Source organism: Fluviicola taffensis DSM 16823 (assembly GCF_943372375.1).
In the GTDB taxonomy this organism is placed as follows: domain Bacteria; phylum Bacteroidota; class Bacteroidia; order Flavobacteriales_D; family Crocinitomicaceae; genus Fluviicola; species Fluviicola taffensis_A.
Genome location: NZ_CALRYJ010000021.1, coordinates 1 through 55,787, shown reverse-complemented (window position 1 = coordinate 55,787; position 55,787 = coordinate 1). Strand labels below are relative to the sequence as shown.

42 protein-coding genes are annotated in these 55,787 nt (G+C 41.0%); 18 read left to right on the top strand and 24 right to left on the bottom strand.

All coding sequences use genetic code 11. The features are described 5' to 3' along the window. Window positions 1-2,564: GEVED domain-containing protein (locus AAG807_RS19355; protein ID WP_341907705.1), on the bottom strand; the 2,564-nt coding region annotated here is incomplete at its 3' end. A 362-nt stretch (window positions 2,565-2,926) separates the two neighbouring features. Here AAG807_RS19355 and AAG807_RS19350 point away from each other — a divergent pair. Further along, entirely contained in the window at window positions 2,927-3,712 is a 786-nt protein-coding gene (locus AAG807_RS19350; RefSeq protein ID WP_341907703.1) for an SDR family oxidoreductase, read from the top strand. On the opposite strand, the gene AAG807_RS19345 is transcribed toward AAG807_RS19350, so the two are convergent. Beyond that, complete coding sequence (locus tag AAG807_RS19345; RefSeq protein WP_341907702.1) at window positions 3,704-6,100, bottom strand: choice-of-anchor L domain-containing protein; 2,397 nt, start codon at window positions 6,098-6,100, stop codon at window positions 3,704-3,706. The genes AAG807_RS19350 and AAG807_RS19345 overlap by 9 nt on opposite strands. Before the next feature lie 121 nt (window positions 6,101-6,221). Beyond that, window positions 6,222-8,060, bottom strand: a complete 1,839-nt coding sequence (locus AAG807_RS19340; protein WP_341907699.1) for an ABC transporter ATP-binding protein — start codon at window positions 8,058-8,060, stop codon at window positions 6,222-6,224. Window positions 8,061-8,127: 67 nt separating this feature from the next. On the opposite strand from AAG807_RS19340, the gene rbfA reads away from it, so the two are divergent. After that, complete coding sequence (gene rbfA, locus AAG807_RS19335; protein ID WP_341907697.1) at window positions 8,128-8,463, top strand: 30S ribosome-binding factor RbfA; 336 nt, start codon at window positions 8,128-8,130, stop codon at window positions 8,461-8,463. Between the two features lie 58 nt (window positions 8,464-8,521). Beyond that, window positions 8,522-9,673, top strand: coding sequence for an FtsX-like permease family protein (locus tag AAG807_RS19330; RefSeq protein WP_341907694.1), 1,152 nt, complete (start codon window positions 8,522-8,524; stop codon window positions 9,671-9,673). Here AAG807_RS19330 and AAG807_RS19325 read toward each other — a convergent pair. After that, on the bottom strand, window positions 9,670-13,914 hold the full coding sequence (locus tag AAG807_RS19325; RefSeq protein WP_341907689.1) for a PAS domain S-box protein: 4,245 nt from the start codon (window positions 13,912-13,914) through the stop codon (window positions 9,670-9,672). The two genes, AAG807_RS19330 and AAG807_RS19325, sit on opposite strands and share 4 nt — an antisense overlap. Window positions 13,915-13,964: 50 nt before the next feature. Beyond that, complete coding sequence (locus AAG807_RS19320; RefSeq protein ID WP_341907687.1) at window positions 13,965-15,110, bottom strand: 5-(carboxyamino)imidazole ribonucleotide synthase; 1,146 nt, start codon at window positions 15,108-15,110, stop codon at window positions 13,965-13,967. A gap of 143 nt (window positions 15,111-15,253) precedes the next feature. Here AAG807_RS19320 and hpt point away from each other — a divergent pair, with 143 nt between their 5' ends. The 5 genes from hpt (at window position 15,254) to crcB (ending at window position 18,432) form a co-directional block, all read left to right on the top strand. Continuing rightward, window positions 15,254-15,808: a hypoxanthine phosphoribosyltransferase gene (gene hpt, locus AAG807_RS19315; RefSeq protein ID WP_341907685.1), complete on the top strand. Its 555-nt coding sequence runs from the start codon at window positions 15,254-15,256 to the stop codon at window positions 15,806-15,808. A 20-nt stretch (window positions 15,809-15,828) separates the two neighbouring features. Next, entirely contained in the window at window positions 15,829-16,398 is a 570-nt protein-coding gene (locus AAG807_RS19310) for an adenylate kinase (RefSeq protein ID WP_341907683.1), read from the top strand. Between the two features lie 93 nt (window positions 16,399-16,491). Then, window positions 16,492-17,484 (top strand): GTPase ObgE, encoded by a 993-nt coding sequence (gene obgE / locus AAG807_RS19305; RefSeq protein ID WP_341907681.1) that lies wholly within the window; start codon window positions 16,492-16,494, stop codon window positions 17,482-17,484. Further along, window positions 17,477-18,067: a phosphatase PAP2 family protein gene (locus tag AAG807_RS19300; protein WP_341907679.1), complete on the top strand. Its 591-nt coding sequence runs from the start codon at window positions 17,477-17,479 to the stop codon at window positions 18,065-18,067. Before obgE ends, AAG807_RS19300 begins: the two co-directional genes overlap by 8 nt. Further along, window positions 18,064-18,432, top strand: a complete 369-nt coding sequence (gene crcB / locus AAG807_RS19295; protein WP_341907677.1) for a fluoride efflux transporter CrcB — start codon at window positions 18,064-18,066, stop codon at window positions 18,430-18,432. Before AAG807_RS19300 ends, crcB begins: the two co-directional genes overlap by 4 nt. A 157-nt stretch (window positions 18,433-18,589) precedes the next feature. Here the strand turns inward: crcB and AAG807_RS19290 are convergent, their stop codons facing one another. The 3 genes from AAG807_RS19290 to AAG807_RS19280 form a co-directional block, all read right to left on the bottom strand. After that, on the bottom strand, window positions 18,590-19,912 hold the full coding sequence (locus AAG807_RS19290) for a 1-acyl-sn-glycerol-3-phosphate acyltransferase (RefSeq protein ID WP_341907675.1): 1,323 nt from the start codon (window positions 19,910-19,912) through the stop codon (window positions 18,590-18,592). Window positions 19,913-20,008: 96 nt separating this feature from the next. Next, entirely contained in the window at window positions 20,009-21,061 is a 1,053-nt protein-coding gene (locus AAG807_RS19285; RefSeq protein WP_341907673.1) for a type IX secretion system membrane protein PorP/SprF, read from the bottom strand. 11 nt (window positions 21,062-21,072) lie between these two features. Continuing rightward, a complete protein-coding gene (locus AAG807_RS19280) occupies window positions 21,073-24,405 on the bottom strand; it encodes an HYR domain-containing protein (protein ID WP_341907670.1) in 3,333 nt (1,110 codons plus the stop codon). Window positions 24,406-24,534: 129 nt separating this feature from the next. Between AAG807_RS19280 and purE the strand changes: the two genes are divergently transcribed. Next, the gene (gene purE / locus AAG807_RS19275; RefSeq protein WP_341907667.1) at window positions 24,535-25,023 is read left to right on the top strand and encodes a 5-(carboxyamino)imidazole ribonucleotide mutase; all 489 of its coding nucleotides are present in this window, start codon (window positions 24,535-24,537) and stop codon (window positions 25,021-25,023) included. Between the two features lie 51 nt (window positions 25,024-25,074). Here purE and AAG807_RS19270 read toward each other — a convergent pair whose 3' ends face one another. Next, window positions 25,075-26,367, bottom strand: coding sequence for a DUF1343 domain-containing protein (locus tag AAG807_RS19270; protein ID WP_341907664.1), 1,293 nt, complete (start codon window positions 26,365-26,367; stop codon window positions 25,075-25,077). Between AAG807_RS19270 and AAG807_RS19265 the strand changes: the two genes are divergently transcribed. From AAG807_RS19265 to AAG807_RS19255, 3 genes are all read left to right on the top strand, one after another. Then, window positions 26,348-28,072, top strand: a complete 1,725-nt coding sequence (locus tag AAG807_RS19265; protein WP_341907661.1) for an ABC transporter permease — start codon at window positions 26,348-26,350, stop codon at window positions 28,070-28,072. The genes AAG807_RS19270 and AAG807_RS19265 overlap by 20 nt on opposite strands. Before the next feature lie 86 nt (window positions 28,073-28,158). Next, entirely contained in the window at window positions 28,159-28,917 is a 759-nt protein-coding gene (locus AAG807_RS19260) for a hypothetical protein (protein ID WP_341907658.1), read from the top strand. Further along, a complete protein-coding gene (locus tag AAG807_RS19255; RefSeq protein WP_341907656.1) occupies window positions 28,918-30,123 on the top strand; it encodes a glycosyltransferase N-terminal domain-containing protein in 1,206 nt (401 codons plus the stop codon). 249 nt (window positions 30,124-30,372) lie between these two features. Here AAG807_RS19255 and AAG807_RS19250 read toward each other — a convergent pair whose 3' ends face one another. Further along, window positions 30,373-31,056: a TIGR00730 family Rossman fold protein gene (locus tag AAG807_RS19250; RefSeq protein WP_341907653.1), complete on the bottom strand. Its 684-nt coding sequence runs from the start codon at window positions 31,054-31,056 to the stop codon at window positions 30,373-30,375. A 509-nt stretch (window positions 31,057-31,565) separates the two neighbouring features. On the opposite strand from AAG807_RS19250, the gene AAG807_RS19245 reads away from it, so the two are divergent. Then, window positions 31,566-31,946 carry a DUF5684 domain-containing protein gene (locus tag AAG807_RS19245; RefSeq protein ID WP_341907650.1) on the top strand — a complete coding sequence of 127 codons (381 nt, stop codon included), beginning with the start codon at window positions 31,566-31,568 and terminating at the stop codon, window positions 31,944-31,946. 1,250 nt (window positions 31,947-33,196) lie between these two features. Here AAG807_RS19245 and uvrA read toward each other — a convergent pair. From uvrA to AAG807_RS19210, 7 genes are all read right to left on the bottom strand, one after another. Beyond that, on the bottom strand, window positions 33,197-36,043 hold the full coding sequence (gene uvrA, locus AAG807_RS19240; RefSeq protein ID WP_341907647.1) for an excinuclease ABC subunit UvrA: 2,847 nt from the start codon (window positions 36,041-36,043) through the stop codon (window positions 33,197-33,199). Window positions 36,044-36,067: 24 nt separating this feature from the next. Then, complete coding sequence (locus tag AAG807_RS19235; RefSeq protein WP_341907644.1) at window positions 36,068-36,994, bottom strand: lytic transglycosylase domain-containing protein; 927 nt, start codon at window positions 36,992-36,994, stop codon at window positions 36,068-36,070. A gap of 34 nt (window positions 36,995-37,028) precedes the next feature. Then, entirely contained in the window at window positions 37,029-38,093 is a 1,065-nt protein-coding gene (locus tag AAG807_RS19230; RefSeq protein ID WP_341907641.1) for an MraY family glycosyltransferase, read from the bottom strand. Between the two features lie 6 nt (window positions 38,094-38,099). Further along, window positions 38,100-38,648 (bottom strand): dTDP-4-dehydrorhamnose 3,5-epimerase, encoded by a 549-nt coding sequence (gene rfbC, locus AAG807_RS19225; RefSeq protein WP_341907638.1) that lies wholly within the window; start codon window positions 38,646-38,648, stop codon window positions 38,100-38,102. A 134-nt stretch (window positions 38,649-38,782) separates the two neighbouring features. Beyond that, entirely contained in the window at window positions 38,783-41,134 is a 2,352-nt protein-coding gene (locus AAG807_RS19220) for a polysaccharide biosynthesis tyrosine autokinase (protein WP_341907636.1), read from the bottom strand. Window position 41,135: 1 nt separating this feature from the next. Next, window positions 41,136-41,906 (bottom strand): polysaccharide biosynthesis/export family protein, encoded by a 771-nt coding sequence (locus tag AAG807_RS19215; protein ID WP_341907633.1) that lies wholly within the window; start codon window positions 41,904-41,906, stop codon window positions 41,136-41,138. Beyond that, a complete protein-coding gene (locus tag AAG807_RS19210; RefSeq protein ID WP_341907630.1) occupies window positions 41,896-43,065 on the bottom strand; it encodes a glycosyltransferase in 1,170 nt (389 codons plus the stop codon). Before AAG807_RS19210 ends, AAG807_RS19215 begins: the two co-directional genes overlap by 11 nt. A gap of 142 nt (window positions 43,066-43,207) precedes the next feature. Here AAG807_RS19210 and dacB point away from each other — a divergent pair, with 142 nt between their 5' ends. From dacB to AAG807_RS19185, 5 genes are all read left to right on the top strand, one after another. Then, window positions 43,208-44,731 carry a D-alanyl-D-alanine carboxypeptidase/D-alanyl-D-alanine-endopeptidase gene (gene dacB, locus AAG807_RS19205; RefSeq protein WP_341907627.1) on the top strand — a complete coding sequence of 508 codons (1,524 nt, stop codon included), beginning with the start codon at window positions 43,208-43,210 and terminating at the stop codon, window positions 44,729-44,731. A gap of 242 nt (window positions 44,732-44,973) precedes the next feature. Then, window positions 44,974-46,107, top strand: coding sequence for a DegT/DnrJ/EryC1/StrS family aminotransferase (locus tag AAG807_RS19200; RefSeq protein ID WP_341907623.1), 1,134 nt, complete (start codon window positions 44,974-44,976; stop codon window positions 46,105-46,107). 3 nt (window positions 46,108-46,110) lie between these two features. Beyond that, window positions 46,111-47,427, top strand: a complete 1,317-nt coding sequence (locus AAG807_RS19195; RefSeq protein ID WP_341907621.1) for a UDP-glucose/GDP-mannose dehydrogenase family protein — start codon at window positions 46,111-46,113, stop codon at window positions 47,425-47,427. Between the two features lies 1 nt (window position 47,428). Next, window positions 47,429-48,427 (top strand): UDP-glucuronic acid decarboxylase family protein, encoded by a 999-nt coding sequence (locus AAG807_RS19190; protein WP_341907618.1) that lies wholly within the window; start codon window positions 47,429-47,431, stop codon window positions 48,425-48,427. 103 nt (window positions 48,428-48,530) lie between these two features. After that, window positions 48,531-49,103 carry an acyltransferase gene (locus AAG807_RS19185; RefSeq protein WP_341907615.1) on the top strand — a complete coding sequence of 191 codons (573 nt, stop codon included), beginning with the start codon at window positions 48,531-48,533 and terminating at the stop codon, window positions 49,101-49,103. A gap of 12 nt (window positions 49,104-49,115) precedes the next feature. Here the strand turns inward: AAG807_RS19185 and AAG807_RS19180 are convergent, their stop codons facing one another. The 7 genes from AAG807_RS19180 to AAG807_RS19150 all read right to left on the bottom strand — a co-directional run. Then, complete coding sequence (locus tag AAG807_RS19180; RefSeq protein WP_341907612.1) at window positions 49,116-50,147, bottom strand: T9SS type B sorting domain-containing protein; 1,032 nt, start codon at window positions 50,145-50,147, stop codon at window positions 49,116-49,118. Between the two features lie 184 nt (window positions 50,148-50,331). Further along, window positions 50,332-50,796, bottom strand: coding sequence for a hypothetical protein (locus AAG807_RS19175; protein WP_341907609.1), 465 nt, complete (start codon window positions 50,794-50,796; stop codon window positions 50,332-50,334). A 2-nt stretch (window positions 50,797-50,798) separates the two neighbouring features. Continuing rightward, on the bottom strand, window positions 50,799-51,209 hold the full coding sequence (locus tag AAG807_RS19170; protein WP_341907607.1) for a hypothetical protein: 411 nt from the start codon (window positions 51,207-51,209) through the stop codon (window positions 50,799-50,801). A 178-nt stretch (window positions 51,210-51,387) separates the two neighbouring features. Beyond that, window positions 51,388-51,756 (bottom strand): hypothetical protein, encoded by a 369-nt coding sequence (locus tag AAG807_RS19165; protein WP_341907604.1) that lies wholly within the window; start codon window positions 51,754-51,756, stop codon window positions 51,388-51,390. A 91-nt stretch (window positions 51,757-51,847) separates the two neighbouring features. After that, on the bottom strand, window positions 51,848-52,273 hold the full coding sequence (locus AAG807_RS19160) for a hypothetical protein (RefSeq protein ID WP_341907602.1): 426 nt from the start codon (window positions 52,271-52,273) through the stop codon (window positions 51,848-51,850). Continuing rightward, a complete protein-coding gene (locus AAG807_RS19155) occupies window positions 52,239-54,641 on the bottom strand; it encodes a T9SS type A sorting domain-containing protein (protein WP_341907599.1) in 2,403 nt (800 codons plus the stop codon). Before AAG807_RS19155 ends, AAG807_RS19160 begins: the two co-directional genes overlap by 35 nt. Further along, window positions 54,641-55,787, bottom strand: a 1,147-nt coding sequence (locus AAG807_RS19150; RefSeq protein WP_341907596.1) for a hypothetical protein, incomplete at its 5' end; no start/stop codon positions are given. The genes AAG807_RS19155 and AAG807_RS19150, both read right to left, overlap by 1 nt.

Genomic DNA, 55,787 nt, shown 5'->3' with positions numbered 1-55,787 from the left:
TCTGCCCATGTCCAATTCAAATTTAATGAATCAGGAGCAGAAGTTCCACCAATTGAAGCTGGGTTAGAACAATAAGGCAAGGTTGTGAAATTATGAGCCAAAGCCAAAGAAGTATCTCCGTTCGCACAATTTGCATACACATAAATCGTGTAATCTGTCAATTGCGTTAAAGAAGAAATACTGGAGAAACTGTTTGTTTCATTCAGAAACTGTCCTGTTCCGGGAGTGAATCCTGCAGGACCGTATTCGATAATCCATTGAGTTTCATTCGAGAATCCTGCAGTCCATCCAAATTGAATTTCATCAGGTCCCAGGAATGTCGTTACGAAGTTTTTCGGTTTCGGACAATCTGTGTAATAGAATTCAACACAAGAATTGTTTTGCAAATAAGTAGCGTTGTCATTTGACACGTTCAAATCCTGGTTTGGACCGGAAACACCGATATCCGCATTTGCAGCATAGTCATCACCAGCATTTGGAGCACCAAAAACCACATCGTCATAAACGAACCAGATTTTTCCCGTTGCCTCATCAAATTGAACCTGGAAAGTGACAGCCGGAGCGCCAACTGATCCTGAGAAATTACAAATGTTATCCCATTGAACAATGAACGTTCTGTTCGGTGCTGTACCATTTGTTTGATAGTATACATTTCCTGTTTCATCATCCAAATCATCTCCCCAAGGGAAAATAAAGGTTCCCGGTTGCGTTGTCATGTTACCACCATACCCGATTTGAGCTGTTGTAGTACCTAGAGCCATACCACCATTGTTTCCAATCGTACAATCGTTATATAAAGTTCCTTGATATAAGATAGGGAAAGGAAGTGCCATTCCGATTTCAGAGTCATCAGTCAATACTAGATCAGTTCCTGTTGCAGCAATATTGATAAATCCTGCCGGAGAACAATCATTTGACCAATCCATATAGGTTCCTTGGTTGTAAGTGTTGAAAGAAAGCGGACCAGTATAATAAGATGAATCCGAAGATGAACAGATTGCCATTACATAAACTTGGTAGAATGAATTTGGTGTCAAACCAGTCAATGTGAATGGAATTGTTGATGCCACTACTGAATCACCTGTTCCAAGAGTAAATCCTGGAGGACCGTATTGTACTTGCCAAGAAGTTTCTGATCCACCTGCTGTCCAAGTAAGCTCGATGTCTGTACTTGTTGCACCTAGATTTGTCAACACGGTAGGTTGAGGGCATGTCGGTGCAGGAGCGATGTTAACAAAGTAATCTTCTGTTTCACCCCATGTGTAAGTTCCACATGCTGTAATGTTTCCAATAACGGTAGTCTCAACTGTGATCACACGCATACGCGTATTTCCAAGCGTTGCTGTCATAGGAATGATAATCGATCCGATTTCATTATGAGGTCCTGCTACAGCGATTGTTGAAGCATATACCTCTTCTCCCGGATCCGAGAATAATCCATTCTGATTGTAGTCAATGAATATTTTAGTCATATTACTAAAACTTCCACCACAAGTTCCTACCTGAACATTCGTTCCGTAATTAACTCCTCTTGCAAGGTTCGGTGCAGGCAACGCTGTATAATTGGAATATTGATTTTGAATAGATCCGGCACCTCCTGTTGTTGAACAGGTAGAGCTATTGTTAAGCGTTCCGATGCTGACATTCAGAATTTCCTCATCACTAGTACTGGTAGCATTACTGTTACAATAACAATTGATAAAGTTGCTTGTATTTACAAGGAAACCGGCAGTTGTATCAGACATTCCACCGCAAGTCATGTAACAACGATAATAGGTGTCGGAAGTTTGGCTCGAGATGTAGGTGCTGTTTGTAGCACCACCGATGTTTGTATATGATCCTAGAGCTCCTGTTGGAGAACTCTGCCATTGATAAGTTTGTCCAGTTCCACCTGTTCCACCTAATAATGAAAGCGTGTTATTTACTGAAGGACAAATCGGGTTGTTTGCTGCAGAAACAGTACCTGCAGTTGGAGGAGAAGTACAAGGTACAGCAGGAATGAAGGTGATTCCACCAATCAGACCTCGAGGATAATTTGCGGGAGTTGTCGGGTAAACCGTTCCTCCCCAAGAGATTCCATCACCAGTTAACAAGTTGACACCACCAGCACTAAAGGTATTTATACCAGCACCATTGGTTAATGTGGAGTATTGCATCGTGGTCGCTGACAAGCCAAGCTGATAAGTTGCTCCAGCTGGAATAGTCAGTGACAAGGACGAAAGCGCTGTAACAATTCCATTTGCAGTATTGGAATTGGAAACAACTGCTGATCCCGCAGAGATCCAACCGTTCTGTCCGGCTCCTACAGTTCCGAAACTCCATGGAGCTGCGTTGTCAACGTAGGGGCTTGTGTTGTAAAGAAGTTCAATGTTGTTTGTTGCTGTAGAGCCCAGATGACATTGGATACCGGTTATAATGATATCAAATGCATTGGTATTTTGAACATTGAAGGTAACGGAACCATTTCCGTTGTTGTTCGGATGGTTGGTATTTATGGTTGTTTGGCCGTATATAAAACAACTAAACAACATAGATAACCCTAACCAGAGTAATTTTTTGTTCATAATATAATAGTTTGTTGTAAAAGTATGGAAAACAGACTTTAAAAAAACTTAAAGTATAGTTTAAACTAAAGTAAATCAATCGGTTCAGAGGGTTAATAAAAACGGTTCATCTTGTGTTCTCATGCTCTGAATGAATATTTAGAAGGTTCTATTTAACAATTGAGAAATTAACCGGGAATTATTTTTTTATTAACAAGTTTATTTTTTAACAAATAACGACTTGATTTATCAATTAATAACATTCACAATTAATTCTTTTGACTCACTTTTCATAAAAAACGCTTAATCAGTTTGTTTTCCTCAATCAGGAATTTGAATCTTTAAAAATGTCATTGAAAGCGCAGAATGATTAATTTTGTTTGATGAAAGAATTAATCGGTAAGGTTGCTCTTGTTGCTGGAAGTACACAAGGTATAGGAAAAGCAGTTGCTATGAAATTGGCTGAAATGGGTGCGGATATTGTATTATTGGCCCGCAACGAAGAGAAGCTGAAATTGGTTAAGTCAGAACTTCATCGGGAAGGGAGTCAAACTCACGATTATTTGGTTGTTGATTTTACACAACCTTTGGAGTTAAAACAAAAGGTAAGTGATTACCTGTCAAAAGGGAAGTCTATTGATATTTTGATCAATAATACAGGAGGACCTAAGGCGGGACCGGTAATTGATGCGGATATCAGTGAGTTCTTATCGGCATTTAACCAACATCTGATCTGCAATCATATCCTTGTTCAGTCGGTAGTTCCCGGTATGAAACAATCGGGTGGCGGAAGAATCGTGAATATCATTTCCACAAGCGTGAAACAACCACTTCCCGGATTAGGGGTTTCCAATACCATTCGAGGAGCTGTGGGGAACTGGAGTAAGACTTTGGCAAATGAATTGGGACAGTTCAACATTACGGTGAATAACGTTCTGCCTGGAGCAACAAACACTACCAGATTGCAGGAAATCGCTTCTAATAAATCTGAGAAGACGGGTGATTCTGTAGATGCCATCTTTGAAGAAATGGCTGAGGAGTCTCCAATGAAACGAATTGCCAGACCGGAAGAAATAGCGGCAGCAGTGGCATTTTTAGCCTCACCTTCTGCAAGTTATATCAATGGGATAAATATTCCGGTTGACGGAGGAAGAACGAAATCACTTTAGTACGTTTACGTGACCAATCAGTACGTCTGCAATATTTGATCGGCTGACATACTTAATCTTATACGTATATGTTCCATCCGGAACCAATAGGTCTTTGTAAGTTCCATCCCATTCCCAGCGAATACTGGTTGAGTAAAACACCTGAAGACCCCAACGATCATAAATGGTCACTTCTGTTTCCTTGATATTGATCATGGAAGCTTTGAATGTATTGTTAAATTGATTGCCGTCAGGAGTGAAAGTATTCGGAACATAGATCCAATATTCTTCCTGGATAGTAATCGGTTTCACCACCGTGTCTTTACAGCCTATGCTATTTGTTGCAATTAATGTGACATAGTAAGTTCCGGGAACATCATAAGTATTATTCGGATGAACCATCGTGGATGTCTGACCGTCCCCAAATTCCCATACGTAAGTGTTTCCGCCTATGGTAAGATTTTGGAAGGTAATAGGCAGATCTTCAAATAAAGTATGACTTGAAATAACAAAATCTGCTATCGGTTGTATCACATTCACGGTTGTTGTTCCTTCTACGGTAAATGTCTGACATTCATCTGAGACAGAAACAGTATAGGATGTGGTTGTATAAGGATGCACAAAAACCTGAGATGTCGTTTCACCGCTATGGAACCATTCGTAGAAATATTGTCCGTACCCCCCAGTTGCTGTTACACTGATCGGAACGGTGTCTCCTGGGCAAATTAGCTGATTCGGGGACATGGTAAGAACCAATGGAGGACTTGTGATGATATATAAAACACTGTCAATGGATGAAACACCGCACTGATCGGTTACTTCAACATAATACATCGTACTTGTACTCGGTATCACATTCAATGTGTCATTCGTTCCTAAGACCGTACCATTGGCAAGATGCCAGGAGTAGGTAAAGTTTCCTGCGCCACCTGTTACCTGGACAGTTAGTTCTTTCGGAACATACGGACAGATTTCAGTGATGTCCGGTGTGGTCACTAAACCAATCGGTTGATAGATCGGAACAGTTACGGTTGCTACTGCATTTACAGTTTGATTTAAACAAGCATCCGTAACAGAAACGGTATAATTTTGTGTTGCAGGTGGATTAACGGTTATTGAAGCCGTAGTTTCACCAGTACTCCATAGAATGGAATATGGACCGGATCCACCACTTGGAATAGCAGTCAATTCTGCTGGATCTTGCGGACAAAGTTTGTCTACCGAGTTTACGGTAACCTGAACCGGCTGAATATCATTTATCTTCAGATTAAGTTCCAAGGGATTGGAACCACCGCATGGATCGGGAACTGCAAAAATCAAATCCACAGTTTCAACCCCTTCGGTAAGTCCATCGGCCAATGCGTTAAAATTAAACTGAACAGTCGATTGACCGGGAGCAAATGTTACTGAATTGGGAATGTTTGAATAATCCACACCTTCGATAGCGGTTCCTCCAACAGTGATCGGCACGTTCATTGAAGCTGCCGTAGAGCCATTTCTGGTCAATGTGACAGTTGTGTTCACGCAGCCTTCAGCCATGGTCACTCCATCATTGAAAGCATCAAATGACATGACGTAATCCACTTCGACAGGTACTTTTGATGTCAGACTGTTCGCCTCAAGAAAAATTCCCGAGTCAAAAATTCCATCACCGGCATCTGCAATAGCAATAATCAAATGGTATGTTTGTCCACATTGAACTTTCGAAACAGCCTCCAGTACTTTGGTGAAACCATCGTATTGAATATAGTTGGAAGATCCGTTATATGGGGCTTGATTTCCATTTCCGTTATTAACAAAATATGCTGAATTACTAGCTCCACATGCGTTTATTCCGCTTCCGGTTCCTCCGGGATTCCCGTTGTTCACATTGTTAATTGTAACAGTTGCCCCATTGGGTAATTTTGCCATATTCTGAGCACCCGGAATTCCAGGACCACTAATGAAAAATGCAAAAGCATCATTGAATTGGGAACAGACATACTCCGGGTATTCTTCCGACCCGAATACATATTTGAAACGAACGGTATCTGAATAAGGAATAAAATCGAATTCCAAAATGGAAGCATTGTAGGTAGTTGCTCCCGCCTGAGCAGTTAAAGCAGAGAAACCAGGGTAATTATTATCAAATCCCGAATTGGATGAGTTATTTGGTCCCTGAGGTCCGTTTCCATTATTTGCAATTGTTCCGGTTGTAATGACAATTCCGGAATTGATTCCCAGATTTGTTCCATTTGCCGTAAATTTCCCGATTGACGCGGAAGAACCTGAGAAATTAATGTTTGAAACGGTAACTCCTGGTCCAAGAAGTGTATTCTGAACCAATGACGCAGCACCCTGTGGTGATGTGACCAATTGACTCATCAGGGAAAAAGGGAGAAAGAATGCTATAATCCAAATCAGCTTCATATAGTAAATAACGTTCCGTAAATGGAATGGTTGTTTGGTGGAATACAAAAAGCGAACCAAAGTGGAAATATACTTATTAAACGGTAGCTATCAATGATTTATCCGTGAAAAAATCACAAAATTAATGGAAGATTCCTTGAAGGCCACACAGATTTGCATACGTTCCTCCCAAAGCAATCAAATCCTGGTGCTTTCCACGCTCGATAATCTGACCTTTTGACAGGACTAAAATCTCATCTGCGTTGATGATCGTACTCATTCGGTGAGCAATGATCAGGGACGTCCGGTCTTTCATCAATTCATCCAAAGCTCCCTGAACGATGCGCTCGCTTTCGGTGTCTAATGCTGAAGTTGCTTCGTCCAGGATCAGAATCGACGGATCTTTTAAAACAGCTCTTGCAATGCTTAAACGTTGCTTCTGACCACCTGAAAGTTTATTCCCACGCTCACCGATAAAGGTATCGTATCCATTTTCCAGTTGATCGATGAAAGTATCAGCATGTGCTATTTTGGCCGCCTTAACAATTAATTCCATGGAAACATCCTCTCTTCCAAATGCGATATTATTTCGAACGGTGTCATTGAAAAGAATGGATTCCTGAGAAACAATCCCGATATTCTGATGTAAATCTTCCAATCCGTATTCCTTGATATTGATATCGTCAATGTAGATTGCTCCTTCATTGACATCGTAAAAACGTGGAAGTAAATCAGCAATTGTGGATTTACCGCTTCCGGATTCTCCAACCAATGCAATGGTCTTACCGCGTTTCAGGTCAAAGTTGATATTCTTCAGAACCCATTCGTCCTTGTACTTGAAACTGACTCCTTCTATTCGGATCTCGTTCTTGAGACCATTTAATTCTTTTGGATTTTCTACCTGGTAGATATTCTCGCTTGTATCGAGAATTTCGTTGATCCGATCGCGGGAGACTTCTGCTTTGTTGAGATTACCTACTGCCGTTGCGATTCCCTGAATAGGACGTAATAATTGGGAAAAGACTATGATAAAGGTAATGAATTGAGCTCCTGTGAGAAGATTTGCATCCTTATCAAGGATCATTAATCCACCAAACCAAACCAGACACATCATAACTGCTGCTCCTAAAAATTCATTCAATGGCGGAGAAAGGTCTTTCTTGCGGAAAGTGCGTGTGATCAATTGCTGATGTCTTAAGTTGATCTTACGGAAACGCTCTTTCATGAATGGAATGGCATTGAAAGCTTTGATCACTTTAATTCCGCCCAGCGCTTCGTCAATCGTTGAAAAAACAATCCCGTTTTGTTCCTGACCCAATTTGGCAGTGCGTTTCAGGCTTTTCCCGATTCGGGAAATCACGAAGGCAGATACAGGAAGCAAGATAAAGGAAATCAAGGTCAGTTTCGGACTGATGTACAATAACACTCCCACTGTAGTAAGAATTGCAAAAGGTTCCCTGTAAATTAATTCCAGGATGGCTATTACGGCAATTTCAATTTCCCCCACATCACTGTTCATCCGGGACATTAAATCTCCTTTTCGTTCTTCGGTGTAAAAAGAAAGCGGAAGCTTCATTGCTTTGGCAAACAATTGGTCTTTGATATCACGAACAACTGCCATTCGGAGCTGAGATTGATGCCAAATGGCTCCATAACGTGCCAGGTTTTTCAGGAAAAAGGCAATTAAGACAGAAATACAGACAAAAAGCAGGGCATCTTTCGGATCTTCCTTGACCATTTCCTGCATGGTATAGTTGTAAAGATCTTTACAGTAAATAAAAAAGGTTGAAAAACCACCCTTATAAACCGGCTCAGGTAAATTGGTGATTTTATCCGGTTGAAAAATCAGCTGTAAAAACGGAATAAACAACACCATGGACAGGAGGTTGAATATCACAAAAAGCAAGTTGTAAAAGATCGTAAGTATAGCCGGAGCTTTATACGAAAATGTGTATTTGTGGAATGCTAATATCGATTTCATGCAGTACAAAGATATGTTTTTGTTCTCCTTTGTGTATGAACGAGTTTACAATTCTTAACTTTGCAGCATGAGTTCAATTAGACAAAACCGAATTGAGGGCGTAATTCAAGAGGAATTAGCTACTTATTTTCAACGCAATGCAAGTGAAATTTGCCTTGGTGCAATGGTAAGTGTAACGATTGTAAGGGTGACTTCTGATTTATCTTTGGCGCGTATTTACCTTTCGGTTTTTGCCGGTCCGGATAAAAAGGTGGTGTTGGATAATATTCAACAAAACTCACGCAAGATTCGTGGTGAAGTTGGAAAACGCTTAAAAAACATGCATAAGATTCCGGATCTTCAATTCTTTATTGATGACTCATTGGATTATGCTGAAACCATTAATAAATTGTTGAAAGATTAAGGTTTCATTTTTCATAGCGCGAAGATACCTTCGGTATACCAGAAAGCAGCGGAACCTTGTGAGTTGGATTACACGGATTTCTGTTGTCGGAATTGCTATTATAACAGCCGCGTTAATTATCATTCTATCAGCCTTTAATGGAATTGAACAAATGGTTTCGAAGTTGTATTCCGACTATGATCCTGCTATTACCATGCGTTCATCCGAAGGCAAGACATTTGATTCGACCACGGTAAATCTGAACCAGTTGCGCAAAATTCCCGGAGTGATTTCCTTGTCCAAAGCCATTGAGGAAACAGTTATCATCAAGCACGGAAAGAAATGGGTGAATGCACGAATGGTAGGTGTTGACTATTCTTTCGTTGATGCATGCAATTTGTCGAAACACATGGTTGACGGATATCCGACCCTGGAAGAGAATGGGGAACCGACAGCTGTTATCGGAGCGAGTTTGCTGGACAAGATCGATGGATATATTTCGGAGTTGGATGGTTACGAGGAATTGACCTTATACACCCCATTAAGAGATGCTTCCATAGCCCGGCTGAAAAGCCCTTTCAAGGTTTCTCCATTGAAAGTGGTTGGGCGAATGAATTACAACAAGGATGTGAATATGTCTGATTTGTTGGTTCCGATAAATTATGCGGAAATCCAGTTGAATTATGACACGGATATCACTGCAATCTATTTTCATGCAAAGAAGGAAAACAGAGAAGAAATCAAAACTGCTCTTGTAGCCAAATTCGGAGACACCTTTCAAATTAAAACCGCTGCAGAAAAGAATGAGTTGATCTTTAAGACAAGTGAAAGTGAAAAGAAGATAGTTGTTTTGATCCTATTGTTCATTTTTGTTTTGGCGGCATTCAATCTCGTGGCATCCCTGAATATGTTGTTCATTGAGAAAAAGGAGAATATTGAGACCATGGAACGCTTCGGTGCCACGAAACGGTTTATATTCCAGATCTTTTTCTTCGAAGGAATCTTGATTGCGCTTAAAGGAATCGGAATCGGACTGGTATTGGGAATAGGTGTTTGCTTGCTTCAAAATCATTACGGGTTCTTACAGATGCCTAATTCAGGAGGAAATGATGCATTTCCCGTTATTCTTCGGGTAAGAGATGTTCTGTTTATCCTGGGAACCGTTAGTGGTCTAAGCGTTTTATCCGCCTATTTCCCGGTAGCTTATTTGGTGCGAAAAACAGGTGCCTAATCCTTCGGTTTATATTTTTTTAATCCGATGATGGTGATATCATCCGTCTGTTCATGACCTTCTGACCAATTGGACCAGGCATTTTCAAAATATTTCTTTTGAAGCGGCATGGATTCAATTTTGATTTTCTCCAGCAATTCACGGATGCGTTTGAATGAAAACTTCTTATTTCGAATGGATCCGAATTGTTTTTGAAACCCATCTGTAATCAGGTAAAGTTGATCATCCTCTGCAATGGAGATATTCTTGCTTTCGTAAACAAAGACTTCCGTGTCGATTTCCTTTTTAGTGGATCTATGCAATACGAATTCATCTTCGTGAATATGGATCAGTGCAACTCCGCTTGTTGCAAATTCTACCGAATCCCCTTCAAATACGGCAACCAGAGCATCCATTCCTTCCGTGGTCAATGTATTGGTTCCGTGATGAAGCAGTTTATGCAATTCATTGTTCAATCCATTGAGGATTTGTGCGGGATCATCAATTTTCCGTTCGATGACCAGCTGGTTCAACAGATTGATCCCTAGAATCGTCATAAATGCTCCCGGGACACCATGTCCGGTGCAATCTGCCAGAACAAGGATCAATTTGTCACCGATTTGATGCATCCAGTAAAAATCACCACTGACAATGTCTTTTGGCTTGAAAATTACAAAGTAATCTTCAAAATGATCCCCCACTTCAGAAGCCTTCGGTAAAAGACTGTACTGGATTCGTTTTGCTGAATTGATACTTGATGTAATGTCCTTGTTTTGCTGTTCGATCAGCAATTCATTTGCACGTTTTTCTGTAATATCACGTGCCAGAGCGGTAAACCCGATAATTCGTTTCCTGGAACCCGGTTCAAATACGATGGAAGCATTTTGTCCGAGCCAGATAATCCGCCCTTCCTTGGTTCGGATTGGAAATTCCAAATAGGTGTTCTGGATCCGGTTCAGGATTTGATTTCTAAAGAAGTCCTTTACAATATCCCGATACTCCGGGTGAACGATGGATACGGAATCTTTCCCGACAAGGTTTTCATTCTTGTATCCGAAGGTCCGGCTACTCATCTCATTCAGATAGGTGAAATTTCCATCGATATCCGTATTGAAGATCATATCATGGGCATTTTCAACCAGCGATTGATAGTTGGTCGTGAGAGTCAGTTTTTCCGTAACGTCCTGACCCATGATTACACGCACAGCATCGGAAAAATACTTGCAGGACCATTCAATCCAGATCACTTCCCCTTTTTTGTTGTACATGGGAACCAGAAATATTTTCCCGTCTGAAAATTCATCTCCCAAGGAGAATTCGCGCATTTCAGCAGAAACTACGATCGGGTTGAGTGTGGAGAGTGATTTTCCAACGATCATATTCGAATCGATATGCAATAAATTTGACAGGTTTTTACTGCAATAGGTAATGATTCCCTTTTGATCGAATGAAATTGCCATCATATTTCCCTTGTTCAGGATATTGCTAACGAAGAACAATTTTTCCAATGAATCATTTCTTAAATAGGTCACCATGATCGTAAGGGCAGACGAAACACCGATCGAGAGAATGAAAAGCACACTGTTGAATGCCGGGTTTTCAATCCAGATCAACATCAGAACGGAAACAAAGATTTGAAAGAGACAAATGATGATAATCGATCGGATATTGTTTAGCATATACGGCAAAACACTTGAAATAAGCAGGATTGCAATAACCGGATAGGGATGAATATTTGTGATGAATAATAAGTAAAAGAACTGCACAAATAACACCAGAAGGGATACGTATAAACTGAGGTTATTGATCCGGTCCAGGCGATTTCTGCGACCGGAAAATTTATGGGTTATAAAACCAACCAGAAGTACCGAACTGACAATGAAATTGACCGTCATGTTCCCAAGATTCTTGTCTACGAAATAATGAATGATCAAACCTGTCAGGGCGTTACTGAGCGCTCCGAATAACAGCAATTTGGGGACAAACCTCGGATCGAGTGAATTGTAGCTGATTTCGTAAAGGTTCACCCGCATTCCGGTCCGTGTCCATTCCAGATATCCGATGTTCAATAGCCCCAGGAATAGGATCACAATCACGATAAACCATTTGGACTGCCATATCGGATTATGGATCACAATCGGATAGGTTGAAATCTCCGAAAAGTTGATTCCGTCAAAAGTTGATTTGACCTCTAAACGGTAGGAACCGTTTTCCAGTTCGGGCATTTTCATTTCACCGGAACTATTGAGTTTGATCCAGAATTTGTGGAAGCCTGTGATTTTATAATAGTACTCTAATCCGCTGTTTTTAGACAGAATCGTCTTGAATGTGAGGTATTTTCCCTGATCGACATCCCGAATCACACCATTTTGAAACAGGCGACCTTTAATGATAATTGGTTTTGGAGGAACAGGGTAGTTCTTCAGAATCTCAGTATTAATCAGAAATAGACCTTCGGAAGTTCCGACAAAACACCTGTTCTCGTCCTGGAAAACAGCGCGCATATTGGTTTCATACCCCCGAAAACCATTCTTTTCATTGTAATTTTTGTGATAAACGACCTTCCCGTCCTTATTCATTTTAAGGATATGAATACCCAAGTTGGTCCCCAGGATTAAGTTCCCCAGTTTATCAGAGGAAAGTGTGTAGAATAAGTAAGAAGGGAGTATTTTCTGGTCTGTGATGGTAATTAATTGATGATTCCGATCAATTCCTGCAATCCCTCGGTCGAAGGTGAACCACAAATTTCCAAATATGTCGCTGGTTGAATTCCCTGCGTAAGCTCCAATGGTATTGAATTGTTTTAGATGGATGACTTGTTTTGTGGCAATATTGACTTTTTTGATTCCTTCATTGGTACCGAGATAAAGGAATTTCCCATCAGCGGATTTTTGCCCGCAATAGAAATAATCCGGAGCACCATTGATTTTTGCTTTTGTGGAGGTCTTGGATTTCGGGTCGTAATAATAAAGACCTTTTTCGGCTGGTGCAAACCACAATTTTTCACCATCCCAAATGGCAAATTTGATTCGTTCACCTTTTTGCTTCGGAATAGCTGTTTCCAGGATTTCACCGGATTTCAATTCATAAATCCCGGTTTCGGAACAAATGAGTGTTCCAATCGGACATTCCAGAACATGGTTGACCCGAAAAGCCGTTTTCACCTTGAAATTAGTGGAATAAATCGGACCGTAATAGACTTCGTTCTTTCCATTTCCCAGCAAAAAATCGTTGCTTTTTGTCCTGAAAATTTGAATGATCAGGTTGTCTTCAAAAATGGGGGAAAGTTTCACTTTTGTGAACGGTTCAACACTTATTTTGGTGATTCCCTGGGAAGTGTTTACCCAGTAATCTCCGGAATTATCAATGAAAAGATGATAAATGGATCCTAATTCCTTGGTGTAGTTAGGGGCAATCCGTTTGAGGTTGTCATCTTCAATTGAAAAGAGCTCATCATCCGAATCACTGAATAAGATCTGATTCTTTTTTGATGCGATGTTTTCAATGGGGGTATCTTTGAATTCAAAACCTGTTTCCTCCTTGGTCTGTCTGAAAATACTTCCATTGTTGGAGAAGTAATACGTGTATTTGTTCTTCCCTGCTTCATCAAAGAGAACCAATTTCTTTTGATAATAGGAAGCCACCTTAAAATTCACTTTTGGCGAATTCAGCCATTTGCTCAAAGGGGTTATTTTAGTTGAACTAATGAAATAGGACTCTTTATCTGTAATCAGGATATTTCCATAGGGAGTTTCCAATAACTCGACACATTTTTTGATGTGCTTGGAGACGTATTGCTTCTTTAAAATGAGTTTGCCATTCAGATCCACGACCATGATGGAATTATTCGTGATGATAGACAGGTCGTTCTGACATTTGCCAATATGCAAAGCGGAACCATCGGTAATCGGGTTTATCTTATAGAACGAATGAATGCCATTGTTGTAATAATTCAATATTCCGGCATAAAGGGTGGAAAAATAAATTTCCCCATTGACAATGGAGATTCCGGTTACGTGATACGGACGATCAAGCCCTTTTGCACTGTGAATGGATTCAAAAGTGGTTCCGTTAAACCGGACAATCCCATTCCCATCCGTTCCGATAAGCAGATGACCCAATTCATCCTGAGTAGTGGTAAGTGTGGTAGTTATTTTTAATCCGTCCTGATGATTGAATTCCTGAAATGTATACAGCTGAGCATTAAGCTGTTGACTCAGTGCAAGAAAAGAGAATACAAAAGTAAGTATATGTAGTTTCAAAAGCTCTTAAATGGGGGGTAAAGGTAGCAATTATAGAATAATAAATGTATTTAAGCTTTGATTTTTAATTCTTTAGCTACCATTCTTCCGGTTGTTTTCAACTCTTCCAAATGCGGTCCGTAGATGGTCACGTGACCCATTTTCCGGAAAGGTTTGGTTTGTTGTTTTCCATAAAGATGGACACTGACACCTTCCTGTGAAATAACCTGTTCCAAATTCTCATATTTCGCAGTTCCTTCATAACCAGGTTCCCCCAGCAAATTGATCATCACTCCCGGAGTAATCAGCTTGGTGGAACCTAGCGGAGCATTCACGATACTTCTCAAGTGTTGTTCAAACTGTGACGTATAGCAACATTCAATGGTATGGTGACCGCTATTGTGCGGACGCGGTGCTATTTCATTGATCAGGATTTCATTAGCTGCTGTAAGGAAGAGCTCTACAGCTAAAATTCCGACCATTTGGAGCGAATCAATCACCTGAAGTGCGATTTCACGAGCTTTTTTCTCCACTTCCTCAGAAATGTCGGCTGGTGAAAACAAGAATTCCACCAGGTTTACCGTTGGACTGAATTCGCATTCCACTGTTGGATACACCACACTTTCTCCTTGTTCATTTCGGGCAACAATGACTGCTAACTCTTTGGTAAAAGGAACCAGTTGTTCAATAACGAATGGTGTATCGATCAAATGCTCCAGATCGGCGGCAGATTTCATTATCTGAACCCCTTTACCATCGTATCCTCCTTTACGCCATTTAAGAACGTATGGGAAAGGGATGTTTTTGGAGATCAGGTCCTCTTTTCCGCTGACCAACGTAAAATCGGCAGTGGGGAGATTATTTTTTTGGTAAAACTCTTTTTGAAGCCCTTTGTCTTGCACAATTGCCAAAACAGCTGGTTGAGGAAATACCTTGATTCCATTTTTTTCAAGTGTATGCAAAGCATCTACATTGACATGCTCTATCTCAACAGTAACGACATCCTTATCGCTCCCGAATTGAACCACCGTTTCATAATCTTGTAAAGAACCGTGTTGGAAAGAAGTTGCCAGATACCTGCAAGGTGCATCCGAATCGGGATCCAAACAATGAACATGAACATCATAATTAAGTGCTTCCTGGATAAACATGCGACCTAATTGACCACCACCAAGCATTCCAACTTTATAGGTGTTTCCGTTCCATTGTTTTTTCATGATGCAAAGATAGTTCCTTTTGAATATATTAGGTAATTTGGAGAGGAATGGAATAGGTCATTTTGCACAAGATTCAACGAAATAATCCATTTCAAGCTATTTCTTTGTGATTTAAGCCAATAATTCCCTTAAAAATCCTACTTTTGCCCTTAAAATTAGACAACAAAGTGCTTCAGCTGAACGATAAAACATTCGAGATTTTTATCCAAAAAGAAAAAATTCAAGCAGAGATTGCCTCTTTAGCTGCAAAGTTGGAGCAGGATTATGCTGGAAAAGAAATCGTGTTCATTGCTGTTTTGAATGGAGCATTCATGTTTGCTGCTGATTTAATGAAATGCTTTCGATCCCCTTGTGAGATCACATTTGTAAAAGTGAGCAGCTATAAGGGAATGCATTCTTCAGGTCGGGTGGATGAAGTGATAGGATTGACTACAAGTATCAAGGATAAGCACGTCATTATCCTGGAAGACATTGTGGATACCGGAATAACAATGGAAAAATTGTTTACCATATTATCAGTTGAAAAACCGGCAAGTTTGGAAATAGCAACCCTGTTGTTCAAGCCGGAAGCATTTAAAGGAACACATACCCCAACATATATCGGTTTTTCGATTCCGGACAAATTTGTAGTAGGCTACGGTCTGGATTACGATGAGTTAGGAAGAAACACCGAACACATTTATCAACTAAAGGGATAATCCCATTAAAAGAAAAAAGTATGTTGAACATCGTACTATTTGGCCCTCCTGGAGCAGGGAAAGGAACACAATCGGAAAGATTGATTGAAAAATACGGACTTGTTCACCTTTCGACAGGTGATATGTTTCGTGCACACATTGAGAATGATACTGAGCTTGGTAAACGTGTTAAACAAATCATGGCTGACGGTTTTCTGGTACCTGATTCCGTAACTATCGACATGCTCGAGGAAGAAGTTCAGAGACATCCGGACGCGAAAGGATTTATCTTTGACGGATTCCCAAGAACGGTTGTTCAGGCGGAAGCTTTGGATGGATACCTGGAAGAAAAGGGTCAGAAAATCCACAAGGTTCTTCAGCTGGATGTTCCTGAAGAGGTGATCAAAGAAAGAATTTCCCTGAGAAGTCAGAACAGCGGTCGTGCAGATGATGCTGCTGAAAAGCTTTTGAAGAGAATCAACGAATATTTTACAAAAACAATTCACGTTCTGCCTTATTACAAGGACCAGAACAAAGTGCAGACAATAAATGGTGTTGGTGAGATCGATAAGATCAGTGACGCGCTTTATGCTGCAATAGACAATAATTAATATAGAAACTCGCTTGAACGTTAACCGCATTCGAATAGAGTGCGGTTTTCAAGTCTAATGAAGTTTCGTTTTTTCAAATAAAGGAGATAAAAAATGGCATCAGATAACTTTGTTGACTATGTAAAAATTCACTGTACTTCAGGAAATGGAGGCGGTGGATCTGCGCATTTTCGACGTGAAAAGTATATTCCGCAGGGAGGACCGGATGGTGGAGATGGAGGACGCGGTGGTCATATTATTCTTCGCGGAAACAAGCAATTGTGGACTTTACTTCATCTGAAATTCCAAAAGCATATGAAAGCCGGTCATGGTGAACATGGTTCGGGTCAGTTGCAAAAGGGCTCTCAGGGTCAGGATAAATACATCGAAGTTCCACTTGGAACCTTGGCGAAAGATGCCGAGACAGGAGAAGTGCTTTTCGAAATCACCGAAGATGGGGAAGAGAAAATTTTGGTTCCGGGAGGTCGCGGTGGTTTAGGAAACGATCATTTCAAATCATCCACTTATCAGACACCTCGTTTCGCTCAGCCGGGAGAACCCGGAATTGAGAGTTGGATGGTTCTGGAGATGAAAATTTTGGCTGATATCGGTTTGGTTGGAAAACCGAATGCAGGAAAAAGTACCCTGCTTTCCGTATTGTCTTCAGCAAAACCTGAAATTGGCGATTACCCTTTTACAACCCTTCGTCCGAATCTTGGAATTGTGAAATACCGTGATTATCGTTCATTCGTTATGGCTGATATTCCTGGAATTATTGAAGGAGCACATGAGGGGAAAGGTTTGGGCTTGCGATTTTTACGTCACATCGAACGCAACTCTTGTTTGCTCTTTATGATTCCTGCAGATGCAGACGATATTCATGCAGAATACAAACTGTTGCTCAATGAATTGAAGCAGTACAATCCGGAGTTATTGCACAAGGAACGCTTGTTGGCAATTACCAAGTCGGATATGCTGGATGATGAGTTAACGGAAGCAATTCGTAAAGATTTACCCAAAATACCTTATGTCTTCATTTCTTCAGTGGCTCAACAAGGCTTAACAGAATTAAAAGACATGATCTGGAAGCATTTGAACCATGTTTGATTACCTGGAATCCATTGATAGAAGTATTGTTCTTGCAGTGAATGGTTGGAATACACCATTCCTGGATCAATTCTTCTGGTATGTCACAAAGACAGCAACATGGATTCCGTTTTATCTGCTTCTCAGTTATTTTATCTGGAAGAATTACGGCACAAAAACAATGGTTATATTCTTGGGAATGGCTTTGTTGATGATTGGGATAGTAGATAGTACGACCACTTTCTTTTTCAAGGATACGATTATGCGTTATCGCCCGTCCCATAATTTGTTGCTGGAAAAACACCTGCATTATTACATGGAAGATGGGCATACATACCTTGGAGGTAGATATGGTTTCTTTTCCTCTCATGCATCTAACAATGCTGCTGTAGCACTCTTCAGTTGGTTCTTCCTGCGCAAATTCTATCCGAATCTGAAATGGATTCTGATCTTCTGTGTGGCATTAATCGGGCTAAGCAGGATCTATCTGACGATGCATTATTTGTCGGATGTACTTTGTGGAATTGTTTGGGGAGTTCTCTGGGCTTTTGTATTTTGGAAGATTTATAAGCGGTTTTTCGCAAATAAAACGGAATCAGAATGAGTGTGGTTTATGTTTTCTTAGGTGGAGGAATCGGAGCGATCTTGCGTTTCGGATTGACCCGTCTCATTCACCAATTTCCAAAATCCGTTTTTCCAATCGCTACACTGGCTTCCAATCTGATTGCATCGTTATTAGTTGGCGTTTTTTTGGTTTTGATGATGAAAATGAAACCCACGAATGCTGAATCCTTTCAAGCTTTTTGGATTATTGGAATCTGTGGTGGATTCAGTACGTTTTCGACCTTTGCCAAGGAGAATCTGGAACTCATGGAACGAGGGCAGTTGCTCATTGCCATTTTGAACATTTTGATTTCAGTAATCTTCTGTATTTTGATGGTTTATTTGGGAAGAAAATTGGTTGGTTAATTTTTTTCAGTTGGCTTAAAATCAATAGTTTATCATTAAATCTGTTCGTATCTTTGCGAACACACGAATTTGTGAATTCTCAAATTTCCAAATACTATTTAAGTGAAATTTTCCTTTAGCTAAAAAGGATGCAAGTCAAGTGAAAAATGTATTCTATTTAAGCAATAGGGATCAATCTCTTGATGCGTTCCTCCAACTCAGCACGCTTCTCTACAAATTTCGACAGATCCACGGATTTCATTTTTCGTTTGATCTGAATTTCCTTGAATTGATGCGCATATTCATAGCTTAAACGCCATAATACGGGGATAAGGAAATAATATAGGATTCCCAAAGACCAATGAGGCAGGTACCATTTGGTGACCAAAACGATAATTGGAATGTTGTAGATCGAACCGATGATCTTAGCCATCATCATTTTTACAGAACCCCAGAAAACTTTACGTTTCATAATTTTCTCCGTCACTTTTTTGGAAATGATATACGGAATGAAACCATGCATGAATCCGACTATTGCAAAAGGCCACATCAGGATGAGGTAAAGCCAGTTATTCAGCGGACTTACTAATTCCGGATCTTTCTTTGCAAGGACGAACCGGTCCTGAACTTTCATTCGTTTTTCCAGGTTGAAGTAAGCATCCAGATCCTTTTGAAGTGCCAGGATTTCTGTGCTTTCATCTGTCACGTTCTGATTGATCCAGGTTGCCAATTCTTTGGAATAATTCCAACGTTTTAACAACGGAATATGATCATCGTGATTCAGGTTATTATATCCTTTTCGGGTGATTTGCATGATTCCTTCTAACAGGGAATATCTTGCCGGTTTCGCTACATAAACAATGCAATCCTGCATGTTTTTTTCAACGATTCTGGTTACCTCATTGATGACCTTACTTGGATTTTCCAGATAGCTTTGTTTGTAATCGTTCAGGCAGATTTTCGGACCATTATCGAGTACGAATTCAGAACCCATCGTATTTCGATCGGTATAACTGACCCCAATTCCGGAAATGTAAATATTCTTGCTCCAATTAATGGATTCCAATGCCCCGAATCCCATTCGGATAGGTCCTTTCTTAACTGGCTTTAATCCTCTGATGGGGGTGTCATCGGTAAATCCTTCCCCAAAGATCAAAATATTTCTTCCTTTTCTAAGAGAGGAATTCACTTTATTGAAAACATCGGTATTTTTTCCTTTAGTATCTGTTCCGTCTTGTTGGCGAAAGATCGGTAGCATATGTGCTGACCAGAGAATAGGTTTTAACCACCAGACAAATACATCCGAACGCGTCATAAAGTGCACGATAGGTCGGTTCAATGAACCAATCAGGATTGGATCCATGAAAGAATTCGGATGATTACTCACGTAAATCGTGCTGCCGAATAGCTCTTTGTGTTTGTTTAATACAAGAAATCGTTTGTAAAAGAGTCTGAATGAAATATTTAAAGATAGCTTAAGCAATAAATAAAACGGACGCATAGTATGTGTACTTTTTTACAAAATTAGCAATACTTGAAAATTAGCATTTATTCTTTCGGTTTTTATCAAATTCGGATTCCCCGGTTTGTCGGGAAGTTAGTGTGTTTCTTCCGGTTTCGTTTCTTCCGGCACTGGCTCTGCCTTTTCATCTTGCTTGAATTCCTTATTCATATTTCGTTTGTGACCGAAGATGAAACCGAGTCGTACCTCGTGGGAAGTATTTCCAAATTTTTCGGTAACCCCGTTCCCGAATTCAAATGAATAGGAAGCATTGAAGCGTGCAAGCAGGTTGATACCGAAACCTACTCCGATCGAAGATTGTCTTCTGTAAGAAAGACTCACCCAACCCATACGCATATAATGTAAGCGCATGGCAATGTCGTAACTGATAGGAGCATGCTTTGCCGATCTGAATTGAACAATCGGTTCCAGCCCATAGTTTTTCCCTAAATCAAACCGGTAACTTGCCAATGCGAAAAGATGCGGTTGGAAGGTACTTGCCGTCGTTACATCACTCAGACGCATTTTATTGTTAAAGACCTGGCTTCCGCTAACACTGACAAGCAAACGGTCATTGTAAACAACCAAACCGGCTTGTGCGTCCAGGTAATTCTGTGAAGCTGAGATTCCAATGTAATTTGCATAAGCTTTATCATTGGCTGTTCCAAGGGTAACTTTGGAATTGTCAATTCCAAAATTGGACCAACCTACGCCAAGTCCGATACCGGCATTCAATTTTTGGGATAATGGAATATGTACTCCGAGGTTTGCTTTCACACTTGTCCGTGTAAATGGTCCGATCACGTCATTAATAAATGTCAGACCGGCTACTTGTTTGTATGCAACAGTTCTCTGAGGTGTGCTGTAAAAAGTTTGTCCGATTGAAGACAATTCATTCAACAATGCTTTTGATTTGCGCTTCTTGAATCGAACCATGCTTTGGATCCCTGCAAAAGTGGTCATGGGTCTTCCATCAACACCGGCATATTGCAAGCGATTTCCGAGAACAACTTCAGCTACATTCATCAGGCCGCCCGCTGCCGGGTTTACTAAAAAAGGAGAAGAAGCAGTTTGTGTAAATTGAATATCCTGTTGTCCGAATGCTAATCCTACAACTGAAATAAACGGGATGATTATTAATTTTTTCATGATTGATGGGATTAACGGATAATACTGATTGACCCTTTGATTGTCGTGAAATCACCATTCGGTGAAACAATTTCGTAGAAATAAGTCCCGAGCGGAAGATCATCTCCTTTGAATGTTCCATCCCAAGGTTCACCATATCCCGTTGATTCAAAAACCTTGGATCCCCAGCGATTAATAATCATGACCTTACAATCCGGATAGGTTTCATGCAGGTTCGGAATGATGAACTGGTCGTTGTCTCCATCGTTATTCGGTGTAAAGACTGTTGGTACATCAAAAGTGCTTTCACCACAATTATTCAAATGAATTCGCAAGGTATCCTTAGTTGGTCCACAGAAATCATGTGTATGCATGTAAAGCAGAACTAAATCGCCGGGTGCTGCAGCCGTCAACTGTGTGTTCGGATTGTATTTATTTGTCAATGTTCCTGTACCTGAAAGTTCAATCCAATAGGTGGCCTGGTCGCTTCCGGGCTGATTTCCATAGATGGAAATCGGAAGTTGATTTACACAAAGTGTCGTGTCATTCGTAAGGACTTGCGCAGTTATCGGAGCATAGATAACGCTGCTATCTACTGTACTTGGGCACCCATTTGTGGAAATAGTCCAATACAAGGTATGATATCCGTCAGGAATTGAAAGAACGGTTGCTACCGGAGCATGAATATTGTTGAAAGTAATACCTGCATCGCTCGACCAGGTTCCTTGACCAATGAGTGGGGTATTTGCCTGAATGATGAAGCTGGTGGCTGCACAGGCATACATTGAATCTTGTAAAACAGCCTGAGATGGCGGCATGTTCACGACAATTTGTACCGTATCTCTTCTTGAACCGCAAGTAGGGGAAGTGACTACCCATTCAATGGTATTTGAACCCGGAGAAAGATTTTGCACGGTTGTCTGAAGTGCAGTTGCATTCATGAGTGTTCCCGTTCCGGTCAATACATTCCAGGAACCGGTTCCCGATTGGATTGCCTGAGCCTGGATACTTGTCGTATAGGTATCGCAAAGGTAGATTAAGCTGTTCGGAATAAATGCAGTGTCCGGATAAAGAAGAACCTGTACTGTGAACGAACAGGAACTGGTGTTCCCGGAAGAATCTTCAATCTGATAAGTCTGAGTAGTTGTTCCGATCGGGAAGATATCTCCGGATGAAAGCCCCGACAAATCTGTTTGGGAAATAGTGAAATAACAGTTGTCCGATCCGGTCGGATTGGAATAAGTGATAAGTGGGTTACACGTTGAAATGTTCCCGGGACATGAAATAGTAGGAGCCTGATTTTCAATGATGGTGAAAGTGGTGTTACAAGAAGATGTATTTCCAGCCAGATCAGTTACGGTAATGGTTACGATATGGGTTCCGGAAATTAAGTTCGTTCCGGCAACCGGTTGTTGCGTTAAAGAATACCCCGTACAGTTATCAGTTACGGTTGCAAGTGCCGTCAAATCAGGAATAAGTGCATAACAAGTAATTCCGTTATTCCATGTTTGAGCGGAAGGACAGGTGATTGTAGGATTGATGGATTCGATCGGAATCACTTGCGTCATACAGGTACCGATATTTCCCGAAGTATCCGTATAAGAGATCACAATCCCGACAGGGTTTGTAATGACTGTTCCCGGAAGTGGATTTTGTGAAAAGGTAAGCAGGTTGGAAGGAGTACAATTGTCAACTGCACTGTGCATTCCCAATAAATTCGGAACTGTCATGGAACACGTTCCTGAAACTGATAAGCTAGTGTCGCTTAAACAAGTGACAACAGGTGCAAGTGTATCAATTGCGATTACAAAAATGGAACAACTTCCAATATTTCCGTTTAAATCGACAGCAGTCATCAGAACCGTAATGGAATCAGCAAAGATCAGATTGACGGGCTTATTTTGTGCAAACACCAATTGGTTGCTTGCAGTACAGTTGTCGGTTGCGGATACTAATGGAACTAAATTCCCCACGACCGCCAAACATTGATTGTTTACCGGAACTGTGAGTGTTGCCGGACAATTGATGATTGGCAATGTTCCGTCCTGCACTGTCAGGTTAAATTGACAAACCTGTGCATTTCCATCTTGATCAATTGTCTGAATGGTGATGGAGTGTATTCCGATTGGTAGTGAGTTTCCAACTGCCGGACTTTGGTTCAATAAAAATACCGTTGAACAATTGTCTATTACAGTTGCTTGTGAGGTGAAACTGGCAATATCATAAGTACAGCCATTGTTTGTCGAAACAGTTTGGTTAGCCGGACAAGTGATGGTCGGTGAAATGGTGTCAAAGAACAACATGTGAGTGAAACAACCGCCCACATTTCCTGCAAGGTCGGTTACTGTAACAAACACATTTTGGGTAGCTGTCATGACAGTTCCGGCTGCCGGAGTCTGATTAAAGATCAAAGAACTTGCGGGAGTACAAAATTCGTCCACTGTAACTGTCGGGACAATGTTCGGAACAATAGCCGTGCAGGAAACAGATGCATATACTGAATCCAAAGCGATACAGGTAGCTTTTGGTGCAACGGTGTCAATTACCGTCAAGGTGAAATTACAACTTGAAGAATTTCCGGACGGATCCGTAGCTTGCAATGTAATTAGTGTATTGGAACCTACACTCGTTCCTATAGCTGGTGATTGAACCGTTGAAATGATTCCACAGGCATCATTCACAGTGGCTAAAGCGGCATAATCAATCAATGTGAAGTCACAAAACTGATCCGAATAAACGGCAGCAGGTGATGGACAGGTAATGGTCGGTGGAGTCACATCGCTGGAAGTTCCCTGGATTCTGAAATTGTCTATTGCAGGAGCTTTATTCCCAATATTCGAATTATTGTAAGTAAAGCGGAAACCGATCCAGAAAGTGGTGTTATCGAAACTTCCCGGGAGTAATTGACTGAATCCGGAATAGGTAGCATTTGCGACTAATTGTGTTGAAACAGGTGTCCAGGTTGCTCCCGAATTGGTGCTGCAAACCAGTTCCAGATAATCCAATCCGCTTTCACCCTCTACCTGAATTTCTGCAAGAACATTGATGGATGTAAAGCACGTTGCATTTACAGACCGGTAAACAATTGCTGTTTCCGTTCCGGAACTTGCATTGGTGTATCCGTAATGTTGGATCCCTGTTGGAGTACAATCGTTTGTAATTCCCCCGGAAGTGATGTATAAAGCTGAATTTCCTCCATTGCTTGTGCAATTCCCCTGAACCCATTGATTCGGACCTGAAGTACTTACAGTGTTCCATGCAAATGCTCCTTCGAAATTATCCGTTAAAAAAGTAGTTTGTGCTTGTAGTTGTGAGCTCCAATGAAGGAAAATGGTGCACACAAATAGGAGTATTGATTTATTCATAATGTAAGTTGGACGAAGGGTCAAAACTAAAAGAAAAATCAATAAAAAGGCGCGAAAATACTCCACAATGAGGGAATAGTTTTCAACGAAGTCTAATAATCGTTAGATTTGCAAACAAATTAGACAGAAATGGTTGGAATTATCATGGGCAGCACTTCAGACCTGCCAATTATGCAAGACGCTGCAGATATTTTAAAAGAGTTTGGAATAGCTTATGAGTTAACCATCGTTTCTGCTCACAGAACTCCTGAACGCATGTTCGAATATGCGAAAACCGCCTCTTCAAGAGGAGTCCAGGTGATTATTGCCGGAGCCGGGGGGGCAGCGCACTTACCCGGAATGACTGCGAGTCTGACACCGCTTCCGGTTATTGGTGTTCCGATCAAATCCAGCAATTCCATCGACGGATGGGACAGTTTGCTTTCCATCGTTCAGATGCCCAATGGAATTCCGGTTGCAACAGTGGCAATCAACGGGGCGAAAAATGCGGGGATCCTGGCTGCAAAAATCCTCGGAGCAACAAACATGGATTTGCAGAAAAAACTGACGGATTATATGGAATCGATGAAAGAAACCGTATTGGAAGGCGCTAAAAAAGTGGAGCAATCAAATAAATAATTACAAATAAAAAAGTAGGGGCGGAAAATTTTCCGCCCCTACTTTTTTAAATCATCTATAAATCAAATATTTTTGCCGGATTTTCAAAAATTCCTGAATTCCCGTTTTCCAGGTTTCCTTAATCTCTTTGGCGCCCATTCCGGCTTTTAATTGAGCCCGAAGTTGAGAGGTGCCGGCCAGGCGGTCGAAAAAGTTGCGTTGATTGATAAAATCGATACTGTCTCCCAATTGGTCACGCGCATTGATCAGCCAATTCAGGTTGATTTCATACATTCGTTTGTTTTGACCAGCCCGTAAATCATACCCGTTACAGGTACGGTTTTGCCACAAGGGATCTTTTGCTCCGGTAGTTGGCATAGGAACAAAGGTGAATCCGGTCGTGCGGAAGCTGGGATGTCCGAATAGTTCAAACGGGCGTTCTGTTCCTCTTCCGATACTTACTGTTGTAGCTTCGAAAAAACACAAGCTCGGGTACAAATTGATCGCCAAATCTGTCCGAAGGTTCGGCGAAGGCGGGATGGCGATTTCAAACTTCGTTTTGTGCGTGTAATTGCGGCATGGAACGATATACATCTGACAGGTCACATCATTGTGCAGCCAGAATTCTCCGTTGACCATTAAAGCATATTCACCGATCGTCATTCCGTAAACGATGGGAACAGGATGCATTCCGATAAAGGATGTCTGGTCTTTTTCCAATAATGGTCCGTCTACATAATGTGCATTCGGATTCGGGCGATCCAATACGATCAAAGGCTTGTTATTCTCTGCGCAAGCTTCCATGACGTAATGCAAAGTAGAAATATAAGTGTAGAAGCGAACTCCCACATCCTGGATATCAAACAAAACGATATCCACATCCCACAATTGGTCCGCTCGTGGTTTTTTATTGCTTCCGTAAAGTGAAACGATGGGTAAACCGGTTACCGGATCTTTGTGACTCCATACTTTTTCACCAGCATCAGCTGTTCCGCGAAATCCATGTTCCGGAGCAAAAACCTTTTGGATTTGAATTCCAAGAGCCAACAAAGTATCGACCAAATGATCCTCTCCCAAAGTGGAAGATTGATTGGCAACAATGGCCACTCGCTTTCCTCTTAACGAATCCAGATACAAATCCATCCGACCGTTTCCAAGTTGCAGGTTGGGAAGTTTTTCCACTCCATAAGCATCGTATTTGATCTCGTCATCAATGGGTTGAATGACCGGATATTCGGTTGCTTTATCTTGGTTCGTAGTTTTTATCGGAGGATTTGAACTCTTTTTATTTGTGGCACATGAAGCCAGGAAAAGCAAAATAATACTTTTCAACGCCAAAAGCTTTATGTACTTTCGTATTCGCATGAGTAATAATTGGAATTATATCTATTTCATCGCTAAAAAACTTCAACGTAAACAAGCTGTTACGGATGACTCATTGCAAGGCAATAAAAAAGCAGCAAAACCAATTACGAGAATTGCTATTTTGAGTATTTCGCTTGCAATGGTTGTAAACATCGTCACAATTGCAGTGGTTGAAGGATTCCAACAAGAAGTGAGCCGTAAAGTTATAGGTTTTGGTTCACATATCTCCATCCAGAAGTCAGGAGAAATTTCTTTAATGGAATCTTCTCCACTCATGAAGAGCGAAAAATTTGAACAAACACTTAGCAGGGTTGAGGGTGTAACTCATGTTCAATCAGTTGCTTATAAACCTGCATTACTTCAGTCTCGAGGAGGTGTGACTCAAAAAGAGATTCTTGGAGTTGTCTTAAAAGGTGTTGATAAAAATTACGATTGGTCTTTTTTTAAATCCTACCTGAAAGAAGGAGAACTTCCGACCTTCAAAGATCCGTCTTCCACTGAAGTACTGATTTCCAAACGCATTGCAAGTGATTTGCATTACAAACTGGGAGATACCATCAACGCTTATTTCGTGAAACAGAAACCCATTCAACGGCAATTTCAAATCGTTGGAATTTACGAAACAGGGTTGGAAGATTTTGATAAAGAATTGGTTTTCTGTTATTTGCCACAGGTTCAACAATTGAATGATTGGGGAATTGTTGCGGAGATTACCGTGGATGATACACTTGCTGATGGTGAATTGGTTATTCGGGCCCAGGTTTCCGGAGGAAATGGGAATTACCGCTACGATTGGGGGAAAGGGTATGAACGCTATGCCGGATTTACCATCTGTCCAACAAAAGATACGATTATCAAACTGGTAGCATCGGATTATTGGACATTTCTAGATGAGCCAAGTGGGAGTTTGGAACATGCAAAAAGTGAAACGGCGATTCCCGATACCGCTTATTTGGAAATAAAAGTGCACGGGAATAAACCAGCTCCATGTGTATTCAAACTTGATCCGGAAGGGAATTTGAAAAAGAAATTCCTGAGTCAGGATGGCCTTCACTATGAATTGGACGCAGGTGCGAAAAAAGTGGAATTGGAGTCCTTTCCCGGACATGGTTCGTACCGGGAATATATCGGGTCGTATGAATTGAGCGTGGCTGACTTTTCAGATATTAAAAATCAAAAATACAAGATTAAGAAGGCGGTGGAATTCAATCCTGATTTCAGGCAACAGGTGAAAGTGAACAGTATCAAGGATAATCAGGCTGATTTATTTGTTTGGCTGAGTTTTCTGGATGTGAACTTGGCCATTGTATTGATCCTCATGTTGATTATCGGAATTGTCAATATGGGTTCTGCTTTGCTTGTCCTGATCCTGGTCAGAACCAATTTTATCGGAATCCTGAAAGCGATGGGAGCGAGCAACCTATTCGTTCGGAAAGTCTTTTTGGTTCATACCGGACAACTGATCCTAAAAGGAATGATTTGGGGAAATGTAATCGGAATCGGGCTTTGTTGGCTTCAATATCAATTCCATATTATCCCGTTGGATGCGAAGGTCTACTATTTGAATACGGTTCCGATCGAATTCAATATTTGGAAGATTGCTTTGTTGAACATCATCACACTGAGTGTTTGCCTGGCTGTTCTTTTTGTCCCGTCCTTATTGATCAGCAGAATAAATCCAGCTAAATCAATCCGATTCAAATAATCCGTTCAATCGATAATTTACCCATTTCCCGATAATTTAGAACTTTAAGCAACGATAATTCCTTATTTTTGAGAGACTTTAAAAACATGAGAAATTCTATTATACTTGCTTTTCTGATCTTCTCCCATTTTCAGGGGTTTGCGCAAAGAAATGTTCGGGACAGTGCGATTGCCACACCTTGGATTGCTCTCCATTACGGACTGAATGCACCCGGTGGTGATTTGAAGGAACGGTTTGGTGCGATCAATCACATAGGAGCTATGGCCGGCTATAAAACCTCTAAAAATTGGGTCTATGGTCTGGATGGAAATTTCATGTTTGGAAACAAAGTGAAAATTCCGGGAATGTTATCCAATCTCGCGGATTCTTATGGACAGATCAACGATGTGAATGGAGATGTGGCAATTGTCGTAGTAAACATGCGAGGCTTCAACGTAAATACGATGGTTGGAAAAGTATTTCCGGTATTGAGCCCGAATAAAAACTCCGGGATTTATGTTCACGGAGGAGTCGGATACATGCAATATAAAGCGCGCGTGGAGACACAAGATCAGGTGGTTCCGACATTGGAGTTGAAATATAGGAAAGGGTATGACCGATACACAACCGGATTGAATTTCCATCAATTTGTTGGTTATGCTTTCATGGCGAATCAAGGTTTTGTAAATTTCTACGGAGGGTTTTATATCCAGGAAGGATTGACATACAATAGAAGAGAAGTGTTTTTTGATCAACCGGATGTGCCGGTTTCTAAAGCACAACGATTAGATTTGCAATACGGATTCAAGGTTGGATGGTTTGTCCCTGTCTACAAACGCAAGCCGAAAGACTATTATTTTGAGTAAATGAGACTTTTCTACGGATTTGGTATTCGCGGTTTTTATGTAGTGATGTGGCTTGCTTCCTGGTTTCATGCCAAGGCAAAAAAATGGATTGTAGGAAGGCAGATTCCGATTGAATCATTTCAGGTTCCCAAAAATAAAAAAGTAGTTTGGTTTCATTGTGCCTCACTGGGTGAGTTTGATCAGGGACTTCCTGTCATGAATGCATACAAAGAAGCGTTTCCGGACTCATTCTTGATGGTCACATTCTTCAGTCCTTCGGGAATGGAGTTCTATAACAAACGGGATCACCAGGTGGATTTGGCATTGTATCTGCCACTTGATACAAAAATCAAGGCCCGAAAATTTGTGGATCACTTCAATCCGCAAATGGTATTCTTCGTAAAGTATGAATTTTGGTACAATCACCTGAAATGCGCCAGAAGGAACGGAGCAAAAATCTATGGTGTAAGCAGTTTGTTCAGACCCAGTCACCGGTTTTTTAAGTGGTATGGAGGCTTCTTCCGGAAAGCATTGCGTTTGTTTGATCATTTTTATACACAAGACCAACGTTCGAAAGAGTTATTGAACTCGATCGGGATCGACCAGGTTACTGTTACCGGAGATACGCGTTACGACCGAATGCTTGCAGTAAAGGCAAAGAGTCAGGAAAATGAAATTATCCGAAATTTTGTAGCCGAAAAACCCGTTCTGATCTTGGGGAGTTCCTGGACAATGGATGAAGAGATTCTTGTTCCGGCATTATCTGAGTTGCGTGAAAAGTTTAAGATCATTATTGCGCCGCATGATATTTCAGCCAAGCATATCGAGCAAATCTCGGCAGAATTTGATCATGAGGTGGAATACTACACCGCTTTTGAAAATTTGGGCCGGGATATCCTGATTCTGGACACAATAGGTCAATTGACCAATGCGTATCAGTACGCGGATTTGGCATATATCGGAGGTGGATTTACAGGAAAATTGCACAACATTTTGGAGCCGGGTGCCTTTGGTATTCCTATCTTTTTTGGTCCGAAGCATGCCCGTTTTCCGGAAGCGCAATTATTCCTGGATCACGAAGTTGCGTTCACGATTGAAGACAGTTTCAGTTTTGAGAAAGCAGTCGAAGAAGCACTTGGGAAAAGAGCACAAATCAATGAAAAACTAGCTGAAATATTTGCCAAAAATCAAGGTGCAGCGAAGAAAATAATCAGCTCGTTAAGCTAAATCCATATTCTTTTTGGAGCATTTTTTCTTAGAAGCTGAAAATTATTCAGATTGGAGATTCCAAAGTCGGCGCATTGGTAAACAAGATCGGGTACCTGTGCAGTAAATGACAGAAAAATTTACCATGCTGTTTGAGGCGGAACGCTGAGTTTATGGTAAATTCTGTCATGACCTGCTAACAGGTCGATAGGTTTACCCGCGCCTAGACCTTTTTAGCTACCTTTTTACGGCAATGGTAAAAAGGTAGAATTAGAAGTTCGGACTCAAATCATGCGTTTTATAGAAATCCTCTATGTATTTCACGGCTTCATCCGCTGTATCGACGATCGTCAGAAAACGCATATCTTCCGCGGCAATATTATTCTCCTTTTCAAGCATCACTTTTTGGACCCATTCGACTAATCCCGTCCAATAATCTCTACCGACCAAAACAACCGGTCTTTTCGTGATTTTCTTTGTCTGGATCAATGTGATTGCTTCGAATAGTTCGTCCATTGTTCCAAACCCACCGGGAAGAACCACAAAACCTTGGGAGTATTTTACAAAAATCACTTTTCGAACGAAGAAATAATCAAAAGTCACAAGACTTCCCCGATCCACGTATTTGTTGTGGAATTGTTCAAAAGGCAAGTCAATGTTTAATCCAACAGATTTTCCACCACCTTGATGCGCTCCTTTGTTTCCAGCCTCCATAATTCCGGGACCTCCACCGGTAATTATTCCATAACCGGATTTCGCTAATTTTTCTCCGATTTCTACACTCAATTGATAGTATTTGTTTTCGTCTTTGGTTCGTGCAGATCCGAAAATGGAGATGCATGGACCTATTCGTGCCATGCGTTCATATCCCTCTACAAATTCAGACATTATCTTGAAAATTGCCCAACTATCGTTTGTTTTTATCTCGTTCCAGTCCTTGCGTATTGCGTTCATTCGAATGGTTTAAGTAGCTAAAATGCTATTTCGGTAAAAATAAAGTTCCTGATCTTCCATTAACCAAGCGAGAGTTATTAATTATGAACCTTGCATAGTTTATAAGGCATTTATGTTGAGAAAATAGTAAAAAAGGGAAGAAATTTCATTTAACTACTTTGATAGTTAAAATGTTTATAATCAGACGTTTGAAACAAGATGCGTATCGATTAATTTACTAGAATCATCGACGTTAAACAGATTTGGATACTTTGAAGGACAGATGGAAACAACTGGAAGTCCTTTAATCAGATCAGATTCCCAGTTCAAAACAGATTTAACCGGCTTAAACGGAAGTCTAAAACTAAGCCTGTTAGTTATACTATGGATGTTCCCAATTATCCGCAATTCAACTTTGACCAGCATCTATAATTCGGATCCATTGAGTATCTGCCCTTTTTCGCTGATTGGAATTCAGGATGAGATTTGTTGAAAAGACTATATTTGGCTCAACTTAAAATGAATGACTTATGATTATCGCACTACTTTTCTTCTTTATCATCTACTTCGGAGTAATTGCTCTAATGATCATTTCCATGTGGAAAGTATATGAAAAAGCAAATAAACCCGGTTGGGCCGCAATTGTTCCTGTTTATAACCTGATTATCCTATTGGAAATTGCGAAAAAACCAACTTGGTGGGTGGCAATGTATTTTGTTCCGTTTGCAAATATTGTGTTCATGATCATGACCATGAACAGTGTTTCTAAAAACTTTGGGAAAGACGAAGGTTTTACTGTCGGATTGGTCCTTCTGGGGGTTGTTTTCTGGCCGATTCTTGCTTTCGGTAGCGCACGATATGTGGATGCCAAAGTAGCAGCAACTTCAAACAATGACTTATTGGATTCGTAAGGAATAGTTATCATTAAAAAATGAAGGGACGTCTGTATGGATGTCCCTTTTTTATTTCTTTAGAATCCTTCTTTTCTATTATTCCTTGTTTGGTCAGACGAAATTCGAGTATGGATTTTGGAATGTTTTCAATGGATACGGGCATTTTCGCTAGCAAAAACACAACAGAATAGTTGTGCTGACAAAAAATAAATGTGAATTTTCAAAAAATTCAGAATATAAAATGTGAATTTATTAGAATTAAACACAATTGATATATCAATTTTATTACCCTAACATTCAGGGGGTTAAAATAACTTAAAGATTCGTTGAATCGTTTTAGAGTTGAGTATAGCTTGATTTGTAGCCTTGTGAGGGTGTTTTTAATGTGCTACATTCGTAGAGTAATCTTTTGAGATGATGATGAATTGAGGGGGTTGATTCGCTAAATTGAGTGAATCAATGGGAAAAGATACGAGTAACGTGCTGCTTATAAAATAAAGCACGCATGACTCAAGGACGCTCTTACGCAAGAGTTAGTTAGGTTAAGTTGTAGTATAGAAGCCCATTGAACACTGTTCGATGGGCTTCTTTTTTTTGTGCTTTCTAACCGGGAAATGTTTAGTCTCGACAGTCGTCCTTCGTTTTTATTTCTTTGGATTCTTTCACAATTTCTCCATGTGATCGATCTCCATTTCAACGGAATTCAAGCTCTTCGAAATATGGTGGTTTCGGAATGGTTTCAAATCAGACATTGGCATCCATTCAAAGTATGTAGAAATATCCTGAAACAGGTGTTCTGATAAAATAAATGTGAATTTTAAAACAAAATTACATAAAATACGTGAATTTATTTCAAACTTATTACCATTGATATATCAATTGTTATCATACTGATAATCAATTAATTAAATAGTTTAAAATTAATTTAACAGTTTGTTAAATCGTCTTAGAACTGTGTTTTTTTTGCAATCGGATTGAATCTACCTTTGCGAGGGTATATTTAATATACTATATTTCGATAAAGATACTTGAAAGGATAAAGATACTTGGGCTACTTGATTTGCACAACTGCGCAAACCAATGAAAAAGATATCGAGTAACATGCTGCTCACAAAATGAAACATGCATGACTCAAAGACACTCTTACGCAAGAGTTAGTTAGGTTAAGTTGTAGTAGAAAAGCCCATCGAACATTGTTCGATGGGCTTCTTTTTTTGTATGTGTTTTCTAACTGAAGGGAACTGGTCTTCAGGAGTTGTCCTTCGTTTTTAGTTCTTTAGATTCTTTCTCAATTTCTCCATGTGATCGATCTCCATTTTCAGGTATTTCGCCGTGTGAGAAACCTCCGTATATTTCTTGATGATGTCTTCCGGAGTTCCGGTGCAAACAATGTTTCCTCCACCTCGACCACCTTCCGGTCCAACGTCGATGATGTGATCGGCCACTTTTACAATGTCCAGGTTGTGTTCGATGACCAAAACGGTGTTTCCATCATCAACCAGGCGCTGAAGTACTTCAATCAACATGCGAATATCTTCGAAATGCAATCCTGTACTTGGTTCGTCCAGGATATAAATCGTATTTCCTGTTCCACGTTTGGTTAATTCACCGGCTAATTTAATCCGCTGAGCTTCTCCACCACTTACCGTTGTGGAAGGCTGACCTAATTTGATGTAACCTAATCCAACGGAATTCAATGTCTCCAGAACACGGTGTATTTTCGGAACATTTTCAAAGAACACAACGGCATCTTCGATGGTCATTTCCAATACATCGTTGATGGATTTTCCTTTGAAACGCACTTCCAATGTTTCACGATTGTAGCGCTTTCCATTACAGGTTTCACATTCCACATACACGTCGGGAAGGAAATTCATTTCAATGACTTTCAAACCGCCACCACCACAAGTGTCGCAGCGTCCACCAGCCACATTGAAGGAGAATCTTCCGGCTTTGTATCCACGGATCTGTGCTTCCGGAAGCGCTGCAAACAGAGAGCGGATTTCCGTAAACACATTGGTGTAAGTTGCCGGATTGCTTCGTGGAGTCCTTCCGATCGGACTTTGATCGATTTCAATCACTTTATCCAAGTGCTCCAAGCCTTCAATTTTCTTGTAGGGCATGGGTTTCTTCACTCCGTTGTAAATGTGTGCGTTCAGAATAGGGTAGAGCGTATGATTGATCAAGGTCGATTTCCCACTTCCCGAAACACCTGTGACACAAGTCAGTGTTCCCAATGGAATAGTTAAATCCACGTTTTGGAGGTTATTTCCGGTGGCACCTTTTAGCACCAGTTTTTTCCCGTTTCCTTTTCTACGTTTTTTGGGAATTTCAATTTCCAATTCACCACGCAAGTATTTGGTAGTGATCGAATCGGTTGAAATGAGCTGGTCGAACGGAGCCGCATTGACAATTTCTCCACCATGAACTCCGGCACCGGGACCTATGTCGACCACAAAATCTGCGGCTTCCATCATTTCGCGGTCATGTTCCACTACGATCACCGAATTTCCTCCATCTCGTAAGCGTTTCAAGGAATTAATCAGACGCGTATTGTCCCGTTGGTGTAATCCGATGCTCGGTTCATCCAGGATGTACAACACGTTCATTAATTCAGATCCGATTTGGGTTGCCAAACGGATGCGTTGTGCCTCACCACCCGATAAACTTCGTGCAGAACGGTGCAGTGTCAGGTATTCCAAACCGACTTCCAGGATGAAACGCACACGCGCCCGGATTTCCTTTAGAATTTCAGTTCCGATAACTTGCTGTTCGTTATTCAGGGTATCTTCAATATTCTCCAGCCAAAGAGCCAATTCCTGGATATCCAAAGTGGCAACTTCTCCCAAAGTCTTATTACTGACCTTGAAATGAAGGGCTTCTTTTTTCAATCGTGCTCCATGACATTCCGGGCAGGTAATCTTGTTCATGAAACTTTGAGCCCAGCGTTGAATACCGGCAGTACTTTCCTCGGCATGTCTTGCCATAAAGTTTCCAAGACCTTCAAACTGGATAGTGGTTTCCTTGGCACCTTGCTCCAAACCTTCATTTCCATTCAAAATTACGTGAACCAACTCGTCCGGAAGATCTTCGATTGGAGTAGTGATGTTGTAACCTTCTTGTTGAAGGAACGATTCGATGCGGTCAAAAAACCAGTTGCGTTTGTATTCACCAATTGGCGCCAAACCACCTTTTTTGATACTCAATTTGGGGTTTGGAATCACTTTGTCGCGGTCAATCTCAGAAATCTCACCCAATCCGACACAGGTTGGGCATGCTCCATAAGGGGAGTTGAAAGAGAATAGATTCGGTTCCGGTTCGGGATACGAAATTCCGGTTGTAGGACACATCAATAAGCGGGAGAAATGGCGCACATGAATGCTGTCAAACTCCTGAATCATCATGCTCTTCCCTCCATGCTTCATGGCGGTTGTAATGGCATCGTATAATCGCTTGCGGTCATCCGCCTTTACCTGGATTCGATCAATTACAATTTCAATATCGTGGATCTTGTAGCGATCCAGGCGCATTCCTTTGGTGATTTCCTGGATTTCACCATCAATTCGAGCCTTAGAATAACCCATTTTGGCAATTTGTTCGAAAAGCTCCCGATAATGTCCTTTTCGCCCTTTGATTTTCGGAGCGAGGATCAATACTTTCTTCCCCTCAAATTGTTCAATAATCAGATCCGTGATCTGGTCGTCGGAGTATTTGACCATCTTCTCTCCGGTTTCATAGGAATAAGCGGTTCCAATCCGTGCGAAAAGCAAACGCATGAAGTCATAGATTTCCGTAATGGTTCCAACTGTCGATCGTGGACTTCTTGAAACGGTTTTTTGCTCGATTGAGATGACAGGACTCAGTCCATTGATCTTATCGACATCCGGACGCTCCATTCCACCAAGGAATTGTCTTGCGTAAGAGGAGAAAGTCTCAATATACCTCCGTTGGCCTTCTGCGAAAATGGTATCGAATGCCAAGGATGATTTTCCACTTCCACTTAAACCCGTAAAGACAACGAGCTTATCTCGTGGAATTTCCAGGTGGACATCCTTTAAATTGTGTTCTCTGGCTCCGTAAACTTCAATTTTTTTAGTTTGTTCGTCAAGACTCATGTCAAAAATGTGAATTCTTTAATGTTATTTGTATGCGTTATATGGTTTCAGGTTTTCAGAAGCCGAAGGTAAAATGAGCGTGAATTTTCTTCCTCCTTTTACGGTCAATTTTGTTGTTTTCAACCAAGGATTCAATTTACGAAGAATTTTGATATTGAAGCCTTGATCATTCGCCCAAATGGCCAAATTCGGAATGGTTTCATTGACAATGACCTTTTGGATATGGAATGGTTCGTACAATTCCATTTTTTCCGGATAGAATCCGTAAGCTTCCGGGTTTTCATAAATGAGTTTCGTAGCTAATAGTCGAAATACATATCTGCCCGTCTCACTATTCTGGTACGTATCAAAATAATGCTCCGTTCCTTGCCATTTCATGTCTTCGAGAACACCTCCGACTCCGCGATTGTAGGCTGCGGTTGTCATAACCCAATCGTTCAAGGTTCTGTTTGCATCTTTCAGGTAGCGGCATGCGGCATGTGTGCTTTTTTCAATGTTCAGGCGTTCGTCAATCTCCGCATTCATTTCCAGGTCATACAACTTGGCAGTTGCAGGCATAAATTGCCAGAAACCTTGTGCGCCAACAGGTGAAATAGCTTGTTGGAGGTTACTTTCGATAATTGCCAGATACTTGAAATCATCCGGAACACCTTCTTCTTTCAGGATGCGTTCTATTTCAGGAAAATAACGGTTTGCGCGTTTGACTGCTCCAATCCAGGCACTCTGATAATACGCTGTCATGAGTACTTCCCGGTCCAATCGCTCACGCAGATCTTCATCCTGAAGATTGATGGTTGTACCCGCAAGGGTCATACTTTGGGGTAAATCCGGAAAAATAACCGCTGATGAAGCAAGCACTTCCTTGTGCCTGGCCTCTTTTTTTCTCTCTATTCTTTCGTTCTGACAGGCAGCCAAAAATCCAACAACTAGTAAAAGGAATATCTTGTTCATGTAACGCAATTAAAGCATTACAAAATTAAGCAATCTACTTCTTGTGAATAAGGGTGTTACGGTATAAAACAAAAAATACTGCAAAAAAGTAGCTTGTCAGGAAGAAAGCCATCCACGGATTGCCCATTTTTGCAAATACTACGGCAAGAACCGTCACTATAGTTGCCATTAAGCCGATTCCAAGAAAGACGATCCAGACCTGTCTGTCATTCAATCCGGAATAGACCAGGTGATGGGTTGTATGATCCTTTCCTCCAACCATCGGAGACTTTCCTTTTCTCAAGCGATTGATAACAACGGTAAGTGTATCTGCAATAGCCGGTGTAAAGGCAATGAGTGTGACCGCAGCTCCCGTTAATGGATTCAGTTGGGTGGTATTTCCTACGTTCCATAGTTCGTGGATTGAAAAGAAGGAAACAAATAATCCGACAAACTGGCTTCCCGCATCTCCCATGAATAACTTGGAAGGATGGATGTTGTAACTCAAAAAACCGATGGTTGCGCCAATCTGAATGAACATGGTCAATGTCCAGATATTCATGTTCCAATCGAAAAGGATGATGTTAGTTGCCAAACAGGAAATCAGGATAAAAAGCACGGTTGTGCCGGTTATTCCATCCATATTATCCAACATGTTCAAGGAATTCATGATTCCAACGACCCATACGACAGTAATCACGGAATTTAACCAGCCTATTTCGCTCAGTTCAATGACATTGTTGGTGTAGACAAAAATGATCCCGCAAAGAATCTGAACAAACAATTTAATGAATGGTCTGGTGTTGTAGGCATCATCCGCCAATCCCATGATGAATGAAATGGTACCTGCCGTGAGAAGTCCTACGAACTGTCTGTTCTGAAAGATGTTTTCGTTATTGAAAATGACCGAATAAGCTACTGTTCCGAAGAAGAAAGCAACAAAGAACCCGATTCCACCCAAGGAAGGTTTCGATTCATTCGCCCAACGCACGGTAACATCATTTTTGTTGCGAATCCCGAGACTTTGGGAAAACCGCAAAAGAAGGCCATTTGAAACGTAACTCATGATGATTCCCATGATCAGGAATCCGAGACAGGCTAAAGTTATTTCGTATGTCATGTTACACTATGCAAATGGAGAGTTAAAATTTGCCAGAAGAACTCCAGACTGATCTTTTTCAGATAAGATCGGTTTGGTTTCTTCCCATTGAATGTTTAACGCAGGATCATTCCAAAGGATGCTTCCTTCGCTGGATGGATGGTACCAATTGGTGCATTTGTATTGAAAAATGGTATTGTCTTCCAGCGTAACGAATCCATGTGCAAAACCTTCCGGAATAAATGCCTGGGTTTTGTTTTCCTCGCTTAGGATAAAAGAAACGTGCTGCCCGTAAGTCGGCGAACTTTTGCGGATATCAAGAGCTACATCCAAAACACTTCCCTTGATTACACGCACTAATTTCCCCTGTGCATGCGGAGGAGCTTGAAAGTGTAATCCACGAAGTACACCTTTGGAAGATTTCGATTCGTTATCCTGAACAAAAGAAACTTCCGAACCAATAAAATCATTGAATTTTTGTTGGTGAAAAGACTCCAGGAAATATCCTCGATCATCTCCAAAAACGGTGGGTTGCATCAATATCACATCAGCAATAGCTGTACGTTTAAATTCCATTTATTTCTTCGGTTTTAATTCTTCTATTTCCTTCAGCTTACCTGTCTTTTCAGATAGAGCTTCAGTCTTCAAAAGCTATTGCTTTTCCATCGACACTTTCGCACTGACGTTTGTCGTGTCTCAGTCTTCAAAAGCTATTGCTTTTTCTTCTTCTTTTTGTCCTCTTCCTCATAATAGCCATACCCATAACCGTATCCATAGCCGTACTTCCCTTTGGTAGCTTTTGTACCATTCAAAATGATGTTGAGGTGCGTGATCTGATTCATGTCAAATAATTCGCGAACCCTTCCCGCAAAAATGCGTTTTGAATAATGTGCCTTGAAGATATAGATAGGAACATCTGCTTTTGCGAGAATCTGAACACCATCTGTAACCAGACCAACCGGCGGATTGTCAATAATCACCACATCGTAACGCGATTTCAACGCTTCCAGAATTTCAAAAAACGAATCGCTCAGGATCAATTCCGAAGGATTCGGGGGAATAGGCCCGGCACTGATGAAATCCAGGTTTTCAATTTCGGAGTGTCGGATGCATTCATCCAATGTTGCTTGTTTGATAATCAGGTTGCTGATTCCTTTTTCGTTGGGGACATTTAATCCTAAATGAACTTTGGGTTTTCTCAAATCCAGGTCGATGACAATTGTTTTCTTCCCGGAAAGTGCAATAATTCCTGCCAGATTGAGTGCAACAAAGGTTTTCCCTTCACCTGAAATGGATGAGGAAATAGCGATTATCCGGGCATTGGAATTGACGAAACTAAGATTGGTCCGAATATTCCGCATGGATTCTGCCAGAATCGATTTCGGATTGTTATGGATCATCAATTGACTGAACTCGGAGCTTTCTTTCAACTGAGGGATATTCCCCAAAATGGTGATCTTATCCGGAAGCAGTTGTTTCAGATCTTCAACGGAGTTGATTTCATTGAATGTGATATACTTGAAGAAAAGGAATGCGAAACCGAAGATGAAACCGACAAAGACGAATCCTGCATAAACCAATTTTCGATTCGGACTGACAGGAACCAGGTTCAGTGATGCCTCATTCAATACCCGGTTGCTGGAAGTGTAACCAGCATTCGAAATGGAGTACATGACTTTTTTCTCTGTCAAAATCGTATAGTATTTCTCATTCAAATCCTGCATCGATTTCAAACGGTTGTATTCCATTTTCTTTTGAGGCATTTTCAGGTATTCTCCTTCAATCACCCCGATTTTGCCGTTGATGACTTTGATTTGTGCCCGGATGCGTTCCTGGATGACCTCGACACTTCTTCTGATCGACTGAATCTTTGATTGAATCCGTGAATTGAGCGTTTTCAGTTCCGAATTATTCTCTGTGACATTGGTGAGCAATTCTTCTTTCCGTTCCAGTAAGGTATTCAGATCGGTAATTTGTTTCGTCAAGGATAATTCAAAGCTCTTCCCAAGCATTTCAGGGATCAGGCGATAGATATCCAAGCGGTTCGGTTCTGATTTTAATTTCAGATTGACCATTTTCAAGGTCGCTGATTCATTCTCCAGCTCGAAGAGCAAATCCTGGAATTTATCCATGTTTTCAGTCAATGAACCGGTGGTGTTTTCCGGATCCGTCAAATGTGTCTTGCGTTGGAAATCGGTCAGACTGTCCTTCGAATCTTTCAGTTCCCCCGAAATGGAATCGAGTTGCAATTGAATGAATGCAAGGATGTTATCCGCACTCTTCCGTTTCATTTCTTCGTCGTAATGAAAAAAAGTGGTTGAAACGGATTGAATGATGTCCTTGCATAATTCAGGGTTGTTTCCGTTGTATCTTAATTCAATTGTTTTTGCATTGACATCAACCGGATTCACCTGTAAATTCGCGATCAATCTGGAAGCCAGAGACTTCTGGTTGTTAAAAGTGAAGTAAAGCCGGTTGTTGTTGTCATCCTGTTTCAGGATCTCCCAGTTTTCCACTTTGAAGGCTACATCGAAATGTTTTGTCCGAATGGTCTGATTTACACCGGAAACCTTTGAATAAGTCTGGTTGTTCAAGGTATAAGTTAACTTGACCTTGTGATGATCCATCGTTTCAACCCATACAGGAATATCACAAAGACTGCTATCCCTAAGGGCATAAGGAAGCACAGTGAACGTACTTTGATGGTATTTTTCTTCTGTCAGGATTTTTCCTTCAGCAAAAATTGAAACGTTCATATTCATTTTTGAAATGGCCATTTCAAATAACAATTGCGAACGGAGTAATTCGATTTCGGTGGAGATATCATCATTCTTGTTGATATTATCTATTTCAAGCAATTCCTTTCCCTGGTCCTTTTCAGCCAACTGAATGATCATTGCCGAATCGTAAACAGGTTTGGTGTATCTCAAATAGAAAAATGCGATACTCATGAAGAAAGTGACCAGCGCTAAAACCCACCACCAATAGCGGCGCAGGATCACACTCACAATAATAGGATTGTAATCCTTGTTTATAAATATGGAGGAGTTTGAACTGTTCACGTTATTTCAAGGTTGAGAATACGGTAATGATTACCAAAGCACTGGATACCAAAGATACGATCGGAGCAACCACTTTCAGGGTTTCCTGTCCGACTTGTTCTTTTGGTTCAATATAGATGAAGTCGTTTGCCTGAACAATCATATCTGCATATTTAAGACCTTCGATGACAGAGAGGTCAATCACATACATGGTTCTGACATCGTTGACGACGCGCATGATCTTTACGGTATTTGCTTTTCCGCGTTCTGCGATTCCTCCTGCAAGAGCGATTGCTTCCATGAGGGTGGTATTGTTGTTTTGGAGTGGGATCACTTTCGCGGCACTTCCGTTTCCAGGGAAGACGATCACCCGTTGATTGGTCAGTTTTACCTGCACAAATGGTTTATTGTATCCGTTTTTCTGTTCGAAGAGATGCGCCAGGGTGTCTTCACATTGCTTCACCGTGAATCCGGAAACTTTGGTAGCACCAAGAATAGGGAGATCAGCAGTTCCATCAGGTCTTACGACATATTCTATTTCCGCTTTGGCGATAACTTCCTTGTTCATCCCGGCCATTTCATTGACGATCCGTTCCCCTTCATTGGTATAGAGCATGAATGAAAATTTGTCATCTCTTGAAATTTTATATTCGGCAACGGGTTTTAAAGGAATGCTATCTCTCACTTCTTTCATTCCTTTGGGACTCCGGAACATGAGATTACTATTAATCCCACAGGATTGCAGTAAGAACAAACCGACCAGTAAGGAAAACAGTACTCCTTTATTTCGCATTTTTTCTCGAATTTTCTATTAGTTCAGTATAATAATTCTCCATGTTTTTCACCAAAGTTGTGTAATGGAATTTATCTCTTACGAAGTTCCAGCCATTTTGTGACATTTTATCGCGAATTTCTTTCTTTTCGATCAGCAACTGTAGTTTTTCAGCAAACGATTCCGCATCTTTTTTCGGAACAACAAAGCCTGTTTCACCTTCACTCAAAATATCCTTCACTCCTCCTACATCAGTTGAGATGACAGGAACTCCGCTGGCTTGAGCTTCAATTAAACTGACGGGTGTTCCTTCGTTATCTGAACTCAGGCAGATGATGTCCATGCCGGCATTAAAAGTTGCAATATCTTTTATCCAACTGGTCAATTCGATCTTCAACCCGTATCTTTTTTCGAGTTCTTTTGACCGCTGCTCAATGGAAGCTTTTTCCTGTCCGTCACCCACAATGAAATAACGGGCCTTGATTCCTTTTTCAGCAAGTAGTTCGATCACATCCAGGAACAACCGGTGGTTTTTGATCGGAGCCAACCTTCCCACAATTGCAACGGCAACTTCATCGGGTTCCAATTTCCATCTCGATCTTGTTTCCACCCTTTTTTCGGGTAGGTTTTCCTGAAACTTTATCAGGTCGAAACCAAGTGGAATGACCTTTATTTTCTGAGGCTTGCAAATGCCGTGGATGGAACTTAATTCTTCCTTTTGAATAGGACTGATGGCGATGATTCCGGTGGAAAGTTTCGCCAGTCTGCGTTCAATGACCTTATAGAGTAGCGTTTTTGCTTTCCCGAAATAGGAATGAAAAACATGACCATGAAATGTATGGACAATGATCGGAACACCGCATGCTTTTGCCGCTTTTCTTCCCAAAGCTCCGGCTTTTGCCGCATGTGTATGGACAATGTCCGGCTGGAATTCTTCAATGATCTGTTTGATTTTCCGATATGCCTCCCGGTCTGAGCGAAAATTGGGAATCCGCTTCATTTCAGGGATCAATAAGGGTTTGACCCCGTAATCTTCCAGAATATGCAAAGAATCCGATTCGTCCTTTTCCGGTAAACCGCCGACTAATAATGTCTCATAATCTTCCGAGATGAATTTCGTTAAGAAAGTAGCATTGTAAGTTGGTCCACCAATATTGAATCGATTAATGATTCTCAGCACTTTTGGCATTATTTCGCAGTTGTTATATTTTTTTAAGAATAGTGTCAAAAGTAAGGATAATCTAACTAAAAGCGGATGTGAAATGATAATTGGAAACCGTGAAATGGAAACTTTCCTAATCGAACTGTTCAAAAGTTTTTAAGTGGCAGAAATTTTGCAAGCGCATAAAGCAGAACTTTATGGTATGATTCATTTCAAGCGGATGTTACGCATTTTTTCAATCGGATTAATCCCTCTTTTAGTAGGGAATTTTAGTTTTTCCCAGAATTCGATTCAAACGGCAATCGATGCATTTTCTTCGAATGCCTATTTTTCGAATGCATCCATCAGTTTCATGGCAATGGATTGTTCTACCGGACAAATCATCGCATCAAAAAACCCTTCGCTCGCATTGTCGCCGGCGTCCACGACTAAATTATTTGCTACCGCTACTGCCTTTCAGTTACTGGGGAAGAATTATGCGCCTCAAACGCGGATTTACCTGGATGGGGCACTTTCCAAAGACGGGGTTTTGAATGGGAATCTGTGGATTCGGGGTGGAGGAGATGTTGCTCTTGGAAGCCGCTATTATAATGGAGAAGGCAGGGAGGATGAATTCATGGAAAAATGGGTGGATACTCTTGTTAAATTGGGAATCAAGAAAATCAACGGAGCGATCGTAGCCGACGGTTCGGAGTTTGGATACGAAGGTGCTCCCGATGGCTGGAATTGGGGAGATATGGGAAATTATTATGGAGCCGGAGCTTCCGGATTACCTATTTACGATAACATGTTGCGCTATCATTTCCAGGTGGGAGCAAAAAGCGGAACAAAAACCACTTTTCTTGGGACAAGTCCTTCCATTGAGGGCTTGAAATATGCCAATTACATCCAGACAGGTGGCTCAGGAGACAATGCATATATCTATGGTGCACCTTATTCTATGGATCGGTTTGGAACCGGGACCCTGGGAGCCGGATTAGGCAAATTCACAGTCAAAGGAAGTCTGCCGGATTCCGAACTCTCTTTTTCGCAAGAATTCACCCGGGTTTTAAAGTCGAAGGGAATTGAGGTGAAAGAAACGGCACTTGCAGCCCGGAATCTAAACCTTTCATCCGCAACCACCCGATATGCGACCATGAAATTGTTCTTTACCTACAAAGGAAAGACATTGGGGTCCATTGCCTGGTGGACCAATATGAAATCCGTGAATTTATTCGCAGAAGAAGTCTTGTGTTGGATCGGTTATGGAACATCCGGAAACGGTTCAATAGATAATAGTATCGCCAGAATGATGAGTTATTGGTCGGGCAAGATCAATACCATCGGACTTTACATCACGGATGGTTCGGGATTATCCAGAAGCAATGCCATTTCAGCGAGTCATTTCTGTGAGATGTTGAAATACATGACAACTGCCAAAGAGTTCGATGCATTTTACGGAACCTTGCCGGTTGCGGGAGTTTCCGGAACGCTTTCATCCGTTTGTAAGAATCAACCGGGTGAAGGGAAAATCCATGCAAAGAGCGGGACCATGAAGCGAATCAAGGCTTATTCAGGATATGCGGAAACAAAATCCGGGAAACGCATTTGCTTTTCACTCATCATCAATAATTTCAACTGCTCTTCCGAATACACGGTGGAACAAATGGAAAAGGTTTTCAATACAATGGTTCTTTCGGAGTAAGATGCGGGTCTTTGGAACCACATAGGTACATAGACCACATAGTTTTGTAATCTTGATTTGTATCAGAATCCCAATGGTTTGTTAAATCAATAACATCCGATAAGTTTGTGAGATTCTCCAATAACTATACTTCATCAATTCTCGATGTGCACTATGTACCTATGTGGTTAATAATAATTCAGTGCTTTTATTAATTTTGTAGGAATAGAATTAAATTTAAGTCATCTACATAGATTAAGCACGTGAAAAAAATTCAAATGGTTGACTTGGCCACTCAGTACCAAGCTATAAAAACGGATATCGATTCAGCTATTCAGGAAGTTCTGGATTCATCGATTTTCATTGGTGGACCTGTTGTTCAGCGTTTTCAAAAATCACTGGAAGCGTATCTGGATGTGAAACATGTGATTCCGTGTGCAAATGGAACAGATGCCTTGCAAATTGCAATGATGGCTTTGGGCTTAAAAGCAGGTGACGAGGTCATCACACCATCGTTCACTTACATTGCTACAACGGAAGTTATTGCCTTATTGGGGTTAACTCCGGTGTTTGTAGATGTGGATTCGAAGACATTCTGCATGGATCCTTCAAAAATTGAGGCTGCAATCACTCCCAAAACGAAAGCGATCGTTCCGGTTCATTTATATGGTCAGGCATCAGATATGGATGCGATCATGAAAATTGCGAAGAAGCATAACTTGTTTGTTGTGGAAGACAACGCGCAGGGAATTGGTTCGGATTATTATTCGGAAACGGGAGAAACGCGAAAATTGGGAACTATTGGAGATATTGGTTGCACAAGCTTTTTTCCGTCAAAGAATCTGGGTTGTTACGGAGATGGTGGCGCCATGTTCACCAATGACGATGAATTGGCTGCTCAACTGAGAATGGTTGCCAATCACGGTCAAAAAGTGAAATACCAGCACGATGTGGTAGGTTGTAACTCCCGATTGGATGCAATTCAGGCAGCGATTTTGAACGTAAAACTTCCGAAATTGGATGAATACGTGGCTGCTCGAATTAAAGTGGCGGATTTTTACGATAAGGTTCTTGGAGCATCAGATAAAATCGAAACGCCATTTAGAGACGGAAAATCAAAACATGTATTTCACCAATATACGGTTCAATTGAAAGGTGTTGACCGGGATGCATTACAAAATTATCTGGCATCAAAAGATATCCCATCGATGATCTATTACCCGGCTCCTGCCCACAAACAAGGAATGTTCAAATCATTCAACTTGCAGGACCTGGATCTTCCGGTGACGGAAGAATTAACGAAATGCGTGATTTCATTCCCTATTCATACAGAAATGACAGAAGAACAACAAACCCTTATTTGTTCTGAAATTCTGAACTTCTTAAACGCTAACTAGTACATGAAAAAAATTGCTGTTGTTGGAACCGGTTATGTCGGTTTGGTTACCGGAACATGTTTTGCTGAAACAGGGAATCAGGTTATCTGTGTAGACATTGATAGTAAAAAAGTAGAACGTATGCGCAATGGGGAAGTTCCCATTTACGAACCGCATTTGGATGTGCTTTTTGAACGGAATATTAAAGCGAATCGTCTGTCTTTCACTACCAATCTGGAAGAGGGAATTCGGGATGCGGAAATTATCTTTTTGGCTTTACCGACACCTCCGGGTGAAGATGGTTCGGCTGATTTGAGATACATTTTGGGCGTTGCGGACGATTTGGGTAAATTATTGAAGGATTACAAGGTTATTGTAGATAAAAGTACGGTTCCTGTTGGAACTGCGGAGAAGGTTCACGCTGCGATTGCAAAAAATGCAACAGTGGATTTTGACGTGGTTTCCAATCCGGAGTTCCTGAGAGAAGGATTTGCGGTGGATGATTTCATGAAGCCCGACCGTGTGGTTTTGGGGACTTCTTCCGAACGTGCCGAACGCATCATGGAGCAATTATATAAACCATTTGTTCGTCAGGGAAACCCGATCATTTTCATGGATGAAAAATCTGCAGAGTTGACCAAATATGCTGCAAATGCATTTTTGGCTACCAAGATCACTTTCATGAATGAAATCGCGAATTTCTGTGAATTGGTTGGTGCGGACGTAGATAAAGTACGCATTGGAATCGGTTCGGATGAACGGATCGGTAAACGCTTTTTATTCCCGGGTATCGGATACGGTGGTTCTTGTTTCCCGAAAGATGTTCACGCATTGTACAATTCCGGAGCTGAAAACCAATTTTCATTCGAGATTCTGAAAGCAGTGATGGCTGTCAATGAATCCCAGAAAACCGTTCTGTTCCCTAAAATGCAGAATTTCTTCAGAGGAGATCTTACAGGAAAGAAAATTGCTTTATGGGGCTTGGCTTTCAAACCGGATACCGATGATATTCGCGAAGCACCTGCATTGTATATGATTGAAGAACTGACTAAAGCAGGAGCAATTGTGACGGCGTATGATCCGGAAGCGATGGAAAATGTGAAAGCGGTGGTTGGAACTCAAATTTCGTTTTCGGAGAATGAATACGACGCTTTAAAGGATGTGGATGCTTTGCTGATCTGCACCGAGTGGGGAGTGTTTAGAAATCCTGATTTTGACAAAATGAAGTCGTTGATGAAAGATTCCGTTATCTTCGATGGAAGAAACCTGTTCGAGGTCTCTGAAATGAATAATAAGGGCTTCTATTATAGCTCAATTGGTAGATCCGTAGTATCGAAATAACATGAGTACAAGTAGAAAACGCATATTGATTACCGGAGCAGCCGGATTTTTAGGTTCTCATCTGTGTGATCGGTTCATCAAGGACGATTACCATGTGATTGCAATGGATAATCTCATCACGGGTCGTTTAAAAAACATCGAACACTTGTTCCAGTTGGAAAACTTCGAGTTTTATAACCACGATGTGAGCAAGTTCATTCATGTTTCCGGCGAATTGGATTACATTCTACATTTCGCGTCTCCGGCAAGCCCGATTGATTACCTGAAAATCCCTATCCAGACCTTGAAAGTGGGTTCCCTGGGAATTCACAATTGTTTGGGATTGGCACGTGTGAAAAATGCACGCGTATTGATTGCGAGTACATCCGAGATTTATGGCGACCCGACAGTTCATCCGCAAACGGAAGAATATTGGGGGAATGTGAATCCGGTAGGACCAAGAGGTGTTTATGACGAAGCGAAGCGTTTCCAGGAAGCGATTACGATGGCATACCATACATTTCATGGACTTGAAACGCGTATCGTGCGCATCTTCAATACCTACGGACCGCGCATGCGTTTGAACGACGGACGTGTATTGCCTGCATTTATCGGACAAGCATTGCGTGGGGAAGACCTGACCATTTTCGGAGACGGTTCCCAAACACGTTCATTCTGTTATGTGGATGATTTGGTGGAAGGAATTGTGCGTTTATTGCACAGCGATTGTTCAGACCCGATCAACATTGGAAATCCGGATGAGATCACCATCAGTCAGTTTGCGGAAGAGATCATCAAGTTGACAGGAACAAACCAAAAAGTCATTTACAAGGATTTGCCTGTGGATGACCCGAAACAGCGTCAGCCGGATATCACGAAAGCACGGAAATTATTGGGCTGGGAACCAAAAATCGACCGGGCGGAAGGTTTGAAACGGACTTATGCCTATTTTAAAAGTTTAACCAAGGAAGAATTGTACCAATCGGATCACATCGATTTTGAGAAGTATATCGTTCGATAATATTAATTGAAAAGGGGTTTCGACTCCGCTCAACCACCTTTTGGATGAATTGAAAGGACACTGAGCGCAGTCGAAGTGCCCTTTTTACTTATCACTTTTAACTATGTCAAACTATTTTGCACACGAAACAGCCGTAGTTGATGCCGGTTGCACCATTGGTGAAGGAACCAAGATTTGGCACTTTTCGCACATCATGCCCAATTGCACGATCGGTGAGAAATGTAATATCGGACAAAACGTGGTGGTTTCCCCGGAAGTGATTCTGGGAAACAATGTCAAGATTCAAAATAACGTATCGATTTACACAGGCGTTATCTGTGAAGACGACGTATTCCTGGGACCATCCATGGTGTTCACCAACGTGATGAATCCGCGTTCAGCTGTGAACAGGAGAGATCAATATTCCAAAACAATCGTACGAAAAGGCGCTTCCATCGGTGCGAATGCAACTATCGTTTGCGGAAATGATATCGGCGAATACGCATTCATCGGAGCGGGATCAGTTGTCACCAAAGAAGTTCCGGCCTATGCATTGGTCGTAGGAAATCCGGCAAGACAAATCGGTTGGATGAGCGCTTTTGGACACCGCCTGACATTTGATGAAAAAGGGTTTGCTGTATGTCCCGAAAGCAATGAGCGCTATCAGTTGATAGAGAATCGGGTGAAGGTGGTTTGATTGAAGGTTACTTTATCTGAGTAAGTTCGCATGCCCGGTCAACACCTTCTTTTCCGTAGTATTTTCCGCTTTATATTCCAGTTTCCAACCGAAAACACCTTCTTTGGTAGGTAAGCCATTGTAAGTTCCATCCCATCCCATTTCTGCATCTAAGGAAGTAAACACAATTTCTCCCCAACGATTATAAATCTCAAAGCGGTATTCCAGCGGATCGTAACCACAAACAAAAACCGGATTGAAGATATTGTTGTGCTCATCTCCGTTTGGAGTGAAGGTGTTGGGGACGTAGTAGATGATTTCGTCATCTGCACGATTTAACTGAAGGTTGTCCCATAGGATATAAACAGGAGTATCAGAATCATTGCACCCTCCTCCCAACATGACTGAATAAATATCTTCTTCAGGCGTGAAAAATACGGATATTGAGCTCCATACATCTTGTGTTGTATAACCGATCCTTCCAATTTCTTTCCATCCAAAGTTTTCAGGACAAAAAGCTGTTTGAAGAGGAAACGACTCATAGCTGGTTTTCCCAAATAGAACTAAATCGACAACAGTGGGATGAAATTCGAATGCCCATTCAGGAATTGTATTCGCTGCGACATTGAATTTTAGTAAATAAGACTGCCCAGCTAGTAAAGGTCCATTCAAGCGGGTTCCAACATATTCCCGATAATCTAAATCAATAATAGTTCCGATGCAGTTAGTCCCATCCGGTATAGGTAATGGTACATAACTAGGCATGAAACCTAACGGAGAAAACAAATCGGAGGTTGCCAAAGTTGCCTGTTCCCAACCTTCCGCACAGTTTAACTGGCTGTAACCCGATGGAATACAATTAGTGTTCTCAAAAGAAGGATTCGGGATCAAAGAAATTTTGAATGTATCTGCCCTGGTACACGGACAATCCTCGATATCATACAAATCAATCAAGCGATCACCGTCATCATCGATGTTGTTGTTGCAAATTTCCTGACCGAAGGAAAAAACGGATATTAAAACAAAGAATATAGATAAGGTAAGTGGATGACTTAGTTGTTTCATTGAATGAATGGCATTTCAGTAACTGCTCCAAATATAAAATATTTTCTCAACAATTACACATAAATGCGCAATTATTAAATGGTCAATGCTGTTTTACCGCAATTTGTTTGCAGTTTCAGGTATTGAAAGCAAAAATCCCCCTTAAATTAAATTCAAGGGGGATAATTTCATTCTGATTGTTTTACTAACGCTCCAAAGTCCATTTGCCAGTTAAAACTGAATTGGAAACCGGGTTGCCAAGCTCATCGCGCCAAATGACTTCAAAATGTCCGTCGCTTACAGTATAGGCTCTTCCTTTTTGAGTGTAATTTCCCTCAAGGTATATGTCTCCAACCATACCTTCCCAAAAGAGTTGGTCTGAACATACAAATTTATTATCATCCACCTTTAGGAGAATATATCCGTTAAAAACTTCAATGTATACTGCTTTTCCTTGGGATTCGTTCAAATTGAACGCATCGTGAATTTTATCCCTGTATTTTTTCCCATGGATTGGTTTTTCATACATTATCCCATAATCCTTGTAAACATCACCATTATCAAACATCAGTTTCATTTCATAGGTATGTTTCCCATTTTCCTTTTTGCATCCTGCAACTACAAACAACAAACAAACAATAAAAATGGGTATTAATCTGATTCTAAACATAGCTACTGTTTTCTGGTTAGTTTAAAAGTTCCACTCAACATACTTCCGGATTCAAAACTTACAAATAAATTATCTGAGTCGTGATCAGAAGAAGCAATAATTGCATCGATATACAGTGCAGGGGCATAAAAATTTGTATTTGTCATTCCTTTATAAGTTCCAACTTTGAACTCTTTCAAAGAACTTATGCCTCCTAATTCTTGTTTCACTCGAAAATAATAATTCATAGATTGCAAATACGGTCCTGATACCTCGCCAATTGTGGTGTCCTGAACCCCATTGTTATTCCAGATGCAAACAAAATCAAATCTTCCTGAATCAAAATCATCCAATGCTCCCTTCTTCTTTTTGCACGAAAGAGCAACTAGTAGAATCAGACTACAACTTAACCACTTTAATGTGTTTTGTTTCATTTCAATGAATAGGATTTAAAAACACTCAAATATAATGAGTTTTAAAATGATTACACAAAAATGCGCAGTATTGACTGATCAAGGTGTTTTAATGCAATTTGCTCGTGGTTTATAAATTAAAAACAAAAATCCCCCTTAAACTCAGTTCAAGGGGGATTATTTCATTCTAATGGTTTTACTACCGCTCCAGAGTCCATTTTCCTTTATAGACAATGCTATTAACCGGTTCTCCAGTTACATCATCACGCCAGATAAATTCAAAGGTTCCATTGTCTACAGTATACGCTCTTCCTTTTTGGGTGTAATTTCCTTCAAAGTAGATATCTCCATTAAAGACTCCTGATTGACCACCCGCAAAAGCGACAGGAGCATCACTTCTTAAAAAAAGTTTGTCGGCACAGATAAATTTCTTGTCATTTACTTTGAGGAACATATATCCGTTAAAGACATCAACATATAGCTCCTGACCCTTCCTCCTTTTAAGGCTTTTTTCTTCTATCTTACCATAATCAGTAAAAACATCACCACTATCGAAAATTAGACGCATTTCGTAGGTATGTTTCCCGTTTTCTTTTTTGCAGCCACATAAGAATAAACAAATAAGCAAAAAAGGCATCATTCTAATTCCAAGCATGTTCTTATTCTTTTCGGGTTAATGTAAATGTACCGGTTACAAGTTCGCCGACCGATGGATTTTCATTCTGAAAACTGACCCATAAGTGCTCTGCATCATGCTCCTCAGAAGTAATTTTAGCACTTATATACAAGGCATGTGCACTAAACGGTTCATTTACCATTCTAGGGTAATACCCAACCTGAAATTCTTTCAGGGAACTTATCGCGCCTAATTCCTGCTTCACATTAAAATAGTAATACTCGGATTGCGAATATGGTCCGGAAACCTCACCGGTTACGGTATCCTGCACTCCATTATGATTCCAAATGCAAACGAAATCAAATCTTCCTGAATCAAAATCATCCAAGGCTCCTTTTTTCTTTTTACAGGAAAGAGCAACTAGTAGAATCAGACTACAACTTAACCACTTTAATGTGTTTTGTTTCATTGTTATTGAATGTTAGAATAATGGTATATATTCCAGATGCCAGTTCACGAATATCGTATAAATTATTCGAAGGGACAAATTGTTTTAACTCTGCACCGTTCTGATCTAAAACAACGATCTGTTGCAATTCTCCATCTGCTGTAATTTGTAGAAAATCACTTGTAGGATTTGGAAATACGGTGACTTCATTTTCAATGGTAGCAGTCTGACTTAATTTTGCGCGTTCTTCAAACTCGGACATTGTTGGCATTTTCATCGGTAAGCTTCGATCCTTTCCACTTGCTATCGGAGACACAAAACTTCCAACCTGGTTCTCCAAACCACAGGTCTGACATTGGTCGATGGAATAAGGGGTATTGGAAGAGGTGAAATCATTTCCGCAGGTAATTTTTCCTACTTCAACGGTAATTCCATCTGGAAGGTTATTCGGATCGTAAATTCCCGCATCCAATTGCACATAATCGAGCGCTTTCAAGGTTACAGGTGTGTTTCCGTAAATATTCCCGCTCACTTTCAGGTTTTCAAATGCACCAATCATCAACCCTTCTCCTGTGTACACCATCATGTCCGTATAATCATCGGTATTAATGTCGTAATCCACCACCCGGTTAATCAAATCGTGGTAGAGTGGTTTGTCTCCTTCGTTATTGGCATAAATGAGGTTGTATAACAGCATGTAATCCATTCCGGAAAACCAACCTTCATCAATTTTATATCCGGTTGTTTGTGGAGGTCCATATTCTTGAGCCTCGACAATATCTACTTTTCCATCGTCCCAACGGTCATGATCTACATCAAAAACAAAAGGAACATTCCAATAGTAAGGAATCCCGTCCGGGTCTTGAACTGCTGAATAAGGTCCTTCGGCTTGCGAATGGTCAGGTTTATGAATATTGGTATAACCAAAGTTATGAGGTCCAACACAGGGTGCTGCTTCCAGCATCAGGTTAGCGTAATTATAGGCATGCTGTTTCCGCTCGACATCATTCTCGTTATCTGTTGGATTCCAATCCCAGAAGTAGTCGTATAGCGGTACATACAAACCATCGATATCCATATCAGCACTTTTATTGGCTACAAAACGAGGTACCGGTATTAAACCGGAGCCACTATTGGAAATGACATTCAGGATCAAAGCCATTTTCACATTTCCAACGTCATCATAACCATTGATTCCTAAATTCCAAGCAAGCTGTGCTGCTGGGTTGTAACTTAGTACGGTAGCATAGCTGGAAGAACCAAGTCCAATGTTATTATCAGTTGTGAATAAAGGGTCAGCTACTAGTTGCATGGGAATCATATATTGAAATAGAAAGTCCCCAATATCTGCTGTTTTTTCCCGTGGATTAATAACCGACCAAGATGGCATGCCCGGTATTCCCAAAGATGGATAAAGAATCGGCCAGTTTGAATTCAAAGGCACATTCAGTGTTCCACTGAACTGCCCAGCCAGCCTTCCGATCATATTGGTACTATGTCGCTTGGCCTCCTGATTGAAATTCATAAATACATCCATTGTTCCATTATTGTCCAAATCAACTTGGTAGGTAACATCCGGAATACTCTTTACAATGGCAAAAAAACCTAATAGTAAACGGATAATCTGGTCCTGGCTGGCCTCTCCGAAACCATAAGGTGAATCTTCACCATTATCTGTTGGTTGAGTTCCTGCTTCATAATTTACAATTGGATGTTGAGGAACATTTAAATCAGGTGCAGAATTACCATCACCTGGATTAGTAATACCCCACAATCCTGAGTAATCGCTTTGACTATAATTCATTTGTCCGTAATCAATTCCTGTTTTCTGATTCGTCAAGGAATAATAGTTTGGAGTGAAATTAGGAGTGACACTAGGGAATTGATTCGTGTTTAAAAAAGTGGGGGGTACATCATCCCTGAAAAAATAACCGTTGACATCAGGTGGTAAGGTTGCATCACCCACCCGAAAAGGTTCATCAAAACCAGGCTCGGAAGAATAGAAAGTTTCGGAGACGTAATCCAAACGTTCAAAGGCTTTGATGGCATAATACAACTCTCGCTCATTGTTTTTCAAGTCTTCCGTTCTTCCTTTGTCTTCCAGGATCTTGTGTTCAATAGCCAACATGGTTAAATAATATCCGTGCATGATCGTTGCATCCGCCCATTTCATGAATTGTCCACGATTGAGATTTCGGCTCTCGGCAACCAAACTTTGCCCCGGACCTTCTCCCATAACCATGAAGTCATTTCGGAGACGCCAGCGGTAGAACCAATATTTGGCATGCCAGCCGTGCATATTGGGGTTCGTACTTTGACCAAGACTGGTCGTTGGTGCAATGAGAGAGAACAGAATCGCTCCCAAGATTGCTAATAGAATACTTCTCATTAGTTCTGTCTTTTTAAAGTTTCCAATTCTGCTTTCATTTTCTCTAACTCTTTGTTTTGCTGAATCAGGTACAAAGTCAATTCTTCAATCTTCTCCATCATTTTGACATTCATTTCAGCCAGATCAATCCCTTCTTCTTTCATGACCTTTTCGGATGGAATCGATGGTAAGTGTTTGTGTTCTTTCAGGAAACTTTCCACATCCGCTAATGGCATTAACTTGTAATCCGCTTCAAAGACATAATCCGCCCAAACATCCGCATCTACTTTGATTTTCCGTGCTCTTGTTAATCCGTTTGCTTCAACCACAAATGTTTTTCTTGTGTTGTTACTGATGGAGAACATTCCGTCTGTTCCCAAATGAAGGGTGTTGGTAACTCCGTTATCAATATCCATCGCCCCATCCGCTTTTAAAACAAAAGGGCTTCTGCTCGTAGAAGTGTTTGTGACTTCCAAAATTTTGGTGTCCGCATTGTCATATTCGAAGAATAGCAAACGCTGATAAGGCTGGGTATTCCCCGTTGCTTTTACCTGGATTGCAGCTGTGCGATTGGTATTGGCGATAAAGCATTTGGAGAAGGTGTTCATATCCGCACCAACAGAAAGAGATCCATTTGACCAAATGTGAGAGGAAACCTTTGCAACACCCACTACATCCAGATTTCGGGTCGGCGTGCTAGTTCCAATTCCCACCAAAACATTAGGACATTCACTGAACAGTTTGTTCGGTCCGTTTGCCCAGGAAGGACTTGTAACACTTCCTCCTATCAAATCACAGTTTCGCGAATAGATTACATCTCGTAAAGCTCCGATAGCAAGTTTTTGAGTAATGCCATTCGCACCGCTAACGAGAATTGTTTCATTCTGAAGACCGTCCAATTGAGTGATATTCGGAAGATATAAGTCTCCATCAACCTTTAAGTCTGCTCCAACGCGGGCGCTGGATGACATAGTTACCGAATCGCTTACAATAAGGGTTGAATCAATGCGGGCTGAACCTGCAACTGTTAAACGTTCGGTGGGTGCGGTTGTTCCCGTTCCTAATCCGACATTTCCGTTTTCCGAAATGGTGTTTTCCTGGGCAATTAATTGAGTGCTAAAGAGCAAGGCTGACAAAGACAGCAAATAAGTGATTTTTTTCATGATA

What these genes read in the sequence shown, in the direction of transcription:
- AAG807_RS19350 (WP_341907703.1), top strand. Translation starts at nt 2,927, where the DNA reads ATGAAAGAATTAATCGGTAAGGTTGCTCTTGTTGCTGGAAGTACACAA.
- AAG807_RS19345 (WP_341907702.1), bottom strand. Translation starts at nt 6,100, where the DNA reads ATGAAGCTGATTTGGATTATAGCATTCTTTCTCCCTTTTTCCCTGATG.
- AAG807_RS19340 (WP_341907699.1), bottom strand. Translation starts at nt 8,060, where the DNA reads ATGAAATCGATATTAGCATTCCACAAATACACATTTTCGTATAAAGCT.
- rbfA (WP_341907697.1), top strand. Translation starts at nt 8,128, where the DNA reads ATGAGTTCAATTAGACAAAACCGAATTGAGGGCGTAATTCAAGAGGAA.
- AAG807_RS19320 (WP_341907687.1), bottom strand. Translation starts at nt 15,110, where the DNA reads ATGAAAAAACAATGGAACGGAAACACCTATAAAGTTGGAATGCTTGGT.
- AAG807_RS19310 (WP_341907683.1), top strand. Translation starts at nt 15,829, where the DNA reads ATGTTGAACATCGTACTATTTGGCCCTCCTGGAGCAGGGAAAGGAACA.
- obgE (WP_341907681.1), top strand. Translation starts at nt 16,492, where the DNA reads ATGGCATCAGATAACTTTGTTGACTATGTAAAAATTCACTGTACTTCA.
- AAG807_RS19300 (WP_341907679.1), top strand. Translation starts at nt 17,477, where the DNA reads ATGTTTGATTACCTGGAATCCATTGATAGAAGTATTGTTCTTGCAGTG.
- crcB (WP_341907677.1), top strand. Translation starts at nt 18,064, where the DNA reads ATGAGTGTGGTTTATGTTTTCTTAGGTGGAGGAATCGGAGCGATCTTG.
- AAG807_RS19290 (WP_341907675.1), bottom strand. Translation starts at nt 19,912, where the DNA reads ATGCGTCCGTTTTATTTATTGCTTAAGCTATCTTTAAATATTTCATTC.
- AAG807_RS19285 (WP_341907673.1), bottom strand. Translation starts at nt 21,061, where the DNA reads ATGAAAAAATTAATAATCATCCCGTTTATTTCAGTTGTAGGATTAGCA.
- AAG807_RS19280 (WP_341907670.1), bottom strand. Translation starts at nt 24,405, where the DNA reads ATGAATAAATCAATACTCCTATTTGTGTGCACCATTTTCCTTCATTGG.
- purE (WP_341907667.1), top strand. Translation starts at nt 24,535, where the DNA reads ATGGTTGGAATTATCATGGGCAGCACTTCAGACCTGCCAATTATGCAA.
- AAG807_RS19265 (WP_341907661.1), top strand. Translation starts at nt 26,348, where the DNA reads ATGTACTTTCGTATTCGCATGAGTAATAATTGGAATTATATCTATTTC.
- AAG807_RS19270 (WP_341907664.1), bottom strand. Translation starts at nt 26,367, where the DNA reads ATGCGAATACGAAAGTACATAAAGCTTTTGGCGTTGAAAAGTATTATT.
- AAG807_RS19260 (WP_341907658.1), top strand. Translation starts at nt 28,159, where the DNA reads ATGAGAAATTCTATTATACTTGCTTTTCTGATCTTCTCCCATTTTCAG.
- AAG807_RS19255 (WP_341907656.1), top strand. Translation starts at nt 28,918, where the DNA reads ATGAGACTTTTCTACGGATTTGGTATTCGCGGTTTTTATGTAGTGATG.
- AAG807_RS19250 (WP_341907653.1), bottom strand. Translation starts at nt 31,056, where the DNA reads ATGAACGCAATACGCAAGGACTGGAACGAGATAAAAACAAACGATAGT.
- AAG807_RS19245 (WP_341907650.1), top strand. Translation starts at nt 31,566, where the DNA reads ATGATTATCGCACTACTTTTCTTCTTTATCATCTACTTCGGAGTAATT.
- uvrA (WP_341907647.1), bottom strand. Translation starts at nt 36,043, where the DNA reads ATGAGTCTTGACGAACAAACTAAAAAAATTGAAGTTTACGGAGCCAGA.
- AAG807_RS19235 (WP_341907644.1), bottom strand. Translation starts at nt 36,994, where the DNA reads ATGAACAAGATATTCCTTTTACTAGTTGTTGGATTTTTGGCTGCCTGT.
- AAG807_RS19230 (WP_341907641.1), bottom strand. Translation starts at nt 38,093, where the DNA reads ATGACATACGAAATAACTTTAGCCTGTCTCGGATTCCTGATCATGGGA.
- rfbC (WP_341907638.1), bottom strand. Translation starts at nt 38,648, where the DNA reads ATGGAATTTAAACGTACAGCTATTGCTGATGTGATATTGATGCAACCC.
- AAG807_RS19215 (WP_341907633.1), bottom strand. Translation starts at nt 41,906, where the DNA reads ATGCGAAATAAAGGAGTACTGTTTTCCTTACTGGTCGGTTTGTTCTTA.
- AAG807_RS19195 (WP_341907621.1), top strand. Translation starts at nt 46,111, where the DNA reads ATGAAAAAAATTGCTGTTGTTGGAACCGGTTATGTCGGTTTGGTTACC.
- AAG807_RS19190 (WP_341907618.1), top strand. Translation starts at nt 47,429, where the DNA reads ATGAGTACAAGTAGAAAACGCATATTGATTACCGGAGCAGCCGGATTT.
- AAG807_RS19185 (WP_341907615.1), top strand. Translation starts at nt 48,531, where the DNA reads ATGTCAAACTATTTTGCACACGAAACAGCCGTAGTTGATGCCGGTTGC.
- AAG807_RS19180 (WP_341907612.1), bottom strand. Translation starts at nt 50,147, where the DNA reads ATGAAACAACTAAGTCATCCACTTACCTTATCTATATTCTTTGTTTTA.
- AAG807_RS19175 (WP_341907609.1), bottom strand. Translation starts at nt 50,796, where the DNA reads ATGTTTAGAATCAGATTAATACCCATTTTTATTGTTTGTTTGTTGTTT.
- AAG807_RS19170 (WP_341907607.1), bottom strand. Translation starts at nt 51,209, where the DNA reads ATGAAACAAAACACATTAAAGTGGTTAAGTTGTAGTCTGATTCTACTA.
- AAG807_RS19165 (WP_341907604.1), bottom strand. Translation starts at nt 51,756, where the DNA reads ATGCGTCTAATTTTCGATAGTGGTGATGTTTTTACTGATTATGGTAAG.
- AAG807_RS19160 (WP_341907602.1), bottom strand. Translation starts at nt 52,273, where the DNA reads ATGAAACAAAACACATTAAAGTGGTTAAGTTGTAGTCTGATTCTACTA.
- AAG807_RS19155 (WP_341907599.1), bottom strand. Translation starts at nt 54,641, where the DNA reads ATGAGAAGTATTCTATTAGCAATCTTGGGAGCGATTCTGTTCTCTCTC.